The following is a 57,671-nucleotide window of genomic DNA, read 5'->3' on the forward strand; positions in this document are numbered from 1 at the left end:
CCAACATCGTCGCGCTGGTCCTCATGGTGGTCGTGCTGGCGGTGTTCCACTGGTTCTGGCCGTTCCGCGCGTCCGCCGTCGACAGGGTCATCGGTCTGGTCGTAGGCCTGCTGTCCATCGTGTGCGTCGCCTCGCCGTCGGTCGGCGGGATCATCATGCCGCTGGACCGCGGCATCGAGGACAGCGCCCTCAAGCTCGACACCTATCCCGAGGCGCGCTGGGCCGCGGCGGTGGCCGGACTGCTCGTCGTGCTCACCATCGTGTCGTTCGGGCGGCAGATGCTGCGCGAGGAGCGTTCGCACCTCATCCGTGCGCTGTCCCACTGCGTGACCGGCGGCGCCGCCTCGATCTCGCTGGCCGGATGGTATTTCATCCCGTACGTGGTGTCCGGAGCCTTCACCGCCTCCTCCGCGATGTTCGCGGGGACCGTCGTGGTGATGGTGCTGTTCGCTCTCGTCCTCGCCGTCGCCTCCGTGTGGTGGCTCAGGGAGCTCGACCCGGATCCGGTGCAGCCCGCGCCGTGGATCGGCGTCGCGATGCTGCCGTTCATGTTCTACGGTCTGGTGGTCTTCGCCGCGGCCCTGCTCCTGCAGATCCTGGGCTGAACCGGTCCGCGGGTTCGTTCCCACGTGGCCTCCGTTGTTCGGGGTGTCCGTGGGTCTTCTTGGAATCCTGTACTTGGTCCGTTCCTATCCGGGGGTTCTATGGCCTTTTTATCCGGGGCTGATCATCTTCGGCGGCGGAATTTACGGAGATAAGCCTATTGCTCCGTAATATCCGCCGCTGAGATTCGGTAAGCGGCGGATATTACGGAGCTGGCGGATGATTTCCGTGGAAACCGCCCCTGAGAACACATAAGCGGCGGTTCCTACGGAGAATGGGAAACATTCCCGTAGGAACCGCCGCCGAAGCGTCGTCGAATCAGAAGGCGATGATGCCGAGATGCTCGAGCAGCACCTTGACGCCGATTATGATGAGCACCGCGCCGCCGGCGATCCGCGCGGGCTTCTGCCAGCGGGCTCCGAACGCGCGGCCGATGTAGATGCCGGCGATCGAGAACAGGCCGGTCACCACGCCCATAGCGGCCACGGTGAACGCGATGTTGATCTTCATGAGCCCCAGGCTCACGCCCACGGCGAAGGCGTCGATGCTGCACGCCACGGCCAGCGGCAGCATGTGCTTCCAGTCGAATTCGGGGGTCTCCTTGGCGTTCTCCTCGTCCTCCTCGAACGCCTCGCGGATCATGTTGCCGCCGATCACGGCCAGCAGGAAGAAGATGATCCAGTGATCCACGCTCGTCACATAGGATGCGAACGCGGAGGCGGTGAAGATGCCGAGCAGCGGGAACAGGGCCTGGAAGCCGCCGAACCACAGGCCGCATTTCAGGGCGTCGACGAACCTCGCCCGCTTGACGGTCAGCCCTTTGCCGATGGACACGGCGAACGCGTCCATGGCCACGGAAACGGAAATGAGCAACGATTGGATGATCATCGAAATCATGGTGTGTGCGTGAATGGTTCATCCCGCACGGCCTCTTCGCGCCGTATCCCACGGGATGGGCCTCGACCAGCGTTCCCACACGCCGCCTACGCCTAGGTGAAATTACGAGGTTCCAGTATACCCGTACCAACGAAAAAGGCTCCCCGAAGGGAGCCTTTGTCATCTCACCGAAGCGACCACGTCACTTGGAGGAATTCGCGAGGCGCTCGCGCGCCTCCTTGATCTCCTTCTCGGCGACGTCCGCACCGGTCCAGTAGTCGCCCGGGAGGACCTCCTTGTTGGGCTCGAGGGCCTTGTACTGCTCGAAGAAGTGCTTGATCTCCTTGAGGTGGTACTCGTTGACGTCCTTGACGTCCTGGATGCCGTCGTAGCGGACGTCGGCCGGCACGCACAGCACCTTGTCGTCGCCGCCCTCTTCGTCCTCCATGTGGTACAGGCCCACGGCGCGGCACTCGATGACGCAGCCCGGGAACACGGAGTTGTTCACCATGACGAGCGCGTCCAGCGGATCGCCGTCCTCGCCCAGGGTGCCCTCGATGTAGCCGTAGTCGTCCGGGTAGCCCATGGCGGTGAACAGTTCGCGGTCCAGGAAGACGCGGCCGGTCTCCTGGTCGACTTCGTACTTGTTCTTCGAGCCGCGCGGGATCTCCACCACGACGTTGAAGGTTTCAGCCATAATCGGTTTCTCCTTGGTTCGGTTGTTGTTCGTTACTCACCATACCGCGAATCGCGGCGAATCACTCGCCGTATTCGTGCACGACGGTGAAGATGTGCGCCACGTCGGCCCACGGGGCGAGTGAGACGAAATTGTCCCAGCCCCACGCGAAGTCGCGGCCGGTCAGCTCGTCGCGCAGGTGCGCGCCCCACTTCGGGTCGACGCCGAACTCCGGCATCTCGAAGTGGACCATCGCCTGATGCGCGTTATGGCAGTCGAGGTTGACGACCACGATGAGCGTCTCCGGCTTGCCGGACTTCGTCAGCGTGGCCGGCGTGTGGCGCGCGAACGCGAGGATGTTCGGGTCGCTGGTCTCCAGCACGTGCAGGTTGTGGTAGCTGAACGCCTCCACATGCTCGCGGCGGATGCGGTTGAGCGAGGTGAGCAGCTCGGCGATGCCGTACTTGTCCGCCTCGGACCAGTCGCGCACCTTGATCTCGTACTTCTCGTTGTTGCGCTGCTCCTCGAAGCCGGCGCGCTGCTGGTTCTCGATGAGCTCGAAGCCGTTGTAGATGCCCCAGCTCGGCGAGCCCATCGCGGCGAGCACGGCGCGCACCGCATGGCCGGCGATGCCGTTGTCGCGCACGTATGCGGTGAGGATGTCCGGCGTGGTCGGCCAGAACGTGTTGTGCTGGTAGTAGCCGTCGTCGCCGTTGGTGGTGCCGAGGTACTCCTCCAGCTGGTCCTTCGTGTTGCGCCACGGGAAGTAGCAGTGCGACTGGGTGAAGCCCACGTAGCTCAGCGCGCGCATCATGCCCGGGCGGGTGAACGCCTCGGCGAGGAACAGCACCTCCGGATGCTTCTTCGTGACCGCGGCGATGACGTCCTGCCAGAAGCGCACCGGCTTGGTGTGCGGGTTGTCGACGCGGAAGATGGTCACGCCCGCCTCGATCCACAGGTTCATGATGCGCTCGACCTCGCGCTCGATGCCCGGCATGTCCGCGTTGAAGTCGATCGGGTAGATGTCCTGGTACTTCTTCGGCGGGTTCTCGGCGAACGCGATCGTGCCGTCCGGCTTGGTGCGGAACCAGTTCGGATGCTGCTTGACCCACGGGTGGTCGGGCGAGCACTGCAGGGCGAAGTCGAGCGCGATCTCGAGACCCATCTCATGCGCCTTCGCGCACAGGGCCTTGAAATCGTCCATCGTGCCGAGCAGCGGGTCGACGGTGTCATGGCCGCCGAGCGCGCTGCCGATGCCGAACGGCGAGCCCGGATCGTCCGGACCGGCGACAAGCGCGTTGTCCTTGCCCTTGCGGTTCGTCACGCCGATCGGGAAGATCGGCGGCAGGTACACGATGTCGAAGCCCTCGGCCTTCGCGCGCTCCAGGCCGGAGACGGAGGTCTTCAGCGTTCCCTGCACGATCTTGCCGGTCTCCTCGTCCACGTACGCGCCCTCGGAACGCGGGAAGAACTGGTACCAGGCGGCGAAGCTGGACTTCGGGCGCTGGACCAGGAAACGCTGCGGGGCGCTCGCGGACAGGCCGTCGCGCAGCGGGTTGGTCTCGTGCAGTTCGGTGACCTCGGCGGTCGTGGCGGCGGCGAGACGGTCCTCGGGGGAGAGGGTCTGGTCGGTCATGGTCTTGGCGGCCGTCTCGAGCACCTTGCGCTGGGCGGCCTTGAGCTTCGCGTCCGGGGTGTGCGCCCAGCGCTCGAGCAGCTGCGCGCCGGAGATCAGCGTGTTCTCGACGTCGTCGTTCACCTTCACCTTGATGGCGGCGTCATGCAGCCAGGAACGGTAGGTGTCCTCCCAGCCCTCGACGGTGACGCTCCACTCGCCCAACTGGCGCTTGACCTGCGAGAACTCGGGTTCCCACGGCTTGGCGTCGGAGTGCTCGCCGCAGGTGAGGGTCACGGCCCAACGGTCGAGGCCGGGGTTGACGCAGGTCATCGGCAGACGCTGCATCTCCTTGCCGCGGTGGTTGCGCACGACGGCGGTGGCCCCCACCTTGGTGCGGCCCTCGATGAACACCTGCGCGGTGACCTCGAACGGCTCGCCCAGTTCGACGCGCGCCGGGTAGATGCCGCGCTCCTCGTTCGGGGTGACGTCCATGATGTTGATGCGGCCGAACTGGCCCGCCTCGGTGACGGGGATGGTCTGCGCCGGGGTCTCGCCCACGACGGTGACGGTCATCTCTTCGGGCTTCGCGCTCCTGCGCCTGCGGGTGGTCGCGGTCCGCTTCCTCGTCGTACGCGCGGTCTTGGCACCCTTCTCCGCCTTGACTGCGTCCTCTTCCTTCTTCTCGGCCATGGCATCGTTCATTTCGCTGTTGGTCGTCTTCGACATGGCGACCTCCTCCTTACTACTTGCGCATCGCGTTACTCACATATCGCGATTGGATGTTGCCACACGGCCCATTGTAGGGAGTCCCATGTCAAATCGGCCCGGTTTTCCGGGGATTGATGTGGACAACCCGGTGGGTGAACGCTCACGGATGTGGATGATCCGGATCCACGCCTCCCGCGAACGGCGTCATGTGGATAACCCGTCCGTCCCGGGCGACGCCGACACGCCCGCCACGGGGAGCCCTGTACACATGGGTCGGGATTCCGCCGCCGCGGGACGCGACCCTGCCAGTCTGGTATCCATCCGCACGTCGACGAGGACGCGCGGGGAACGACAGGGAAGGAAGCATCATGACCAGGACATCGAGACGGCTGGCCGCGGCCGTCACGCTCATCGCGTCGGCGCTGGCGCTGGCATGCGCGCCGGCCGCCACCGCCGGCTCGCTCACCGCGCCGCCCGGCGGCACCAACCTCACCTACCCCATCGACGGGCGCAACCTGCTGATCGGCGCGATCGCGCAGGAGACGGACGGCCGTCTCGTCTACTGCATGGAGGCGGGCAAGGCGGCCCGTTTCAGCTACACCGAGGAACTGCGCGTGACCGACGGCGACGCCGCCCGACGGATCGCGTGGCTCGCCGAACGCCACCGGAAGGACCGCGACGCGCGGACCCACGCCGCCATAGGCATCCTCGTGCACGACGTCTTCGATCCCGACCAGACCGAGTGGGCGCGGCACCACGAACAGATCAACGCCAGGCACGACGGCCTCGATGCGCTCGCGGAGCGGCTTATGGAGGAGGCCGGCGCGCAGATGCCGTCCGGCGTGCGCACCGAATCCTCGATGGTCGACGGGCTGCGCACCGGCTGGGTGGACGCCTCCGTGACCACCGCGTCGGGCGCCGCCATCGCCGGGGTGCGGTACACGCTCCGGCTCGAGGGACCGGCCCGTTTCGACGCCGCGGACGGCGACGGGACCACCGTCTCCGGGGTGTCGGGCACGTCGCCGGTGCGCCACGCCTGGACCGCCACCGGGGCGGGCGAGGTGAAGGTCCACACGACCTACGACCGGGCGTACGTCAATCAGCTCGTCAGCGAGCAGGACTTCATCCGGTTCGGCGGGTACGACGCCGTCTCGCACGCCGGCGTGAGCTTCCGCGTGCGCAAGGACTTCACGCCCGCGGTCGCGACCGTCGCCTCCGACAGGATCGTCGACGCCGGCGGCACCGTGTCCGACGAGGTCACATCGGCGGTGAGCGGCGAGGACAGCCATTGGGTGCCGGGTCTGGAGCTCGTGGCCGACGGCTGGTATTTCGACGACATCCCCGCCGCCCGCCTCGTCGACGCCATGTCCCCGGACAAGGGCGAAAGCGCGCGGGACTTCCTCGACCGCATCGCACGGCGCGGCTATGAGCCGGCGGCGTGGGGCACGGCGACGTTCACCGGGCCCGGCCAGACGGTCACGGCCACGGCGCGGACCGGCGACGGCGACGAATACCATGCGCCCGCGCGCGGCGGCATCGGCACGTGGGTGTGGGCGTTCGACGTGTCCCGGCAGAGCGACGAGGCGCGGCAATACGTGCTCGCCGACGCGGTCAGCGGGTTCCTCGAGCATGCGGAGACCAATTCGAACCGCGCCAAGGTGGAGGTCGAGTCGAGCGTCACCGAGCACACGGCCGGTGTCGGCGCGCACTTGAGCGACACCATCGTCGTCAGCGGGTTCCCCGACGACCACGGCACGTTCATGGGCGACGAGGCGTACGGGCTCAAGGCGGACGAGCCTCTTGCGCAGGTGAGCGTGTGGTGGGCCGGCGACCCGGACGACCCGTCCAACGACGACGCCTACGAGCCGTCCGGGGCGGGGGAGCCCACGCCGGACCGCAACCACCGGCTCATCGGCACATGGGACTATCCGGCGGTCAACGGCAGGATACGCGTCGGCGGCGGCGCCGAGGACGCGCACGGAGACCCGGTCCGGATCATCGCCGAAAGCCACGGCTGGTACGTGTTCGTCTGGAAATTCGCCGGCGACGACAGGGTGATGCCCGCCGCCAGCCGATATGACGACACGTGGGAGCACACACGGGTGACCGTGCCGGCGGAGACGGAGGAGCCGCCGGGGAGCGGCGACGAGGACGAGCCGGACAGGCCGCTGCCCGTCACCGGCGTGGATGTGGCCGTCGCCTTCGTCGTGGCCGTCTCGGCGGTCGCCGTGGGCGCCTTCATGCTCGCCGTCATCCGCCGCCGCACCCCCTGATCGGAATACGAAAACCGCCGTTCCGGGTGAATCCGGGAACGGCGGTCAATTGGTAGCGGGGCATGGATTTGAACCATGGACCTCTGGGTTATGAGCCCAGCGAGCTACCGAGCTGCTCCACCCCGCGACGGCTTGTCCTTGCGACAGCTCAATCTAAGATACTGTTCATCGGGCATATGTCAAATCGGTGGCACGCCGGCGTGTCGCGCCGGGGGCGTTCGCATCGCGCGCCGTGATAAGCGGTGATAACGAACGGGTATGACGCCGTCCGCGTCGCATATCCGCGCCGCGGCCATAATGAAGACATGCCTATCAAGATTCCCAGCGGCCTGCCGGCCAGAGCCATCCTCGACTCGGAACGCATCTTCGCGCTCGAGAAGCCCGAGGCGGAACGCCAACGCGTCCGCCCGCTCAAACTGGTGATCCTGAACCTCATGCCCAAGAAGATAGAGACGGAGACGCAGCTGCTGCGCCTCATCTCGAAATCCCCGCTGCAGGTCGAGGTCGACTTCATGAAGACCTCCACGCATGAGTCGACGCACGTCTCCGCCGACCACCTGCTCAAGTTCTACGAGAACCTCGACGCCTTCGCCGACAACTACTACGACGGCTTCGTCGTCACCGGCGCCCCGGTCGAGCACCTGCCGTTCGAGCAGGTCGACTATTGGGAGGAGTTCGAATCCATCCTCGACTGGGCGTCCACCCACGTGTTCTCCACCATGTATCTGTGCTGGGGTGCGATGGGCGCGCTCTACCGGCGTTACGGCGTGCGCAAGGTCGACTACGCCGAGAAGATCTTCGGCGTCTTCCCCCAGTACCTGCAGGACGAATACTGCTTCCTGACCAACGGCTTCGACGAGATCGCCCTGCAGCCGCATTCACGCCTCGCCGGCGTGGACGAGGACGACGTGCGCGCCAACCCGGACCTGCAGATCCTCACCTGGGGCCCGCAGTCCGGCCCGGGCCTGGTCGCCACGCGCGACTTCTCCGAGGTGTTCGCGCTCGGCCACTGGGAGTACGGCAAGTACACGCTGGCCGAGGAGTACGAGCGCGACATGGCCAAGGGCATGACCAACGTGCCGTTCCCGAAGAACTACTTCCCGCACGACGACCCGGGCCTCGAGCCGCTGTTCGCCTGGCGCGCGCACGCCAACCTGCTGTGGCGCAACTGGCTCAACTGGGTGTACCAGACCACGCCCTACGACCTTGCGGAGGTGCCGCGTCTGCGCGCCGAGAAGCGCCTCGGCACCGACCGGTCCATCCGGCACGAGCCGGGCGGGCCGCGCAAGGACGGTTTCGCCCCGTTCGAGCATGATGGCTATGGCGTGATCCGCGGCTGAGCCGCATCGCGGCCCGTTCCGTCTGGTTCGCTTGGTCCGGGCCGCCCGTCAGTTCCTTACCGCGCCCTGAACCACCCCCTGTCCGTGCCCCGGACAGGGGGTGGTTCAGTATATGGACTGCCTGTCCTCGTGTCGATTATCACAGATTGATAACGCTTTCCGCAGACGGAAAACACGGGAAAACGCCGCAAATCGTTGACATTCCGTCAGGACGCGTGCCGGCCGCGTGGCGGATGCGCGAAAACGGACAACACGCCTGTGGAATGTGCGTGGAGATTTGTCCGAAGACGGGCCAATAATCGCTGTTCAGTCATTCGAGACCCGGTGGTCGGACGTCCGATTCCGTCGGGGGAGCGGCCCGGGCTCGGATAGGGGAAGACGGAAGACGAATTCACCGACACGTCACATTCGCCGACCCAGTTGGTCTAAACTGACACCTGACTAGAAGAAGCAGGAGGCGCGAATGATTGGTGCTGCACTGACCTCGCTGACGATGGCGAGCGCGACGCAACCGGAGTACCCAAGCATCGACGATTTTCTCCCTCCGGAACTGCTGTTCCAGGGAACCCCGTTCGCCATTAATCGAATCATCCTCGTCCGCATCATCGCGACGATCATCATGCTGCTCGTCCTGGGCGTCACCGCCAGCCGCGTGAAGCTCATCCCGGGCCGTTGGCAGGGCGCCATCGAATGGCTCATCGAGTTCGTGCGCGACCAGATCGTCTACCAGGTGATGGGCGAGCTGCGCGGCAAGCGCTACGTGCCGATGATCACCACCGTGTTCTGCACGCTGCTGGTGTTCAACCTGTGCGGCATCATCCCCGGCTTCAACATCGCGGCCTCGGCCACGATCACGCTGCCGCTGGTGTTCGCCATGTGGTGCTTCTGCCAGTACTGGATCGCCGGCATCCGCGAGAAGGGCCTGGGCCACTTCCTGCGCGACGAGCTCTTCCCGAAGGGCGTGCCCGCGCCGATCTACATCCTGTTGTCGCCGATCCAGCTGCTCGAGCTGCTCGTCATCCGCCCGTTCTCGCTGACGATCCGACTCTTCGCCAACATGGTCTCCGGCCACCTCATCCTGGGCCTGTGCCTGTCGGCCACGCAGTTCTTCCTCATCGACATCGCCAACAAGGCCATGGCCCCCTTCGGCGTCATCACGTTCGCCGCGGGCATGTTCATGTTCCTGTTCGAGGCGCTGGTCGCCTGCCTGCAGGCGTACATCTTCGCGATCCTGACGACCGCGTACATCAATATGAGCTTCCCCGAGGCCGACTGACCCAGGGATAGAAACTGTTGCTATCACGGCAATAACCAGAAAGGAAACAACCATGGATATCGTTACCCTCGCTGCGGTTGCGGGCAACCTGAACGTCGTCGGCTACGGCCTCGCGGCCATCGGCCCCGGCATCGGTCTGGGCATCCTGATCGGCAAGACCATCGAGAGCACGGCCCGTCAGCCCGAGCTCGGCGGCCGTCTGCAGACGCTGATGTTCCTTGGTCTGGCGTTCGTCGAGGTGCTGGCGCTGCTCGGCTTCGTCGCCGCCTTCATCTTCCAGTGATCGAAAGCCCATCCGAAACGAATCTCCAAGGACATGAAAGGAGGAAGACGTTATGGTGACTGAAGCAGCAAGCGGTGTCGCGCTGTTCCTGCCGGAAACCTACGACGTGGTGTGGTCGCTGATCATCCTCGTCATCGTCGCCGTATTCTTCTACAAGTTCTTCCTGCCGAAGTTCCAGGCCGTGTTCGATGAGCGCGCCGCCAAGATCGAGGGTGGCATCGCCAAGGCCGAGCAGGCCCAGAAGGACGCCGACGAGGCCAAGGCCAAGTATGAGGCCCAGCTGAGCACCGCCCGCGTCGAGGCCGCCAAGATCCGCGACGACGCCCGTGCCGAGGCATCCCACATCGTGGCCGACGCCCGTTCCCGCGCCGAGTCCGACGCGGCCCAGATCACCGCCAACGCGCAGCGCTCCATCGAGTCGCAGCAGCAGCAGGCGCTGGTCTCGCTCAAGGGCGAGGTCGGCACGCTCGCCACGGCGCTGGCCGGCAAGATCCTGGGCGCCAAGCTCGAGGACAAGGACGTGCAGTCGTCGATGATCGATTCGATGCTCGACGAGCTGGACGCCAAGAAGTGAACATCCGCAACGAGAAAGGGAGGTGACCATGCGAGGAGAGGCATCTCGTATTGCAGACCGCGAGTCGCGTGATTCGCTGGCCCCGAAGCTTCGCGACACCCGTGAGGACGCGTGGCGGATCGGCAACGAACTGTTCACGATCACCCGTGTGCTGGATGACAACATCGCGCTGGACCGCGCGCTGACCGACCCGTCCCGCCCGGTCGCCGACAAGGTGGCCGTCGTCAAGGAGCTCGTCGGCGACCGCGTGCACCCGATGACCATGGAGATCATGGCCGATCTGGTCTCGCGCCGTTGGAGCCTCGCGCGCCACATCGCCAACGCGGTGGAGGATTTCGGCGTGGACGCGATGATGTACTACGCGGACGCCACCGGCGCCACGCTGCGGGTGTCCATCGAGCTGTCGCAGCTGAACTCCGCCCTGCTGAACCTGCCCGTCGTGCGCGCCAAGCTGTACGACGACCAGGCCACCAGCGAGGCCCGCGTCGCGCTGTTCCGCGAGCTGTTCGGCAACAAGGGCCTGAACAAGGTGACCATGCGACTGGCCGAGCACGCCACGTGCAACCTGCGCCGCCGCCGCTACCTGGAGACCATCCAGTGGCTGATCAACAAGTTCTCGCGCCACATGGGCCAGTCGATGGTCACGGTGACCACCGCCACGCCGCTGAGCGACGAGCAGGTCAGGCGACTCGAGAAGGTCTACTCGGCCAAGGCCGGGCGCCCGGTGCACATCAACTCCGTGGTGGACCCGTCCGTGCTGGGCGGCATGCGCATCCAGGTGGGCGACGAGGTCACGGACAACACCGTGGTCGCGCAGCTCGAGCATCTGCACCGGACCGTCAAGGCCGGCACGAACTGACATGCGCGGCAGGGCGCGGGCACATGCCGCGCGCCGCACGCGCTGAACACACAAGCAAAGACTTGCACTGAACAATGAACCAAATGAAGGAGTGATCATGGCAGAACTGACCATCGATCCCGCCTCGATTCGCAAGGCCTTGGACGACTTCGTGTCGTCCTACCAGCCGAGCGACACCCCCACCCAGGAAGTGGGCTATGTCGCCACGGCCGGTGATGGCATCGCGCACGTGACGGGGTTGCCTGGTTGCATGGCCAATGAGCTGCTGACGTTCGAAGACGGCACGCTCGGCCTGGCGTTCAACCTTGACGCCCGTGAGATCGGCGTGGTTATCCTCGGCGATTTCGCTGGAATCGAGGAAGGCCAGGAAGTGCGCCGCACCGGCGAAGTGCTCTCCGTGCCCGTCGGCGACGGCTACCTCGGCCGCGTCGTGGACCCGCTGGGCAAGCCGATCGACGGCCTCGGCGAGATCAAGAGCGAAGGCCGCCGCATCCTCGAAGCCCAGGCTCCGGACGTGATGCACCGCCACCCGGTCGACGAACCGCTGTCCACCGGCCTCAAGGCCATCGACGCGATGACCCCGATCGGCCGCGGCCAGCGCCAGCTCATCATCGGCGACCGCCAGACCGGCAAGACCGCCATCGCGATCGATACCATCATCAACCAGAAGGCGAACTGGGAATCCGGCGACCCGAAGAAGCAGGTGCGCTGCATCTACGTCGCGGTCGGCCAGAAGGGCTCCACCATCGCCTCGGTGAAGCAGAGCCTCGAGGACGCGGGCGCCATGGAGTACACCACCATCGTGGCCTCCCCGGCTTCCGATTCCGCCGGCTTCAAGTACATCGCCCCGTACACCGGCTCGGCCATCGGCCAGCACTGGATGTACAACGGCAAGCACGTGCTCATCGTCTTCGACGACCTGTCGAAGCAGGCCGAGGCCTACCGCTCGATCTCGCTGCTGCTCCGCCGCCCGCCGGGGCGCGAGGCCTACCCGGGTGATGTGTTCTACCTGCACTCCCGTCTGCTCGAACGCTGCGCGAAGGTCTCCGACGACCTCGGCGGCGGCTCGATGACGGGTCTGCCGATCGTCGAGACGAAGGCGAACGACGTGTCCGCCTACATCCCGACCAACGTGATCTCCATCACCGACGGTCAGATCTTCCTGCAGTCCGATCTGTTCAACGCCAACCAGCGTCCCGCCGTGGACGTCGGCATCTCCGTCTCCCGAGTCGGCGGCGCTGCGCAGACCAAGGCCCTCAAGAAGGTCTCCGGCACGTTGAAGATCTCCCTGGCGCAGTACCGTTCGCTGGAATCCTTCGCCATGTTCGCGTCCGATCTGGATGCGGCGTCCAAGGCCCAGCTGACCCGCGGCGCCCACCTGACCGAGCTGTTGAAGCAGCCCCAGTTCCACCCGTATTCGATGGAGCAGGAGGTCGTGTCCGTCTGGACCGGCACCCACGGCAAGCTCGACGACCTCGAGCTGAAGGACGTGCTCCCGTTCGAGCAGGGTCTGCTGGACTACCTCGACCACAACACCGATATCCTCAAGACCATCCGCGAGACCGAGGACTTCACCGCCGACACCGAGGCCGCCCTCGGCAAGGCCGTGGATGCCTTCCGTGCCACCTTCGTCACCTCCGCCGGGAAGCCCCTGGTGGAGAAGAAGCCCGACACCTCCAAGGCCGCCCCGGTCCAGCAGGAAAAGATCGTGGCGGGAGAGAAGTAAGCCATGGGCTCGCAACTCGCATTGAAATCACGCATCCACTCCACCGAGTCGTTGGAGAAGATCTTCAACGCCCAGGAGATGATCGCGTCTTCGCACATCGCCAAGGCCCGCGACGTGGCCCTGAACGCGAAGCCGTACACCGATGCGATTTTCGATGCCGTGCAAGCGTTGGTGGCGCATACCCATATCACGCATCCGATCGCGGTGAAGGACGAGAACAACCCGCGCGTGGCCGTTCTCGCCCTCACCTCGGATCGTGGCATGGCCGGCCCGTACACCTCTTCGATCATCCGCGAGACCGAGTCGCTCCTGGCTCGTCTCGAGGATGCTGGCAAGAAGCCGGAGCTGTTCGTGTACGGGCGTCGTGGTTCGACGTACTACAAGTACCGCAACCGCGACATCGCGGCCACATGGGAAGGTGACACCGACCAGCCCGGCGTGGAAATCGCTGAGACGATCTCCGATGCCCTGATGGACGCCTACATGAAGCCGGCCGACGAGGGTGGGGTCTCCGAGCTCTACATCGTCTACACCGAGTTCATCAACATGGTGGTCCAGAAGGTGCGTGTGCTGCGCATGCTGCCCGTGGAAATCGTGGGGAACGACGCCGTCGTGCCCGATCCGGACCAGCCGGTCGACACGGCGAACATGTCCCCGCTGTACGCCTTCGAGCCGAGCCTGGACGAGGTGCTGGATGCCATTCTGCCGAAGTACATCCAGTCCCGCATCCACGAGTGCCTGCTGACCGCCGCCGCCTCCGAGACGGCGAGCCGCCAGAACGCCATGCACACGGCGACGGACAACGCACGCAATCTGATCGACGATCTCACGCGCAAGCTCAACGCCTCGCGCCAGGCCTCGATCACCCAGGAACTTACCGAGATCATCGGCAGCGCCGACGCGCTGAATACAAAGGAAGAGTAGGAACGCACTATGGCTGAGAATCAGACCACTGTGGCTTCCGAGACCAACGGCGAGCCGATTCACGGACGCGTCACCCGAGTCCAGGGTTCGGTTATCGACGTTGAGTTCCCGGTGGGCCACCTGCCTGACATTTACAACGCCCTGCACGTGACGATCGTCAACACGGGCGCCAAGGAGGAGGGCGAGGCCAGGTCGACCGAGATCACCCTCGAGGTCGAACAGCACCTCGGCGACTCCACCGTCCGCTGCGTCGCGCTGAAGCCGACCGACGGCCTGGTGCGCGGCGCTTCCGTGTACGACACCGGCGCCCCGATCTCCGTGCCGGTCGGCGACGTGACCAAGGGCCACGTCTTCGACGTCGCGGGCAACATCCTCAACAAGAAGCCGGGCGAGACCGTCACCGTCACCGAGCGTTGGCCCATCCACCGCAACCCGCCGGCGTTCGACCAGCTGGAGTCCAAGACCCAGATGTTCGAGACCGGCATCAAGGTCATCGATCTGCTCACCCCGTACGTGCAGGGCGGCAAGATCGGCCTGTTCGGCGGCGCCGGCGTCGGCAAGACCGTCCTCATCCAGGAGATGATCCAGCGCGTGGCGCAGAACCACGGCGGCGTCTCCGTGTTCGCCGGCGTCGGCGAGCGCACCCGTGAGGGCAACGATCTGATCGGCGAGATGGACGAGGCCGGCGTTCTCGAGAAGACCGCCCTGGTCTTCGGCCAGATGGACGAGCAGCCGGGCACCCGTCTGCGCGTGCCGCTGACCGCACTGACCATGGCCGAGTACTTCCGCGACGTGCAGAACCAGGACGTGCTGTTGTTCATCGACAACATCTTCCGCTTCACGCAGGCCGGTTCCGAGGTGTCCACGCTGCTGGGCCGTATGCCTTCCGCCGTGGGCTACCAGCCGAACCTGGCCGACGAGATGGGCGCCCTGCAGGAGCGCATCACCTCGACGCGCGGCCACTCCATCACCTCGCTGCAGGCCATCTACGTGCCGGCCGATGATTACACCGACCCGGCCCCGGCCACGACCTTCGCCCACCTCGACGCGACGACCGAGCTTTCCCGTGACATCGCCTCGAAGGGCATCTACCCGGCCGTGGACCCGCTGAGCTCCACCTCGCGAATCCTCGATCCGCGTTACGTCGGCCAGGCGCACTACGACTGCGCCAACCGCGTCAAGGCGATCCTGCAGCGTAACAAGGAGCTGCAGGACATCATCGCCCTGATCGGCATCGACGAGCTCTCCGAAGAGGACAAGACCACCGTGAACCGCGCCCGTCGCATCGAGCAGTTCCTCGGTCAGAACTTCTACGTGGCCGAGAAGTTCACCGGTCGTCCGGGCTCCTACGTGCCGGCCGACGAGACCATCGAGGCCTTCACCCGCATCTGCGACGGCGTGTACGACGACGTCCCGGAGCAGGCGTTCTCCGGCATCGGCGGCATCGACGACCTCGAGGAGAAGTGGCACAACATGCAGAAGGAACTGGGTGCGTGATGGCTGGATCGGAAAAGACCACGATGAAGGTGAACATCGTCGCCGCCGACCACCCCGTGTGGCACGGCGAGGCGAAAAGCGTGACCATCCCCGCCTCCGAAGGCGGCATGGGCATCCTGCCGAACCATGAGCCGGTGCTCACGGTCATCAAGCAGGGTACGCTCACTGTGGTCGAGCCCGACGACGACCGTCACATGTTCGAAGTGACCGATGGATTCATCTCCTTCGATTCGAACAAGCTGACCGTGGCGGTCGAGCGAGGCCGCGACGTGCAGTACTCCACCACGGAGCGGTGAGTCCGGGCGTCGCCCGCACCCGCCGATTCGGCATCGTAAAGCTCCCTCACCTGCGTGAGGGGGCTTTTTCGTCCCACTGATTCCCATGGTGCAGCGACGCACTTCCTCCATAACCCCGGAACCGTGCGGTTTTCGGCGGGCCACCCCGCGGCGCCTTCACCGCACCATGGAAACGGGGGATCGGGCGGGATGGTACAGTGGCTCGTTATGCGCATCCTCGTCGCCGATTGCTCGGCCGAATACTCCGGCCGTCTCAACGCCTCCCTGCCGCCCGCCCGCCGCGTGTTGCTCATCAAGGCGGACAACAGCCTGCTCATCTTCTCCGAGCTCGGCTCGTACAAGCCGTTGAACTGGATGGCCGCGCCCTGCACGATCCGCGAGATCGTCCCGGAACCCGCCGCCGACGATGTTTCGGGTGACGATGTTTCGGATGACGCCGTTTCGGATGACGCCGCACCCGCCACCGATGACGTCCCGGCCGGCCCGCACCCGGAGAAGGTGCTGCGCGTCACCGCGGACAAAAGCTCCGACATCCTCGAGGTGTCCATCTACCACGTGTATTCGGACGAATCCTACGATCTGGGCGAGGACCCGGGCCTCGTCAAGGACGGCGTCGAGGACCATCTCCAGCAGTACCTCGCCGAGCAGATCGAACGCATCGGCGAAGGCGCGAAACTCGTGCGCCGCGAATACCCGACCGCCATCGGCCCGGTCGACATCATGGCCGTGAACGCGGACGGCGAGCACGTCGCCATCGAGATCAAACGGCACGGCGGCATCGACGGCGTCGAACAGCTCACCCGCTACTGCGAGCTGCTCAACCGCGACCCGCTGCTCGCCCCCGTGCACGGCGTGTTCGCCGCGCAGACCATCACCCCGCAGGCGCGCGTCCTCGCCGAGGACCGCGGCTTCCGCTGCCTGATCCTCGACTACGAGGAGATGAAGGGTGTGGAGGACGACTCCCTGCGCCTGTTCTGAACCGGCCGCGATGGCGTGTCGTCGGCGTTGCTCCTCGGTCGACGTGCCTGAGCACGCCTTCCCTCGGTGCGTCTTGACGCCACGCGCATCGCGGCCCGTTCCGTCGCCCCTCGGCCGGCATATACGATGAAACCCCCTTTCGGTGAGAAAGGGGGTTTCATCATTGCCTTCGCGGCGGCGTCAGTACGCGGCGAGGATGTCGATGACGAAGACGAGCGTCGAATTCGCCGGGATCGACCCCTGCTTCTGATCGCCGTACGCCTTGTCCGGCGGGATGACGAGCAGCACCTGCGAGCCGACGGTCTGGCCCTTGAGGCCCTCCTGCCAGCCGGTGATCACCGAATGGCTGCCGCCGGAGTACAGGTCGGCCTCAAGCGTGGTGTCCTTGGTCCACGAGGAGTCGAACTGGGTGCCGTCGGTCAGCCAGCCGGAGTACTTGACCACGACCGTGTTCGAATCGGTGAGCTCCTTGCCGGTGCCCTTGACGAGCGTCTGCACGACCAGCGAATCCACCGCGCCCTGGCCGTTCATGTCGATGGACGGCTTGCCGTTCTTGGCGCGCGTGACCTTCGGCAGGTTGGCCGGTACGTCCGTGACCTCCTCGCCGGTGGCCTTCGTCAGGTCCTTGGACCTGGAGACCAGCGTGTAGGCGAGCAGGTAGGAGGTGCCGGCGTTGTTGGAGTCGTTGACGCCGAACACGATGGTCGAGTTGAGCTTCAGACCCACCATCTTCGTGTACGGCGGGATCTGGGCGAGGTTCGTGTCGGACAGCTGAATCGAGCAGTCGGGGGTGTTCTTCTCCCACGAGCTCATGAGCTCGGAGCCGTCCTTCGCGTTGAGCGCGATGCCTTGGGCGCACACGCGGTCGCCCTTCTGGATCGTCTCGCCGTCGCCCTCCTGCACGACCGCGTACGTGTTGTTCTGCACGGTCATCGGGGTCTTGAACTTGATGCTCGGCTTCTTGCCGAGGTCGCCGGTCGCGGTCACACCGGCGATCTGGTCCATCTTCGTCGACGAGCTCGAGGAGGAGTCGGACGAGGACGAGGACTTCGAGGAGCCCTTGGAATCGGAGTTCGAGCCGCCGCATGCGGCGAGCGTCGCGCACATGGCGAGCGAGCAGGCGGCCGCCAGCGCGGCGCGGACAACGGAATGAATCGAGGTGTTGCGCATGGCCACCACCCTAGCCGGGAACCGCGATTTTCCCACGGTCGGCCGCAGGCCTTCCCCGTTCAGCATGGGCTTGTAGAATGGCCCGTACTATGACTGTTGAAGAACGCAGAAACGAAACCGAAAGCGCCAGGCCGGACCGATCCGGCCCGAAGGCGAGGCGTCATGCCGTGATCATGCGCGGCGTGGTGACGCCCATCTGCGGGCTGCTCGCCGTCGCGGCGATCGCCATCGGCGCGCTGAACGCCACCATCTGGCAGCCGAGCCGCGTCATCACGGCCGATGCGAAGGTGTCCGGGGCGCGTTACATCGTCACGGATCCGTCCGTGCTGGGCCTGGTGGACAAGGACGTCAAGGTGAACGTGAAGGGCGGCGGGGACGTATGCGTGGCCGTCGCCGCGTCCAAGGACGCCGCAGGATGGCTGGACGGCGAGGCGTACGTCCGCCTGACCGGCCTGTCCGACTGGTCGACGCTGTCGAGCGAGTCCGTGGCCGCCTCGAAGTCGTCGCAGCAGTCGTCCGGCGACGCGCAATCCGGCGACGCACAGTCCGGGCAGCAGGATTCCGACGTCGCGTTCAAGGACTCCGACATGTGGCGGTCCGTGAAATGCGGTTCCGGCGCCGCCTCGCTCGAGGAGAAGGCCGCGGAGGTCACCGACGTCGTGCTCGTCGACCTCGGCAGGAAGGGTTCCGCGGACGTCTCGTTCACGTGGACGCGCCAGACACTGCCCGACTACGCCACCCCGATGTACTTCGTGGGCGGTCTGCTGGCCGTGCTGGCCGTGCTCACCGCCTCCGTGTTCGCCATGCCGCCGCACAAGCGCCGCAAGCGCGTCGTCGAAAGCGAACCCGTCGACGCGTCCGAGGAGGTGTCGATCGGCGAGGCCGTGGCCGGCAGCCTCGGCATCAAGCCGAGCTATGAGCCGAAGTCGAAGGGCCGCGGGCGCCGTCGCCGTCACGCGGCCGGGACCGACACGGGCGTCATCGAACCGGTGTCCGTCGATCAGGGGCCGGTGGTCGTCGACCCGGCGTCGCGCAATCTCGTCGCCGACGCGGAAGGCGCGACGTCCGCCGCGCCGACCGGCGTCACGCCGGATGCGGCCGCCCCCGCCGCAACCGGAACGCCCGCCGGCGGCGACGTCAACGACGAGGCCACGTCCGTGATCTCACCCGACGAGCTGCAGGCGTACTTCGCCCGCCTCGCGCAGGAAGCCGCCGACGACGACCAGGAAGGAGCCCGATGATGACGCATACGACAGCGAACGCCGCGCTCGCGCGCACGGCCACCAAGGTCGCGGCCCTGTTCGCCGCGGCCGGCATGCTGGTCTCCCTCGCCGCCTGCGAGGGGCAGGTGCCGAAGACCTCCACCGCCGACTCGGCGGACCGCACGCCCGACCTGACCGTCGCGCAGGAAAAGAAGATCCGCGGCTCGATCCTCGACGTCATCGACGCCGCCAACCAGTCGAAGAGCACGGACGGCCTCGCCGCCCGCCTCACCGGCCCCCAGCTCGAGGTGCGCTCCAGCGAGATCGCCATCGCGCAGGCCACCGGCAACCTGGACGCGAAGGCCACTATCCCGCGCAAGATGACCCAGACCGTCATCCCCGTCAACGACGGATGGCCGCGCACCGTGTACACGATCACCACCACCACCGAGGACCAGCAGTCGAAGCGCCTGCTCGTCATGACGCAGGACACCGCCCGCTCCAACTACAAGCTGTGGGGCGTGGCGCGACTGTTCCAGGGCGCCGAACTGCCGAAGTTCGAAGTGCCCAAGCTCGGCACCGAAATGGGCGAGGCGAAGGACTCCAAGCTCGTCGCCACCCCCGCCGACGCCGTGGACTGGTACGCGGACCTGCTCAACAACGGCGACAACAGCAAGCACAAGGACAAGTTCGCCGACGACCTGTTCCGTTCGGACCTCGCGCAGCTGAGCGCCACCGTGCAGCAGGGCATGGAGGCGAACAAGGGCACCCAGGAGCAGACGTTCAGCGTGCCGAAGGACCAGATCAAGATCATGCGTTCCACGGACGGCGGCGATCTGGTCGTGGCGCGCATCGACTCCGAATGGACGCGCCAGGCCGGCGAGGGGCGCGAGTCGCTGCCCGCCTCCGACGCCGAGAAGGCGCTGTTCGGCGACGGCAAGGCCACCAGCACGATGAAGGTGACGTACGTCAACGTCATCGCGATGTACATCCCGCCGGCCGGGTCGAACGCGAAGATCACCGCCGTGGGCGCCGAACGCCAGCCGGTCAAGGTCGAAGCGCTGTAGTCCGCTTTTCGTGCGTGGCGATATCGCCGCGCGGCTCCGATGCCGTCACTAAGATGAGTGACGGCATCGTTTTTTTATGTTCGTTCCTAGCAAGTTGGAGGCGTGGCATGGCTGATCAGCCGAAGTTCAATCCCGGGGTGTCGCTGGCGGGGGCCGTCGACCTGGAGGCGCTCGCGCATCAGGTGAAGGCCGATCCGGGTCAGGAGGGCGGCGCGCCCGCCGCCGGCGGCTACGTCATCGACACCACGGAGAACACGTTCCAGGCGATGGTGCAGACCTCCGCCACGTTCCCGATCCTGCTGCTCCTGTGGATCCCCACCGACGACCGCCTCTTCCCGATGGCGCGTGCGCTCGCCGACGCGGTGAACGCGATGAACGGCCAGATCCAGCTCTCCCGCATCGACATCAACGAGAACCCGTCGATCGCCCAGGCGCTGCAGGTGCAGGGCGCGCCCGCGCTGTTCGCCCTCATCGGTGGACGCCCGATGCCGCTGCTGCAGGGTCTGCCGTCCGACGACGAGCTCGACCAGATCAAGACGCAGGTGCTGCCGAAGATCGTGGCGATGGCGCAGCAGGCAGGCGTGAACGGCACCGCGCCGTACTCGGGCGATCCCGCCGAGGCGGGCGCCGACGTCGCGGACGGCGCCGGCGCGGCCGCGAAGGCGAACGTCGTGCCGCCGGAGCATCAGGAGGCCTACCAGCTGGCCCAGGCCGGCGATTATTCCGGCGCCGCCGCAGCGTACGGCAGGGTGCTCGAATCCGATCCGGGCGATGCGGTCGCCGCGCGCGAACGCGCCAAGGCGCTGCTGCTCGCCCGTTCCGCCGACGCCGACGTGCGCGAGGTGCGCGCCGCCGCGGCGGCCGCGCAGGACGACGTCGAGGCCCAACTCGCCGTGGCGGACATCGACATGATCGGCGGCCAGATCCAGGACGCCTTCGACCGTCTGCTCGACTTCGTCGCCGCCGGCCACAAGGCCGACATCGAGCCGGTGCGCCAGCGTCTGCTCGAATACTTCGCCATCCCCGAGCCCACCGACGCGCGCCTCAAGGCCGCGCGCCGCCGCCTCGCCACGCTGATGTACTGAGGTACCGAAGAGGCGCCCGCTACTCCATCCGGTTCCGGCCGAAGAACTGCTGGAAGCGCGGTCCCTCCTCGGCCAGTTCGCGCTCGAAGTCGTCCCGCCACCCGCCGAACGGGCGGCCGGCCAGACCGTCGTTGTTGAACCGCGGCTGGTCGGTGATCTCGGTCACGCAGAACTTCGGGATCGTCAGGTTCGTCACCGGGGTGGCGCGTTCCGCCTCGGCGACGATGAGCGGCGCGTTCGCCCCGCCGAACACGTCCACGCTCCAGCCGTCCTCCGCGATCCACACGGAATAGCGGTTCTTGATGATCGGCTTGCCGCCGCGCATGACCAGTTCGGCCGCGATGCGCGTGTCGATGCCGCGTTCCGCCTCGTAGCGCGTGCCGCCCACGGACGGCCCCTTCACGGTGACGTAGGCGTGGGTGAACCGGTCCCGGTAGCGTTCGAGCACGTCGAGCGGATCGAGGTCGGGGGTCATGTCGATGCGGATGTCGCGCGTGGTCAGGCGGATGCGCAGTGCGTAGTTGTCCGTGTACACGAAATAGCTCTGGATGATGAGCTTGGGCACGTCGCCGTCGTCGTATTCGGGCGGCAGCTCGCGGCAGAAGAACCGCCGTTCGAATTCGAATTCGTTCACAGGCTCGGACATAACCCCAGTGTAGCGCCGGGATGGTGTACAGTTGGGGAGTTCGTTATGAACGGCCGTCGCCGGTTCCCGGCGCGCGGGAACCCTCCCGGGCCGTTATAATGGACTGCGTTCCTCGCCCGTGCGGCGCGGAATGGTGTTTTGGGTTCGTAGCTCAGTGGATAGAGCGTCTGTCTCCGGAACAGAAGGTCGAGGGTTCGAACCCCTTCGAGCCCACAAGGAAAGCCCGTCTCCTCGAGGAGGCGGGCTTTTGCCGTCTCATCCGCCGTGACGCGCAGCTCATCCGCCGTGACGCGCAGGGCCGACCACCCTGAATTTTCCCTGAGACAACCATGAGCGCACCATGAAATCCCGCCTGCGCCTCACTTGGCGCGTCCATAATGAATCGTCGGAGACCGGAATCGTCGGAGACCATCAGGGAGGTGCGGAAATGAACGATCGGAACATCACGGAGGCCGGCACCGACGTCGCCGGGACGGCCGAAGCCGCCGGTGCGTCCCGCCGCCGTTGGGCCGTCCAGCTGGTCGTCCTCGTCGTCTCGCTGGCGCTGGTGGCGGGCGTCGCCGTCGCGGCGAACCTGCGCCGGCGCGAACGTGACGCCACGGGCGTCCCGGGCGTCATCGCGGGCGTCGCCGGGCTGTTCGGCCACGGCGCGCCCGGCCCGCTCGGCGGCCATACGCGCGACACGTGGACGGTGCGGCCGCTCGCCATCGCGCATCGCGGCGACGACTCCGCGCCGGAGAACTCGCTGCACGCCATCGCCAACGCGGGCGCGCGCGGCGCCGACTACGCCGAGATCGACGTGCGCCTCGACGCCGACGGCACGCCCGTCGTCTTCCACGACCGCGCCACCGGGCGCCTGTCCGCCGCGGGGCGCGACGCGCCCGTCGCCGCCATGCGCACGCGCGAACTGCAACGCATGACGATGCGCCAGAACGGCGAGGACTTCCACATCCCCACGCTCGCGCAGGCCATCCTCGCCGCGCAGCGTACCAACGACCATCTCGGTCTTCTCCTGCACCTCAAGACCGACGACCGTCACGCGCCGCGGGTGACCGGCGCGGTCATGCGCCAGGTGGAACGGCACGGGTTCGCCCCCCGCGTGATGATCATGTCCACGAACGACGAGGCCATCCGGATCGTGCACCGCCGCCATCCCGGCTGGCTGGTCGGCAAATGCGTGAGCCCCGCCGGGCATCCGCGGGTGACGTGGCCGCGCGGCGCGAGCTTCGTCGTCATGCGTGGCAACCGCTTTGACCCGGCCGTCGCGCGGCGGGCGGCGCGTGCCGGCATGCCGGTGTACGCCGGCGTGAGCGGCGACTACCGCGAGGCGAACCGCTGTCTGCGGCGCGGCGCGAGCGGCATCCTCGGCGACAGCGCGCGCCGGCTCGACCGCGTGGTGGACCGTCACGCCGTGCGCCTGGACGGCGGCATCGCACGCGACGGTGCGACGCCGTGGGCACGGCCCGTCGCCTGACCGCGGGGCGAAGCGCGGCGGAGGCCGCCCGACCGGGTGACGCCGCCGGGTGACGCCGCCGGGTGACGCCGGCCGAGGAACGCCGACCTGTCTGAGGAACGCCGGCGGCCGATGATCGCCCGCGGCGCCCGCATGACCGCATGACGGGCATCGGCGCCGGATGACGCGATCGCGCTCGCTACACTGCGGTGTAATCATCCGTACGGCTGCGGATGGGCAAGCGAACCGATGTTCGCGCGCGGCACGGTGTCTGGAGTAGGACGGCGCCGGGCGCACGCGGCGGTAAGGAGCACATATGAGCGAGAAGATGGAAGCGGTCGCGACCTCCGAGGCGCCGGCGGCGTTGGGCGCGTACAGCCAGGCGGTGAAGGCCAACGGCTTCGTGTTCGTGTCCGGCCAGCTGGGCATCGACCCGGAGACCGGCGAACTCGCGGGCGAGACCGCCGGCGAGCAGGCCGCGCAGGCCCTCAAGAACATCAAGCACATCCTCGACACGGCCGGCACCGGCATCGAGCACGTGTGCCGCGCCACGATCTACCTGAAGAACGTCGAGGACTTCAAGGAGGTGGACGCCCGCTACGCCGAGGTGTTCATCGGCTCCGTCAAGCCGGCGCGCGTGGCGTTCGGCGGCAACGACATCCCCAAGGGCGCGCTCGTCGAGATCGACGCGATCGCCGTGCTGTGAGACGCGACGCGTGACGTGCCGCGTGCGACGCGCGGCGCCGTGCCGCCGCGAAGGCCGGTCCCGGTTCGTCCGGGCCGGCCTTCGCCGTATTACGGCGGACGCTTCCATCCGCGGGCCTCCGGCGGGAGGCGTCCACGGGCCGCGCGCAGGGGAGGCGTTGGTATCATACGGTAGTCACCGATCGCCGTATATCCCTATCGAAGGAGCCCCTCATGGTCCATGCCGGTAATGGCAACGAAGACACCGGCGGCAAGGACGCCGGCAGGGGCGGCGACGCCGGCGCGGCGGACGGTTCCGCAACGCGGGCCGGGGCGAACGGCCTCGAACGCAAGATGGAGTCGCGCCACCTGACGATGATCTCGCTCGGCGGCGTGATCGGCACCGGCCTGTTCGTCTCCTCCGGCTACACGATCCACCAGGCCGGGCCGCTCGGCGCGATCCTCGCGTACGCGGTCGGCTCCGTGCTCGTCTACTGCGTGATGGTCTCGCTCGGCGAACTGTCCGTGGCGATGCCGTACGCGGGCAGCTTCCACATGTACGCGAAGCGCTTCATCGGCCCCGGCACCGCGTTCGTGATCGCCGTGCTCTACTGGCTCAACTGGGCGGTGGCGCTCGCCAGCGAGTTCACGGCGGCCGGGCTGCTCATGCAACGCTGGTTCCCGGATTCGCCCGCATGGGTGTGGTCGGCGGTGTTCATCGCCGTCGTGTTCGCGCTCAACATCCTGTCCGTGCGCCTCTACGGCGAGGCGGAGTTCTGGTTCGCCTCGATCAAGGTGTTCGCGATCGTCGCGTTCATCGTGATCGGCCTGCTCGCGATCTTCGGCGCGATTCCGATCGCCGGCTACGCGCACGCGCCGCTGTTCGGCAACTTCACGGCCGACGGGTGGTTCCCGAACGGTTTCGCGCCCGTGTTCTCCACGCTGCTCACCGTCGTGTTCGCGTTCTCCGGCACCGAGGTGGTGGGCGTCGCGGCCGGCGAGACGAAGGACCCGTCGCGCGCGATCCCGAAGGCCGTGCACACCACCGTGCTGCGCCTCGCGATCTTCTTCATCGGCTCGATCCTCGTGATGTCCGCGCTGATCCCGTGGCACAAGGCGGGCGTGGAGACCAGCCCGTTCGTGCTCGTGTTCCAGTCGATCGGCATGCCGTTCGCCGGCGATGTGATGAACTTCGTGGTGCTCACCGCCGTGCTGTCCGCCGCGAACTCCGGCCTGTACGTGTGCTCGCGCATGGTGTGGTCGCTCGCCAAGGAGCGGCTCATCCCCGCGCGCTTCGCGAAGACCAACTTCCGCGGCGTGCCCGTGTGGGCGGTGCTGTTCTCGATGGCCGGTTCGCTGCTCGCGCTGCTCTCCTCGGTGGTCGCCGCGTCCACCGTGTACCTGGTGCTGGTGGCGGTCTCGGGACTGGCGACGCTGGTCGTATGGTTCTCGGTGTGCGTGTGCCACATCCGGTTCCGCCGCGAATGGAAGGCCGGCGGCCACACGCTCGACGAGCTCGGCTACCGTGCCCCCGGATTCCCGGTATTGCCGTGGCTGGCGATCGTCATGTGCATCGGCGCGCTGGTCCTGGTGATCCTCGACGAGACGCAACGCTCGACGCTGTTCTATATGGTTCCGTTCGTCGCATTGTGCTACGGCGGCTACCATCTGCTGGAACGGCGTCGCCGCGACGGTTCGCGGCGATAGGCCCGTCCGTGCCGGAATATGTCGCGCTGAGTGAAGATGAGCGCGACATATTCCGGCATATGGGGTGATTCTCCGGAATATGTTGCGCCGGGGCGGGGAGGCGGCGAAGTCGGCGCGCTCGGTATCCTTGGAAGAATGAATCCTGAAGCGTTGAGCGAACTCATTTCGCGTATTGCCCACGAGCTTGTCGCCGCCGGAAAGGCCGGGCAGCTCACCGAAGACCTCATCCCGCCGGTCGCCAAATTCGCCGTCATGCGCCCGAAGGACCGCGCGCACGGCGACTGGGCGTCGAACGCCGCCATGCAGCTCGCCAAGAAGGCCGGCATGAAGCCGCGCGACCTGGCCGAACTGTTCGCCGCCGAACTCACCGCCGCCGACGGCGTCGCCAAGGTGGAGGTCGCCGGCCCCGGCTTCATCAACATCACCCTCGACTCCGCGTCCGCCGCGGCCGTCGTCGACGCGGTGCTCGCCGCGCCGCGCACCGACGCCGGCGTCTCCGCGTTCGGCCGCAACGACCATCTCGGCGGCGAGACCCTGAACCTCGAGTTCGTCTCCGCCAACCCGACCGGCCCGATCCACATCGGCGGCACCCGCTGGGCCGCCACCGGCGATTCGATGGCCCGCGTGCTCGAGGCCAACGGTGCGAAGGTCGTGCGCGAATACTACTTCAACGACCACGGCGAGCAGATCAACCGCTTCGCCAAGTCCCTCGTCGCCGCCTGGGCGCACGATAACGACCTCGGCGCGCAGGGCTACCAGACCGAGACCCCGTTCGACGGTTACAAGGGCGCGTACATCGACGAGATCGCCCGCCGCGTCGAGGCCGAGGCCAAGGCCGACGGCGTCGACCTGACCGCGCTGCAGCACGAGGACCAGGGCCTCAACGCGGACGGCGAGCCGATCGGCGAATCCGACTCCGAGCTGCGCGAGGAGTTCCGCAAGCGCGCCGTGCCGATGATGTTCGACGAGATCCGCAAGTCGATGAAGGACTTCCACGTCGACTTCGACGTGTGGTTCCACGAGAACAGCCTCTACCAGGACGGCGAGGTGGAGCGCGCCATCGCCGAGCTGCGCGGCCGCGGCGACATCTACGAGAAGGACGGCGCCACCTGGTTCGCGTCCACCAAGCACGGCGACGACAAGGACCGCGTCATCATCAAGTCCAACGGCGAGTTCGCGTACTTCGCCGCCGACATCGCCTACTACTGGAACAAGCGCCACCGCGCGCAGGATCCGGCCGACGTGGCGATCTACATGCTCGGCGCCGACCACCACGGCTACATCGGCCGCATGATGGCCATGTGCGAGGCGTTCGGCGACAAGCCGGGCGAGAACATGCAGATCCTCATCGGCCAGCTCGTCAACGTGATGAAGGACGGCAAGGCCGTGCGCATGTCCAAGCGCGCCGGCAACGTCGTCACCATCGACGACCTCGTCGACGCGATCGGCGTGGACGCGTCCCGCTACTCGCTGGCGCGCACCGACTACAACTCGCCGGTCGACATCGACCTCAACCTGCTCGCCTCCCATTCGAACGACAACCCGGTGTACTACGTGCAGTACGCGCACGCGCGCTCCTGCAACGTGGACCGCAACGCGGCCGACGCCGGCGTGACCGTCGAGGGCGCCGACCTGGGCCTGCTCGACACCGAGGCGGACGGCGAGGTGCTCGCCGCGCTCGCCCAGTGGCCGGCCGTCGTCAAGGAGGCCGGCGACAAGCGCGCCCCGCACCGCGTGGCCCGCTACCTCGAGGACCTCGCCGCCACCTACCACAAGTGGTACAACGTGGAGCGCGTCGTGCCGATGGACCTCACCGGACTCGAGGAGCGCGGCGACGAGGCCGAGCGTGAGGCGCTGCGCATCGCCAAGGCCCCCGAGCCGGCACGCGCCGCCGCCCGCCTCAAGCTCAACGACGCGGTGCAGGCCGTGATCGCCTCCGGCCTCGACCTGCTCGGCGTGTCCGCGCCCGAAAAGATGTGACGGCCTTCGGCCGTCGCAGTGTTTCGCGACGTGCGCGACGCTTGCGCTGCGCACTGCTACGGACAGTCCACCGGACTGTCCGTCCGATAAGATGTGACGGCCTTTGGTCGTCGCGGTGTTTCGCGATGACGGTTCGATGAACGTGCGGTCCCTGGGAAGAGGGGCCGCACGTCGTATATTGGGGCCATGGATGACGTGCACGGACGCGAGGAGGCGGGCGGCATGACGGTCAAAGAAGACGGGGAACGGCCGCAGACGCGGGCCGACGGCCGCCCATGGGTGCGCGGCTCCCGCCGCGTGGCCGACCGCGACCGCTGGATGCACGTGCCCGGCGTGTTCGCCAAGCTTCTGGGATACCCGCAGATCCTGCTGACGATCATGGCCGTCGGCGTCCTGGCGATGACCATCGCATACGACGACCCTCGGGAACGGTCCCGCCGCGCCGCGCAATCCGCGCAGGAGGACCTCGAACGCGCCCTCGAGGGACTCCCACCGGCCGCCCCGACCCGGACCTGGGGCGTGCGCGAGAGCGCCCTGGCCGTGGCGGTCGGCGCCGTCATCCTGCTGCTCGTCATCGGCATGCGCAAAGCCGTGGCCGCGCCCACGGGCATGCTGGGCGTGCGCGCCGCCGACCTCGGCGTCGGCCGCACCGACCTCGCCTACCGGCCCGACCGCACCGGATACCGGTACGTGTCGCACCAAAGGATCCGCACGATCCTGTTCCCGCCGCACGGACGGTTCGAATGCCAGGTGGTGGTCTACGCGCGCGACCGGCGCACAGGCGCCCGCGAGGTGATGTGGGCATTCGTGCAGGTGCGCGACGGATCCATCCGCATCGACCGCATCGAACCGCACATGCTCGGACGCGAACTGGCCTTCGGCGGCGCGGCCCGCATCTACGGCCATCTTCCCGGCCGCACGCTGCCCACCTCGGAAGGCGCATACGACGCGGTGACCGGCACCCTGTTCATCGCCCCGGCGGACGGGCACCCGTTGCGGCCCGCCGCGCCACGGGACGGCGACGGGGCCGGGCGCGCGGCATCTGAACCGTGACCGGACGGCCGCACGACGTGGGGCCATCTGGCACAATGATGCAGGAATCGCCGCATCCCGACCCCGCCGCGACGACGGGCGGGACGCCGGCACGACGGGGAACGACACCCGGCAATCGACAGGAACCGACAAGGGACGGAGAGACAAGACGATGAGCACGAACGCGCACGACGAATGGACGCCCACCCAGGGCGTGACCCCGATCTGGCCCGCGGCCACGGCCGTGGACGAGGCGACCGGCGGACTCACGTTCCACGGCATCGCCGCCGAGACGCTGCTCGACGAGTTCGGCTCGCCCCTCTACCTCATCGACACCGACGAGGTCGCCGCCCGCGCGAAGTACTTCGTCAAGGCCGCCGCCGACGCGTTCAGCACGTCCACCACGCACGTGAGCTTCGCCGGCAAGGCGTTCCTGAGCAAGGAGATTGTGCGCCTCGTCACCCGGGCCGGCATGCTCGTGGACACCTGCACGATGGGCGAGATGAGGATCGCGCTCGCCGCCGGCGTGCCCGGCCGCCGCCTCGTGCTGCACGGCAACAACAAGTCCGACGAGGAGATCGCGCTCGCCGTCGAGCAGGGGTTCGCGAAGATCGTCGTCGACTCGCCCGACGAGCCGGAACGCATCGAACGCATCGCCAAGCGGCTCGGCAAGCGCGCCAAGGTGATGCTGCGCGTCACCGCCGGCATCCACGCGGGCGGCCACGAATACATCTCCACCGCGCACGAGGACCAGAAGTTCGGCGTGCCGCTGCTGCCCGCCGGCGCGGACACGGCCGTGCTCGGCGTGCTCGACGGTCTGGGCGCCGGGGACGGGGCTTCGGCCGGGGCGCCGGTGGCTGCGGGCCATGCCGGGAGCGTCGGCGCGGCCGAGACGGGCGTGGGCGCGGCCGGGGCCGACGCCATCGGCGCGAACTCGCCGTACGCGCTGCACGACGACGCCACCGACGGCGACAAGGCGCTCGCCGCGGCGATGGAGACCGTGGCGGACGGCCCCGCGCTGGCCGTGCTCAAGGACATCCTCTCCCGCCGAGACGCGCTCGAACTGGTCGGCGTCCACTCGCACATCGGCTCGAACATCCACGACGCGGACGCGTTCATCCAGGCCGCGAAGCGCGTGATGCTGCTGCGCAAGACCTTCTACGCCACCGACGCCTACACGCTGCCCGAGGTCGACCTCGGCGGCGGCTACTCGGTCGCGTACACGGACGGCGAGGATTCGATGGACGTGCGCGTGGAGCTCGGCCGCCTCGCCGAGGCCGTCACGCGCATCAACCGCGCGCTCGGCATGCCCGCCCCCGCGATCAGCTTCGAGCCGGGCCGCTGGATCGTCGCGCCCGCCGGCGTGACCCTCTACCGCGTGGGCACGGTCAAGCCCGTGCACCTCGCCGACGCGAAGGACTCCGCCGGCGACCCGATCTCGGAACGTGTGTACGTGTCCGTCGACGGCGGCATGAGCGACAACATCCGACCGGCCCTCTACGGCGCCGACTACACCGCACGCCTCGCCAACCGCGCCGGCGGTGCGGAGACGATGCTCGCGCGCGTCGTCGGCATGCACTGCGAATCCGGCGACATCGTCGTGCACGAGGTGCGGCTGCCCGCCGACACGCATCGCGGCGACGTGCTCGCCGTACCGGTCACCGGCGCGTACGGACGCACGATGGCGAGCAACTACAACCAGGCGCTCATCCCGGCCGTCGCGGCCGTGAGCGGCGAGGGCGCGCACCTCATGCTGCGCCGCCAGACCGTCGACGACCTGCTTGCGCTCGACGTGAGCGAGTGACCGGCGGGGCGTGCCGGCGGTGGCGACGCCTCCACCGGAAAACGAAACTTGAGTGACAGGGGCTCAAGTTTTGGGAATAGAATGTGCTTCGGGTCGGTTGAGCATGTCAGAACATGACATGATGCCCGGCGGGCACGGTCACGGTCCGGCGGCATCGCACCAGACGGATGCGACGCCGCCGGCCCTCGGCCGCGGCCGGCCGGGCGACGAGACTTGGAGGACAGACTTATGGAACAGAAGTTCACGACCATGGCCCAGGAGGCCATCGGCGACGCCATCCAGAGCGCTTCCGCCGCAGGCAACGCGCAGGTCGAGACCCTGCACGTGATGGACGCGCTGCTGCGCCAGGAACAGGGCGTCGTGCGCGGGCTCATCCAGGCCGCGGGCGGCGACCCGCAGGCCATCGGCGCCGCCGTGCGCAACGCGCTCGTCGCGCTGCCGAGCGCGAGCGGCTCGACCACCTCGCAGCCGCAGGCCAGCCGCCAGCTGACCGCCGCGCTCGCGCAGGCCGAGAAGGAGATGCAGCAGATGGGGGACGAGTACGTCTCCACCGAACACCTGCTCATCGGCATCGCCGCCTCGGCCCCGAACCAGTCGGCCGAGATCCTGAAGAAGAACGGCGTTACGCCCGAGGCCCTGCGCAAGGCCGTGCCCGGTGTGCGCGGCGGCGCCAAGGTGACCAGCCCGGACGCGGAAGGCAGCTACAAGGCGCTGGAGAAGTACTCCACCGACCTGACCGCCGCCGCCAAGGAAGGCAAGCTCGACCCGGTGATCGGCCGCGACCAGGAGATCCGCCGCGTCATCCAGATCCTTTCGCGCCGTACGAAGAACAACCCAGTGCTGATCGGCGAGCCCGGCGTCGGCAAGACCGCCGTCGTCGAAGGCCTCGCGCAGCGCATCGTCGCCGGCGACGTGCCGACCACGCTGCAGGGCAAGAAGCTCATCTCGCTCGACCTGGGATCCATGGTGGCCGGATCGAAGTACCGTGGCGAATTCGAGGAGCGCCTGAAGAGCGTCCTCAACGAGATCAAGAACGCGAACGGCCAGATCATCACGTTCATCGACGAGATCCACACGATCGTCGGCGCCGGCGCGGCCGAAGGCTCGATGGACGCCGGCAACATGCTCAAGCCGATGCTCGCCCGCGGCGAACTGCGCCTCATCGGCGCGACCACGCTCGACGAGTACCGCGAGAACATCGAGAAGGACCCGGCGCTGGAGCGCCGCTTCCAGCAGGTGTTCGTCGGCGAGCCGAGCGTCGAGGACACGATCGCGATCCTGCGTGGCCTCAAGCAGCGTTACGAGGCGCACCACAAGGTGACGATCGGCGACGACGCGCTCGTGGCCGCCGCGACCCTGTCCAACCGGTACATCTCCGGCCGTCAGCTGCCCGACAAGGCCATCGACCTGGTCGACGAGGCGGCAGCGCACCTCAGGATGGAACTCGACTCCTCCCCGGAGGAGATCGACGAGCTCCAGCGCAAGGTGACCCGCTACGAGATGGAGGAGATGCAGCTCAAGAAGGCCGAGGACCCGGCCTCCAAGGAGCGTCTCGAGAAGCTGCAGGCCGAAATGGCCGACGCGCGCGAGAAGCTCGCGGGTCTGAAGGCCCGTTGGGACGCGGAGAAGGCCGGCCACAACAAGGTCGGCGACCTGCGCGCCAAGCTCGACGCGCTGCGCGTCCAGGCGGACAAGTTCACCCGTGAGGGCAACCTCGCCGAAGCGAGCCGCATCCTGTACGGCGAGATGCCGGCCATCCAGAAGGAGCTCGCCGCCGCCGAGAAGGCGGACGCCGAGTCCAAGGAGGGCGGCGACGGCGCGAACAAGCCCGAGCCGATGGTCCCGGACCATGTGGACGCCGACTCCGTCGCGGAGATCGTCTCCGACTGGACCGGCATCCCCGTCGGCCGCCTCATGCAGGGCGAGAACGAGAAGCTGCTCCACATGGAGAACTACCTCGGCAAGCGCGTAATCGGCCAGAAGGAAGCCATCCAGGCCGTGTCCGACGCGGTGCGCCGCTCGCGCGCCGGCATCTCGGACCCGAACCGCCCGACCGGCTCGTTCCTGTTCCTCGGCCCCACCGGCGTGGGCAAGACCGAGCTCGCCAAGGCGCTTGCGGACTTCCTGTTCGACGACGAGAAGGCCATGGTGCGCATCGACATGTCCGAGTACATGGAGAAGGCGTCCGTGAGCCGTCTGATCGGCGCCGCGCCGGGCTACGTCGGTTACGAGCAGGGCGGCCAGCTCACCGAGGCCGTGCGCCGTCGCCCGTACTCCGTCGTGCTGTTCGACGAGGTCGAGAAGGCGAATCCTGAGATCTTCGACGTGCTGCTGCAGGTGCTCGACGACGGCCGCCTGACCGACGGCCAGGGCAGGACCGTGGACTTCAAGAACACGATCCTCATCATGACCTCCAACCTCGGCTCCCAGTTCCTCGTCAACGAGGATCTGGACGCCGACGCCAAGAAGAAGGCCGTGATGGACGCGGTGCACATGAACTTCAAGCCGGAGTTCCTCAACCGTCTGGACGACATCGTGATGTTCCACCCGCTCACCCGCGAGGAGCTCGGCGGCATCGTCGACATCCAGGTGAAGTCCGTGGCCGCGCGTCTGACCGACCGCCGCATCACGCTCGACGTGACCGGCGCCGCCCGCGAGTGGCTCGCGAACATGGGCTACGACCCGGCGTACGGCGCCCGTCCGCTGCGCCGCCTCGTGCAGACCGAGGTCGGCGACCAGCTGGCCCGCATGCTGCTCGCCGGCAAGGTGCACGACGGCGACACCGTGCTCGTCGACCAGACCGGCGGCGAGCACCTCGAGCTCACCGACATGCCCGAGGACCCGCTGTCCGGCGGTTCCGGGTCCGGCTCGTCCGCGCCCGACGACCCCGACGTGAACGTCGAGGACGTCAAGGCCGACGAGTGATCGTTCGGCCGCGTGATGTGATCACGTGATTGGGTTGCGTGATTCGGTCATGTGATCCGGATTGTGTGATGCGGTCCCGTGATTCGGTCCCGTGAATATACAATCGCCGCACCCCTCTTGTGATGGGGTGCGGCGATTTTTTGTCATGCCTTCGGGGCGGGCCTATCCCATGGCGCGGCAACCATGGCATGATAACCCATGGTGCGGCAACACGGTTCCTCCATAACGGCGGAATCAGGCCGTGTTGCGCCATCGCACCATGAGGGTTTCACCGCACCATGGGAGTGTCGCTTCACCATGGGAGTGGTATGCCGTCCCCGGGCGTCACAACGTCGATGGCGCTCCGTGTTCCGGCGGAACGAAGGCCTCGAAGATGTGGTGGTCGAAGTACTGGTCGCACTGCGCGAGCTCGTCGCTGGACCGCACCGTCCACGAGACGGCGGTCGCGCCCATCGCACGCGCCAGACGCACCTGCGGCAACGCGCCGCCCGTCCAGTCGTAGGCGACGAAATCGGGGCGGGACAGCCAGTCGAAGGCGAGCAGTCCGGCCGCGAACTCGGCCGGGCCGTTCTTCGCGAGCGAGGCGGGCCAGCTCAGCTGGCCGCGGCACACCTCCGGGTGATGCTCCTTGTACCAGTTCACCGCGCCCGGGTGGAAGGATTCGATGACATACGGGCCCGCATACGCCTCGAGCAGCGCGTGGCCCTTCTCCATGAGCTCCGTCTGGCGCTCGCCCCACGCGTGGTTGTCGGAGAACTTGTACTCCACGATGAGCGGCGCACGGCCGGCCACCACCTTGAGCACATCGGAGAACAACGGCACGTGCTGGTAGTAGCCTTCCGGGGCGTTCGGCGGCGTGACGACCAGCGGCGGCCTTTCCTGCGACCCCGGCAGGGGCGCGGCCTTGAGGTCGCCCGGCTTGGAGCCGCGGGAGGCGGGGAACAGCGGGATGCGCGTCAGCTCGTCGTAGGTGAGGTCCTCGATGCGGCGCGGATCGCCGGCCACGCGCATGAGGTCGGCGTCGTGCACGACGACCACCTGCCCGTCGAGCGTGAGCTGCAGATCGAGTTCGATGCCGTAGCCGGCCTCGCAGGCGGCCGCGAACGCGGCGAGCGAGTTCTCCGGCGCGATCGGGCCGGTCTCGTCGGCCGTGCCGTAGCCGGCCTTCAAGGCCATACGCCGGGCGAGCGCCACGTAATCGGCGTTTTCGGCGATCGAGGCGTCGGTCGTGTCGGCCTGCGCGCTGACCGGATTGTCCCCTGCGTAATCGGGGATGTCCTGCACGGACACCAGACCGGAACCCGCATCGTGCAGACCCCTGTGCGCGTACCACACGTCGGCGATGACCGGTACATAGTTGCGGCGCTTGTCATTGAACGAGCGCGGCGCGACGGCCCACGCTGCCGCCCCGGCGGCTGCGATGCCGCCGATCACGGCGTTTCTCAAGGCTTTCGACATGGCATCCTCCCATACATGATGTCGGCCATACGCGTCCCAGACTACTCGCACAGGGCGCGCATGTCGGTTCCGTACCCACGCATGTCCGGAAGGAACCGCGTGCGGGCGTACGGAATCGTGCATGTTCGGCATGGCGGGCGCATGCAAGGTGCGTACAGGATGCATGTCTCGTTCGGGGCGGACGAACTGCGTGTCCCCGGGCCGTCGTCGCATGCGACGGTCAGGTCAGGCGTGCAGCGCGTCGGCGAGCCAGCGTGGCGTATGCGGGTCGTCGGGGTCGACGGACCGGTCGTCGTGGCGCTCGCGCAGCGGTTCCCATGAGAAGCCGGGCAGCAGGTCGGCCGGGGTACAGGGTTCCGGCTCGTCGATAAGCCGCAGCAGCCACGCGCAATAGCCCGTCACCTGCGCCGCGGTGACGCCCCGCGCGCGCAACGCGCCCATATCGAGCGACCGTTCGCGTTTGGCGAGGCGGCGCCCGGTTGCGTTGTCGACCAACGGGATGTGCGCGTACGCGGGGCGGTCGGGGGCCGCGACGCGGCCGGAACGTGCATCCTGCTCGGCGTCTGGTGCGGCGGCGCCCTCTCCAACGGCGAATCCTTCGGCGACAAGACGCTCGCGGATATAGGTCTGCAATGCGGTGGAACGCAGCAGGTCGCGGCCGCGCACGACGGAGTCGACGCCCATGGCGAGATCGTCCACCGTGACGACGAACTGGTAGCCGAACAGGCCGTCGGAGCGTCGGACCACCGAATCGCCGATGTCGCGCGCCAGATCGAAGGATTGCGGGCCGAACACCCGATCGTCGAACGTGACGGCGGTGTCATCGCCATCCGTCGCGTTTCCGGGCATGGCGATGCGCAGGGAATGACGGTCGCCGCGGGCGAGCCGTTCCCTCACCTCGTCGGGATGGCCGCGCACAAGCCGTCGGCAGGTGCCGGGGTAGATCTGGAAGCCGTCACCCTCCTGCGGGGCGGACGCGGCGCGGATGTCCGCGCGCGAGCAGAAACACGGGTAGATGAGCGGGACGCCGCCGACGGGCCGCCGGGTGAGCGACCGCAGCGCCTGCTCGTACAGGTCGATGCGCTGCGACTGGTAGACAGGTTCGCCGTCCCAGTCGAGCCCGAGCCAGGTGAGATCGTCCATGATCCACCGGTCGGCGTCCGGCAGCACACGCGGGGTGTCGATGTCCTCGATGCGCAACAGCATGCGCCCGCCATGCGAGCGCGAGTCGAGCCATGCGGCCAGCATCGCCGTCATGTTGCCGATGTGCATGCGCCCCGAGGGCGTGGGTGCGAATCGTCCGGTCATGCCTCACAGCCTACACGGCGTAAGACGGAACCGTTTCGGTCGGCCGCGCAAGTGCGTGGCGGAACCCGTCCTACTTGTGGTAGGGCTCTCCCGCGTTGATCTTGTAGGCGCGGTAGATCTGCTCGAGCAGGATCACGCGCATGAGCTGGTGCGGGAACGTCATCTTCGAGAAGCTGAGCTTGAAGTCCGCGCGCCTGAGAATCGCCTCGTCCAGTCCGATGGAACCGCCGATGACAAGCTGGATGTGGCTGGTGCCCCGCAGCCCGAGATCGTTGATCTTCGCGGCGAGTTCCTCACTGGACAGCTGCCTGCCGTCGATCGCCAGGGCGATGACGAACGCGTTGTCGCGCAGGTGTTTGGCGATGCGTTCGCCCTCCTTCGCCTTGATCTGCCGTTCCACGCCGGCCGAGGCGTGTTCGGGCGTCTTCTCGTCGGCGACCTCGATGATGTTGAGTTTGCAGTAGCGGGACAGGCGCTTCGAGTATTCATCGATGGCGTCGCGAAGATAACGCTCCTTCACGCGCCCCGGCGCGATGATGTCGATCTGCATATGATCCGTTCCGTTCCCGATCGTTTGATTCATTCCGAGGGGGCGTCCTTGGTCGATTGGCCTCCAAGGGACATCCATGGTCCCGGGCCGCCGCGTTCCTATTCGTCCGTCCCATGCCCCAAGCGCAGGAAACGTACGCCAAGACCTGCCTGACGTACGTTTCCTGCGTGTTCATTCCGCTTTAGGCGGGTGCCATGGTGAGGGAGACACGTCGATCAGCGGTAGTGCGGACGACGATGCCCCGTCAGTCGATGACGCCGTAGAGGCGGTCGCCGGCGTCGCCCAGGCCCGGCACGATGTAGCACTTGTCGTTGAGCTTCTCGTCGACGGCGCACACCACGACCTTGAAGTCGATGGACGGGTCGATGTGCTCCTCGACGTACTTGATGCCCTCCGGCGCGGCGATGATGTTGATCGCGGTGACGTCCTTCGCGCCGCGCTCGGCCAGGTAATGCGTGGCGGCGACCAGGGTGCCGCCGGTGGCGAGCATCGGGTCGATGAGGAAGCACTGGCGGCCGGTCAGGTCGTCGGGCAGACGGTTCGCGTAGGTGATCTGCTGGGTGGGGTGGTCCTCGTCGCGCTTCATGCCGAGGAAACCGACCTCGGCGGTGGGCAGCAGGCGGGTCATGCCGTCGAGCATGCCCAGGCCGGCGCGCAGCACGGGCACGATGATCGGGCGGGGCTCGGCGAGCTTCTTGCCGGTCATCGGAGCGACCGGGGTCTCGATCGGCGTCGCCACGACGGACAGGTCACGTGTGGCCTCGTACGCCTCGAGCATGACGAGTTCGGAGACGAGCTCACGGAAGGTGGAGGAGGGGGTGTTCTTGTCGCGGAGCACGGTCAGCTTGTGCTCGACGAGCGGATGATTCAAAACGTGAAGTTCCATGGTTCCCAAGCCTACTACGACCGCATGCGGGGAACGACGACGCGCGGGACGACGGTATGGGGGACGACGGTATGGGGGGACGACGGTATGGGGCGCGTCCGTTCCGGCGACGCCCTACATGGCCTTGGCGTGGCTGGAGGTTTCCGTGGGTTATACTGTTATCCGCGTCGGGCCGTGCTTAAGCCCCGGGCTCCATTTTTTGCCGCCGCGAGCGGCCCTTGCGCCGACAGGCGCTTTCACGGTTCGGCGCTTCTCTTCGGTTTCTTTTCTACCTATTTCCGTTCCTGTGGTTCGCTTCCGGTCGTCCCAGGGGCGCTCCTCTTCGCCCCACGGCCGTGCTGTGGGGCGCCGTTGTCATTCCAGCTTGCCGCGGCGCCATAGGTTCGCGGCGTGATGGAAGTCCTTGGCGGTGACGAACAGGTTCGCGGCCGTGTGCATGAGCCGCGCCGCCTTGTCGGCGTGCGACTTGGCATGTGATCCGGCGTGCGTTTCGGCGGAGATGCCGGTGCCGTCGGCGTCGTTGGCGCCACCGGCGCCGCCGGACAGTTCCGCGGCGCGACCGGCGAGATGCTTCGCTTCGATTCGCAGTCCCAGCGCCACCACGTCCGTGAACGCGGAGGCGCGTTCCATGGCCACGGCGAAGTCCCCGGTGAACGCGCCGGACAGAATCGAATCGGCAAGACGTGAGATATCGTCCTCGGTCGGCGCCTGGTCGACGCCGGCGATGGCGGAAGCGGACGTCGCCACCGGTTCGCCGACGCGCCACAGCCGTGCGATGGCGTCGCGGTGCGTGCGCATCCACGTGCGCAGCATGTACAGGCGCCACAGCACGCCGGGCAGCGTATCCGCCGGCGAGGAGCTCCACAGTTCGGCGATGTCGTCCACGCCCTCGCGTTCGACGACGGTGAGCACGCGTTCGACGACCGCCGGATCCTCGCTGTGGCGCACCCGGTCAAGCAGGGCGGAGGCGGAGGAGTGCGCGATCTCGTTGACGACGCCCGGATCGTTGCCTCCCGCCATCTGGTCGAGCAGCGCGGGGGCGAGCTGGCCGGGGCGCGACGGACGCGGTGCGGAGCCGGGAGTGGGAACGAAGCCGGAACGGGAGGCGAGTACGGAACCGTTGCCCGTGTTGCCGGTGACGGGGAAACTAGTAGACAAGCGGATTGACCTTCTGGATGTCGATGATGCGGGGACCTTGCGGCGTGGCGACGGCGAACAACGCCAGCGCGCTGCCGGTGGGCATGTAGGGGGACTTGGCGATCAGCCGCTTCGCGAGTGAAGTGGAGGCGCACAAGCCGCGCAGATGCTCGAATATACCACCGATGACGGGCCGGTGCATGCAGATGGCCGTGGGCGCGCGGTGCTTGAGCGCGTAGTCGATTTCGGAGCGGAAGCATTCCCATGCGGCGGCCGGGTCGGCGGCGAACGCGTCCTCGGTGAGCGGATCGAGTTTGACCATGTCGCGGCCGGTCTGCCACGAGAACGTCTCGAGCGTCTCCATGCACCGGATCCACGGCGACGTGGCGAGCCGGACCGGGTTGTAGCAGGCCAGCTCGTGGCTGAGCGCGAAGGCGGCCGCCGCACCCCGGGGCGTGATCGGACGGTTCGCGTCGGTGCCCTTCCAGGATTTGCGGGCCTCCGCCTTGCCGTGGCGCACGATGATGATCGGCACCGCGTCCGCAGCCCCCTCCTGCAGCCTGTCGATGAACAGGGCGAGGATCTCCTTGTCCGTGGAGTGGGTGAGCTTCTTGCGGGCCTTGTCCGGGGTGAGCCAGACGACGTCGTCGATTTCGCCGACGTCCGCCCGGTGCACGGGGCCCAGGGCCTGGGTGCGCTTGAGCTTGTCGACGGGGGAGATGGCCGTGGCCATCCAGAACAGGATGTGCTTCGTGTTGACGTTGGTGGCGTAGTTCTTGGTGTGGCGCTGCTTGCTGCCCTCCTCGGCCTGCGGATATTCGATCTCGCCGAGGTACGGACCGAGCGCCACCGCCTGCCCGGTCTCCTCGCCGATTTCGCGCACGGCCGCATGCAGGTGCGATTCGTTCGGGTCGACCTTGCCCTTCGGCCAGCTCCAATCGTCGTATTTCGGTCGGTGCACCAGGCAGACCTCGATGTCGTCGAACCGCGGCGTACGGTCGTTGTCCGTCATGCGGTCCATGGCGCCGCCATCGGGGAGCGTCCGGTCCTGACGCACGGTTCCGGATCCGGCAACGTCGTCCTCGACGTTGCGGCGTCGGTAGAGTATGCCGCCGGCCGCTTCCACGATCTTGCTCATCTTCTTGCTCACCCTTCGTATTGTACGCACGGCTCTACGTAGTTTCCCCGCGGAGACGACGAAGGCCGACCCCACTGGGTCGGCCTTCTGGCGCGTTAGCGTTCACATATACCGCGGACGATTATACGCCGCCCATCGCGTGAACGAAAAACCGCCCCTACGACCGGCATTCGCCGTGAGTCATGGAGGCGATCATTCACGATTCGCGCGTTACGGTTCACGCAGACGCATGTATCCGTGATGGCCGGTCCGAGTACGGGGCCGGCCATCACGGCATGCCGTGTCAGCTGTGGTTGCCGCGACGGCGGGTGTGCTTGCGGATGAGGTACTCCTGGCAATCCACCAGCGGGCGGCCCTCCTCGTCCTTCGAGTGGCGCTCGTAGGATCCGTCGGGCAGCATGTGCCAGCTGGAGGTGGAGTCGGCCATCTGCAGGTCGATGTAGTCGAGCAGCTCCTGGATCTGTTCGGGGGCGGTGATGCGCACCAGCGCCTCGACTCGACGGTCGAGGTTGCGGTGCATCAGATCGGCGGAACCGATCCACACCTCCGGTCCGGACATCGGACCCTCGCCGATCTGCGGGCCGTCCGAGTTGCAGAACGCGTAGATGCGGCTGTGCTCCAGGAAGCGGCCGAGGATCGAACGCACGCGGATGTTCTCGGACAGGCCGGGAACGCCGGGCTTGAGCGAGCAGATGCCGCGCTCGACGATGTCGATCTTCACACCGGCCTGGGAGGCACGGTACAGGGCGTCGATGGTCTTCTCGTCCACCACGGAGTTGACCTTGATCTTGATCCACGCCTCCTTGCCGGCGCGGGCGGCATCCTCCTCGCGGCGGATGCGCTGGATCAGGCCGGTGCGGATGGTGCGCGGGGCGACGAGCAGGCGGTGGAAGCTTGACTTCGGCGCGTAGCCGGACAGCTGGTTGAACAGGCGGGTGAGATCCTGTCCGACCACCGGGTCGCAGGTGAGCAAGCCGAGATCGGTGTAGATGCGGGCGGTCTTCGGGTTGTAGTTGCCCGTGCCCACATGGCAGTAGCGGCGCAGGCCGTCGGCCTCTTGGCGGACCACCTCGATGAGCTTGCAGTGGGTCTTCAGACCCACGATGCCGTACACCACGTGCACGCCGGCGCGTTCCAGCTTGCGCGCCCACGCGATGTTCGCGTCCTCGTCGAAGCGGGCCTTGATCTCGACCAGGGCCAGCACCTGCTTGCCGGCGTGGGCCGCGTCGATCAGCGCGTCGATGATCGGCGAGTTGGAGCTGGTGCGGTAGAGCGTCTGCTTGATGGCCAGGACCTTAGGATCCGCAGCAGCCTGCGCCAGAAAGGCCTGGACGGAGGTGGAGAACGAATCGTAGGGGTGGTGCAGCAGGATGTCGCGCTCGCGGATGGCGGCGAAGATGTCCTGCGCACGGCTCGACTCGACCTCGGCGATCTGACGGTTCGTGGTCGGGATGAACGGGCGGTTCTTCAGATCCGGACGGTCGATGCCGCCGAGCTCGAACAGCACGGTCATGTCGAGCGGGGCCGGCAGACGGTACACCTCCTCCGGCGTGACGCCGAGCTGGTCGGCGAGCAGCTGGGAGAGGAACGGGCTGGTCTCGTCCGAGATCTCCAGGCGGATCGGCGGTCCGAAGCGGCGGCGCAGCAGCTCCTTCTCCATGGCGTTGAGCAGGTTCTCGGCATCATCCTCTTCGACGTCGATGTCCTCGTTGCGGGTGACGCGGAAGGAGCGCGCCTCCTTGATGATCATGCCCGGGAACAGGGATTCCAGATGGGCGATGATGAGGTTCTCCATCGTGATGAAGCCGTAGCGCTCCTCCTTGGACTCCTCGTCGGTCATGTCGTCGACCGGCACGAGTCGGTTCAGGTTGCCTGGGATCTTCACGCGCGCGAAGTGCGACTTGCCGGAAGCCGGGTTCTCGACGATCACGGCGAGGTTGATGGAACCGCCGGAGATGTACGGGAACGGGTGGGCCGGATCCACGGCGAGCGGGGTGAGAACCGGGAACACCTGCTGGCGGTAGTAGCGGGAGAGGCGCTCCTGCTCGGCGGTGGTGAGCTTGTCCCAGCTGAGCAGCACGATATGCTGTTCGGCGAGGGCCGGGAACAGCTTGTCGATCACATAGTGGGCGTGCTCGTCCTGCAGGGCGTGCGCCTGCTCGCTGATCGAGCGCAGCAGCTGGCGCGGGCTCAGGCCGGCGGCGGAAGGCACGGCGATGCCCGAGTCGATGCGGCGCTTCAGGCCGGCCACGCGGACCATGAAGAACTCATCGAGGTTGTTGGCGAAGATCGCGGCGAAGCTGGTGCGTTCCAGCAGCGGCTGCTCGTCATCCTCGGCGAGCTCGAGCACACGCTTGTTGAACTTCAGCCAGCTCAACTCGCGGTCGAAGAAGCGGTCGGTCGGCAGCGGGGCCTCGCCTTCCAAGGTCTCGCGCCGATCGTTCTTGTCGGTTTCGGCGATATGCTCTGCGATTTGGCTTCGCAGGATCGCTTTCGATGGTGCGTCAAAAATCTGTGCCATGGTCTTCATCCTAGGCGTTGGAGCGGTTGGGCGTTGGCGTACGCGCCAAAGTTCAACGCGAGTTCACATTTTGGGGACGGTCCGAAGCCCGGACGGCAAGGGCGTGAGCGGTAACACCAACCATCACATGATGAACGAGACGATGGCGGGAACCACCCCGATGAGGATGAACGACGGCAGGAAGCACAGTCCGGTGGGCGCCAGCAACCGCACCGACAGTCGCGCCGCCGCCTGCTCGATGGCGGCGAGCGCGTCCCTGTCATGCCGGTCGATGGCGAGCTCCAGCCTGCCGGTGGGGGAGGCGCCGTGCCGCCACGCCTCCGCCAGGCACTCGCCGATCAGCGCGATGGCCGTACCGCGCGCCGGTTCCGTCCCGCCGTCCCGTCGTGGAGGTTCGCGCGCCCGCGCCCGGGCCGGCACGGTCCCCGCGCAGGACGACTCGGCCATCACCCAGGCCTCATGCCATGTCGCCCCGCGTGAGAGGGCGCGGCCCGCCATGCGCAATCCCGCGGGAATCCCTCCCGGAGGCGATGGTTCGTCCGCTCCGGCGCCAAGCGCTTCGCCCACGGCGTCGAGGGCGCGGGGGATGGGCGCGCCCGTGCCGAGTGCGGCCCGCAGCATCGCCAACGCGATCGACGCATCGTCGTCTCCATCCGCCCCGTCGCCGCCCGCATCGTCGAAGCCGGCAAGCAGACGCCGCGTCCACGCCATGCCGACGGCATACCAAAGGCCGCCCGCCGCCAGGCACAATATGCCCTGCGGCGTGCCCAGCAGGAACGCAACGGGGCGGGCGCCCATCAGTTCGCCGAGCATCACGGTCACCACGGGCAAGGCCGACAGCAACCGTATCGTCGCCTTGGGCATGGCGAACGACCGCCGTTTGAGATCGACGGCGCGCCTATGCCGCCGGTAATCGTCCGCCACCGCCTCAAGACAGCCCGTCACCTCGCATCCCAGCCCCTCGCTGAGCCGGCAGGCCGCCGCAAGGTGGCGGGCCGTCCGTTCGGCGTCGGAATCGGTCTCGTCGTCCGTCATCCGCCGCCGGAGCACCGTCGAGACGCGCGCCGTGGTCACTTGTGTGGAGGCGAAGCGTTCGCCGCCCTGCTCCTGGAAGGATTCGGCCACCGTACCGCCGCCTTTCGCGCGGGCGATCACCGCCGAGATGACGGCGTCGATGCCCGTGCGGGGAAGGCCAGCGCCGTTCGCCCGGCCGCCATCGCGCGGCCGTACGGCTGCGCGGCGCGTGACACGTTCCGCGACGGTCAGGACTGTCGGTGCCGCCGCTGCGGCCGCCACCGCCAATCCGGTGATGATGATGCCCGCCCTCATGAGGGTCTCCTTTCGCTTGCCGGGATGATGCGACGGACATTTCGTGGCGGCGCCGCGTCACCCGGCGCCGTGCTCTCCCCGCCGGCCGGCGCTCGCCGTCCGCCGTCCGCGCCCGTGGTTCGGCCGATGGTCCATCGGTCGGCGAACGCTTGCCATTGCGGCATGTGCAGTGCCGGTCCGGAGCCCGTCCACAGGCCCAGCGGCTGGCCGGCGAGCCCCTCCTGTGTGCCGATCAGGAGGCCGATCTGCGCGAGCCGGCGTCTGCCGGCGGAGCGTTCCAGATGCAGCACCGCGTCGAAGGCCCCGCAGGCGAACATGGCCGTGGCCTGCGGGGACAGTCCGGCGAGCAGCCCCAATGAGGCCAGGCGGGAAGGCACGCGGGAGACCCCGTCCGCATGCAACGTGGTCATGCCTCCGCGATGGCCGGAATTGTAGGCGCGCAGCAGGTCCGCAATCTCCTCGCCGCGGCATTCGCCCAATACCACGCGGTCCGGGCGCATGCGCAACGTGGCCTTCACCAGATCGGGCAGACCCACCGCACCGGCGCCCTCCACGTTCGCCTCACGGGTGACCATGGAGACATGGTTCGCGAGCGGCAGCACCCCCAGTTCGCGCACCTCCTCCACGGTGACGATCCGCTCATGGGGGTCGCATTCGCCGAGCAGCGCCTTGAGCAGCGTGGTCTTGCCCGCGCCCGTGCCGCCGGTGATCAGCAGCGTGGCGCGTTTGGCGGCGAGTCCGCGCAGGACCGGCAGCCATTCGGGAGGGAACAATCCGCGGCGGCACAGGTCCGCCACGGTGGCGTGGGAGCGGTCCGGCAGACGTATGGAGATGGAGGCGCCCCGCGGCACCAGCGGCGCGATCACCGCGTGCACGCGTATGCCGTCGTCGCTGGAGGCGTCGGCGATGGGCTGCGCGTCGTCAAGCCTGCGACCCAGCTGCGCGCACAGCCTCACCGCGTATTCACGCACCACCCTGTGGTCGCGGAACGGTATGCGCGGGCGGCGTTCGCGCATACCGTCGCCGCAGTCGGCCCAGACCCGGCCGTCGCAGGTCACCGCCACGTCGGTGACCTGTGGGTCGTGGACGATGTCGTCAAGGGGGCCGAACGCCGGTTCGCGATGCTCGGACATGTCAGCCTCCTTTCCGTCCGCGTTCGCGACGATCGGATCGCTCCGACCCGTCATCGATCCAATCCGCGATCGCGTCGATGACGCGGCGGTTGCGGCGCGGCACGGACCGGATGCCCAATCCCGCAAGGATGTCCGCGCACAGGGAAGGAACACAACGCACCGGCCCCAGCACGTCGTCACCCAGGTAGGCGATGACCTCCGCCATGGCGACGGCCGTATCCGATGCCCTGCGGGACGCCCCGCGGGGAGACATGCCGACGATCAGAGGATCCCCGCCGCAATCGCCTCCCGCGACGGACCCCTCCAACCGGTCGATGCCGGCGAGATGCGCCTTCGCCCGGGCCATGCCCAGGACGGACAGTTCGATCGCCACCACCCGTCGGGAACACGCCAGCTCGGGCGCGTGCGCCATCGCCTCACCCCGTCCGGCGTCGACCAGCACGACGTCGTTCGCCTCGCCGAGCGCTTCGATGGCGGCCTGCAGCTCCCACCAGTCGGGCGGGTCTCCCCGCCACGGCGAATGGGAAAGAACGCGCAGACCCTCCCACTGCGGCAATTCATGGTTCAACGCGTCCCCCTCGATGCGCCCGAGTGGGGCGTCGAGATCCTGCAGGGTCAATCCCGGTTCGTGCTCGATGCCGAGAAGCACGTCAAGCCCGCCACCGGAGAGGTCCGCGTCGAGCATCGCGCACCTTATGCCACGCTTGGCCAGGGTCAACCCGGTGAGGGCGACCATCGTGCTCAATCCCACGCCGCCGCTGGGCGAGGTGAAGGTGACGATGCGACCGTGGCCACCGGTGCCGAGACGTGGCAACGGCACCGGCGATTCGGCGGGTTGAGGCCGTGCGGGCGTTCGCATCTGGGGAAGGGGACGCGGCGGGACGACGGCCTTGCCCGGCGAATAATAGCGTTGCGGCATCGGCTTGGAGGCCGATGTGGCAACGGTCATGGAGGAGACCGGCCCCGGTGGCGGTCCCGAGCGGCCTTTGCCGTGAGACCGGCCGGTCGAAGGGAAACGGGCTGACGTGTTCATGGCTCGATTGAAACCGAGAGGGCCGCGCCGGGCCAACCTGTGCAGGGGTATGTGTACAGAGGTCCCGGGTTATCCACATCCCCGGCGTGTTATCCACAGGCATGTGGATAACGGCACGATCCTGCTCGCCCTCGGCCAGATCGCCCTGTGCCATCCACAGGCATGTGGATAACGGAGGGAAGTTGTGGCCTCTTTTCCTGCGTCGCGGCTTTCCTGAGACGTCATCGGAGTGGATGGGCGAGACGGGCGCGCGCTTGTCGGCGGATGACGGATGCGGTTGAGTGGAATTTGGTCGACACGCCGCAGCGGTGCCTCAAACGCGCACAACAGCACATTGCGGCATCGGAAAGCGAACAGGAAGCGTCAGCGCGGGCCGTATGCGGCGTGCGAACGATCATTTCCGCAAAGAAACGAACAAGGGGTTCGTCAGGGTTGCACGCATCCCGATGCGCGCCTAGATTATGAACTACAAGAACAACCGAACAGAGCAGAGCCCACAAAGAGTAATGGTCACGAGGACTGATACGTTGGACGGGCATTGGAAAGACTTACCGTTGCAACGATGATGTTGTGCTGAGATTCTGCTCCCCGGTTGGACTTGTGGAAAGGCCCGCTTCGGCGGGCCTTTTCTTTTTCGTTTCCGTTCCCGGGGTTATAGGCCGAATTGTGTCTGGGAGTCTGGTCGTCTGATGGCCGTTCAACGCGGGCACGGGAGTCGTCCGGATACGTTGTTTCCGGTCCCGGATGGGAGAGCCGGAGAAAACGTACGCCAACGATTTCTTGGAATACGTTATTTCCGGCTTCGACCGGGGAAACCGGAGAAAACGTGCGCAGGGGGAATCGCCCGAGTACGTTATGTCCGGTCCGTTCGGCCGGAACCGGAGAAAACGTGCGTGAAGGGGACTGCCGGTATACGTCATCCCCGGCTTCGCATATGGATGCCGGGAAAATGTGTGGGAGACCGTCCTGGTCCATGGCGCTGGGTCGTCTCCAAGCCTCTTGCCCGTATTCCGTGGATGACACCGAACACCGGACCCGCACGGAAACCGCCCGCCTCTCTACCCGCATTCCGTGGATGACACGCTTCGTCGGATACTCCATTGTCGGCGGCCTCGCTCTTTCCCGCATTCCGTGGATGGCCCCGCAAAGTAGGGCTGCACCTTGGCGTCCATGTGCTTGTCCACATGCCTGTGGATGACACGCCGGGTATGTGGATAACCCGGGACCTCTGTACACATCGTCCGGAAAACATCGCATATGCGCCGGCGGCCCCGCACAGTGGAAGGACCCATCGGCGCCGATGGGGCAACCCCATCCATCTCCGACAACCTATGACCCGGCCTTCGGGACGCCGCGGGACGGGCCCGGCAAACCCGGCATGCTCCGGGCGGAACATCCACAGACATCCACAGACATCCATAGAAAGGAACGGGCGCATGAAACACCCCACCATCCCGGTCAACGGCGAGGGGAAGGCCGGAGTCTTCACCCATGCCAGGGAACGATACGAACGCACGCGCGACCTGTGCCGCGCCAGGCTGTACGCCATGGACGCCAGGATGCGCACCCTCACGGCGGAGCCCGAGGAAGGCGCCGCCACCGCCGAATACGCGGTGGTGCTCGTCGCCGCCACCGGTTTCGCCGCCCTGCTGGTCACCATCATGAAATCCGAAACCGTACGCAAGCTGCTGCTCGACATCGTCAAGCAGGCATTGACGATGGGAGGCTGACATGATCGCGGCATATGCGAGGCGCCGCGCCCGCCGCCCGCCCGCCGGAACGGAACGTTCCGTATTGAGGGAACGTTCCGCATCGGCGGCCGACCCCGGTACCGTCACCGCGGAGTTCGCCACCGTCCTGCCCGCGGTGGTGGCGATGGCGCTGTTGCTGCTCGCCCTCGCGCGCATGGTGATGGTGTCCATAGGCTGCCAGGACGCCGCCTCGGCCGCAGCCCGTGCAGCGGTCGCGGCCCAGGCGAGCGACTCCGACGCCGCCAAGGCCGCCGCATCGGTCGTGAACGGCGCCTCCGTGGAGCTGAGCCGGGCGGGAGACCGTGTGACGGTCGTGACCCAATGCCCGGTGATCCCGGACCCGTTGGGCGTGCTGCCCACCGTGGTGCGGGGCCGCGCGGTGGGGGTGATGTCATGAACAGGTCCGATGAAGGCTCCGGAACGATGGCCGGCGTGGCTTTGGTCATGCTGGCTGCCGTACTGCTCGCGACGATTGCCGCCGCCGGGCATCTGCTGATCTGCAGGTCCCGGGCGCGGACGGCCGCCGATCTGGCGGCACTGTCCGCGGCCGTGGCGCTCTGGGACGGACGCGCCGATTCGTGCGCGGTGGCGGGAAGGACGGCGGCGGCCCACGAAGGGCGGCTGGTCTCCTGCGACATCGGCGGCGAATCAGGGTCGGACGTGACGGTTCGTGTGAGTGTCGCCACGCAGGTGCCGTTCATGCCCCGGATCGTGCTCGCGGCGCGTGCCGGACCGGTGGCGTGCGAATGACGGTCGTCCGCAGGCGTGCGAATAACAGCCGCTCGCCAGTGACGGGACTGGCGGTTCCGCCACCCTCGCGGTTATCGTGTGGATATGACTGAGAGCAAGGATTACGGGGTCGTCGCGGTGATCGGCAATCCTTTGTCCGACAAGGGCAAAGGGGCCAGGATCGGCGAACGTGTGCTCGGACTGCTGACCGAGGCCGGCGAACGCCATGGGTTCGGCGTGACCGATCTCACCGGCGACAGTTTCGACGGTTCCCTCGCCAACGCGCGTGAACACATGGATGATTACGACCATCTCGTCGTGATCGGCGGCGACGGCATGATCGCGCTCGGCGCGAACGCGGTCGGGGCCAGCGGCAAGCCGCTCGGCATCGTCGCCACCGGATCCGGCAATGACTTCGCCCGTGGGCTGAAACTGCCGGTCAATCGTGTCGACACGGCCGTCGAAGGCATCGTCGGCGCGATCGTGCGCGGTTCTCACATCGATGTGGACATGGGGCATGTCACCGCCTTGCCCGGCGCCGTGGCCGTCGACCCGACCACGGGGGCGGAAACTTCCACGGGTGCGGAAGCCTCCACGGGCGTGGAGCCGGGTGAACGCATGGCGGCCGGGGCCGGGACGAAGCCTTACGCCGTCTCGTCGGTGCCGGCGTTCGACCGGTTCTATGCGGGCATGCTGTCGTGCGGCCTGGACGCGAGCATCAACGACCGGGCCAACCATTCGCGCCTGCCGGGCGGTTCGCTGCGCTATTTCGCCGCCGTGCTCGTGGAGGTGTCCCGTCTCAAACGGTACGGCTATCACATCAAGGCCACGTTGGCCGATGGCACGACCGAGGAGCATGACATCATCTCGCCGATGCTCACCGTGGCCAATTCGCGGCATATCGGCGGGGGATTGGAGGTCTCACCGTACTCCCGGTTCGACGACGGTCTGCTCGATCTCATCTGGATCGACCACATGCCGAACGCGGCGGAGATCGCGGACGCCATCTCCAAGGGGTACAACGGCAAGCTGCTCGCCTCGAAGGTGTTCGGATGGAAGCGCGTGCGCGACATCGAGATCACCCGCGCCGTGGAAGGCGAGGAGCCTCCCGTGCTCATGGCGGATGGCGAATACATCGGAAGGCTGCCCGTGACGGTGCGGGCGTGCGACCGCGCGTTGCGCGTGCTCGTGCCGCCCGCGGTCGCACGGCTTCAGGAACATGAGCATGGCGAGGACCGTGTGCTCGCCATGTTGGAGAGGGACGGACGGAACCCCGTCACCGGCGAATTCCTCGGCACGCGCGAGAAGTAACCGGCCGGACAGTCGGTCAGATGTAGTCGGTCAGGTGCAGCGTCTGCGCGACGAGGCTCTTGAGCGTGGCGTCCGCGGTGTCCGGGTGCGACCTCAGCAGTGAGATCAGGCCCACGATGAGCGTGAAGAACGTTTCGTGCACGTTCTCGATGGGCAGGCCGTGCCTGGCTTCGAAATCGCGCACGGTGGTCCTTTCGAGCATGTCCGCGATACGGTCCGCGATGCGGTCGATGAACCGGATGTACAGTTCGGCGTTGCCCTCGTGGATCATGCGGGCGGAGAACGGGCTTTCGTCGGCGATCAGCGATCGCGTGAGGCGCACGATGTCGTCGAGCGCCTTGCCGATGTTGCCGGTCTCGCGCGCGGCGTCCCATGCCTCGAGCTTGGCCAGGATCTCCTCGACCACGTCGTCGAGGACCGCGTCCGCCACCGCGTCCTTATCGGGGAAGTAGTGGTAGAACAACGATCGGGTCATGTGCACGCGGCCGGCGATGTCGCTCACGGTGATCTTGGAGAAACCCTTCTCCAGGCAGATCTCGCGCGCGGCGCGCACGATGGCGAGACGTCTGGCGTCACCTTTGCCCGTCGTTGTTGACGTCGTGTCAATGTTCATATGACCAGTGTACGCAACGTAACGGCGGCCGGCCGGTGCGCGATTCGCGCAAAGGGCCGGGCTGGACGGCCGGGCGATGCACCGGTTGGGATAGATTAGAGGACAGTGTTCACGGGCATCCGGTCGAATGCCGTGCGGTCGTCATGTGGCCGCCAATGCCAGGGGATTCGCCCGGCCGGACCGGAAGACCCGCCGGAAGAAAGTAGGAACAAGCGATGGCTTTGGCGCTGTACCGCCGTTACCGACCCGACACGTTCGCGGGGGTGATCGGGCAGGATCAGGTCACGGTCCCGCTCATGCGCGCCCTCGACGAAGGCAAGCTCACGCACGCCTACCTGTTCTCCGGCCCGCGCGGTTGCGGCAAGACCAGCTCGGCCCGTATCCTCGCCCGCTGCGTGAACTGCGCGAAGGGTCCCACCTCGCACCCGTGCGGCGAATGCGAATCCTGCAAGGACCTCGCCACGGGCGGTCCCGGCTCCATCGACGTGGTGGAGATCGACGCCGCCTCGCACAACGGTGTGGACGACGCGCGTGAACTGCGCGAACGAGCCGGGTTCGCCCCCGCCCGCGACCGCTACAAGATCTTCATCCTCGACGAGGCCCACATGGTCACGCCGCAGGGCTTCAACGCGCTCCTCAAGATCGTGGAGGAGCCGCCGGAGCATGTCATGTTCGTCTTCGCGACGACCGAGCCGGACAAGGTGATCGGCACGATCCGTTCGCGCACCCACCATTACCCGTTCCGCCTTGTGCCGGCCGAGGTGATGGGTCCGTATCTGGAGAAGATCTGCGAGAAGGAGCACATCACGGCCGAGCCGGGCGTGCTCAAGCTCGCGATGCGCGCCGGCGGCGGCTCGGTGCGCGACACCCTGTCCGTATTGGACCAGCTCATGGTCGGTTCGGTGGACGGCGTGATCACGCACGACGCCTCCGTGGCGCTGCTCGGCTTCACGCCGGAGGCCCTGATCGGAGAAGCGGTCGACGCGGTGATCGACGCGAGTGGCGAGAAGCTGTACGGCGTGATCCAGAAGGTCGTGGTCGGCGGATTCGATCCGCGCCGGTTCGTGGAGGATCTGCTCGCCCGCGTGCGCGACCTGCTGGTGCTCACTTTGGCGGGCGACCGGGCGGAGAACGTGCTGTCCGACACGGCCGAAGCGGAGGATATGGACGATCTGCACCGCCAGGCCGCGGCGCTTGGTCTGGGGTCGCTCACCGCCATGGCGGACATCATCAACACCACGCTCGGCCAGATGACCGGCGCCATCTCCCCGCGTATGCGTCTGGAATTGCTGGCGGCGCGTCTGCTCGCCGGCAGGGAGAACGGCTTCGCCGCAGCGGCTGCAGGCGCCGCCGGTGGTGCCGGAAAGCCGGGGGCGGCCGGAATCGGCGGCGTCGGTGGTGCCGGAACGCAGGCGGGCGCCGGCGCCGGTTCCGCGGATTCCCGGTCCGGCGCGAACGGCGCGCATGGCGGCGGTTTCGCCGGCGCGGCGCGCAACCAGCATGCCGGCAACCGGCAGGGTGGCGGTTTCGCCGGTGCCGCCCGCAACCGGCAGGCGGAAGGGCGGGAGCATGCCGGTGCCGCCGGTGTCTCGCAGGGCCTCTCGGTCTCCGGTGCCGCGGCGGCGGAATCCGGTCACACCCGGTCGGAGGCGGCCGCGTCGGCATCCCCGTCCGGTGCCCCGGCTTCATCGGTGTCTTCGGTGGCGTCTTCGGCATCCGTGGGGACGCAGGAGCGTCCCGCTGGACAGTCCGTCGGGCAGCCCGACGAACAATCCGCCGAGCAGCCGGCCGGCCAGCAGACTCCGTCGCAGGTCCAACAGCCGGACAACCGCACCCCCGACCAGAAGTGGGATGCGCTCGTCGCCTCCCTTCCGGATGACGTGCGCAGGTACGTGACGCGCGACAAGGTGCTGCGCATCAGTCTCAGGCCCTACAAGCAGACCGGCAGGATGCGCCTGTGGCTCAAGTTCGACAAGCCGTTGAGCAAGTACGCCTTCGCCCTGGCCGTGGCGTCGGAGCAGATCGACGGCAGCAACAAGGTGGTGAGCATCCTGCGTGCGGAGGTGCGCAAGGTGTTCGGCGACCAGACCGAAATCGCCCCGACCCCCACCACCGACGACGGTCAGAAGACCCCGGCGTTCAGCAAGTTGCCGCCTAACGAGCAGCAGCGCATCAAGGCACAGCTGTTGCAGGAGAACCTGCAGGCCGCGGCGCTCAAGACGCGCTCCGATGAGGCGAACGGCTCCTCGGCCAAGGAGCAGGGGGCCCGCGAACAGTCCGCGGCATCCGCCTCCGCGGCGGCCGGCACGTCGGATGATGACGAATCGCACCGAGCCTCCGCGGCGGCGGGCGTAAAGGGCGCGGACGTCGCCGCGGTCCCGCAGGAACCCTCGCACGGCCACGAGGAGCAGGGGGCCGCTTCTCGGGATTCGCAGGCTTCCCGGGCTTCACAGGGTGAGGATCCGTGGGCGTTGCCGGTGAATGATGCGGCGTCAAAGAATCCGTCGAATGTTTCCCATGAAACAATCGACGACGAGGACCCGTGGGCCCAGCCCGTACGGAACGGCCGGAACCATACCGAAAACGGCGACGGCCGCAAGGACGATCAGGAGCATCGCCACAAGCATGTCGCGGTTCCGGACCTGAGCGACGACACCGATCCGTGGGCCCAGCCCGCGCCGATCCCCGGGCGCCTGGGGCGGTCTGCCGCGGCGGCCGGCGACGTGGAGTCCGGAACCGCGGAAGGCAAGGCCGGCGTCGTCGGTTCCGCCGGTTCCAGCGGTCCCGGTTCCCACGGTTCCGGTTCCGTCGTCGGTTCCGCATCCGGTGCGGTCGGGCGACAGGCGAAACCGATGGGCGCCGACCCGTGGAACACCCCGGCGCAGTGGAATGGCAGTGGAGCGGCGCAACAGGATCCGTGGAATACCGGCTCGGGTGCCGCGAATCCGGCAGGCGCCGCGAATCCGGCCGCCAACGGCAATGTCGATCGTGGAACCGCCGGGGCGTCCGTCGCACCCGGCGTATCCGACCCGTGGAACACGGGTGCGCAGCCGGCGGGTGCGCAATCGGCCGGTTCGCTGACGCGTGGCGGGGCGCCGGCATCCGCCCCGGAACCGGACGACCCGTGGAAGGACGTCCCGCCGCCGGAGGAACCCGACGACCCGTGGAACACCCCCATGCCCGCCGCGCGCGGCATGAATGCGGGCGGCGGCCCGGGTATCTGCGGAACGAACGGCGCCGCTGAGCCGAACGCCGGCGCCGCGAACGGCAATGGCAATGCCGGCGGATCGTCCATGCGTGCGAACGACCCGTGGAACACCGCCATCCGCCAGGCCGAGGAACAGGCGAACCGTGCGCAGCCGAAGGTCGCCGCCGACGAGGACGAATACTCGATGGACGACGAATCGCTCGGCAGCGCCGTGGCGATGAGCCGCGATGAACTGCGCAAGCTGTTCGAAGTCAAGAAGGTCGAACAGTTCGCGCCGGATGACCCGCACAATCCGCGCAACATGCACCCCGCGCCCAAGCATTCGGACGAGTGACGGGGCGGGTGCGACGGGCGTCGCCCATGGGATGAGCGGTGCGCGGCCGCCCGGCTCGCGTGGCCGCCCGACTAGCGTCGGCGATGGCCGCGCGTCACGGTCGTGGGCCCGCGTGCCCGTGTGCCCACAGACCCGCAGACCCGCAGACCCGCGGGCACGCAGGTCGTAGTGGCGCCATGGTCGCGGCATCGCCACGGGCAAGGAAAAGACAAGTGGAAGGAGAACGGTCATCATGGCATTGGCGTATGACGGCGCGATCCAGCGCCTCATCGACGCGTTCAACAAGCTGCCCGGCATCGGCCCGAAGGGTGCGCAGCGCATCGCGTTCCATCTGCTGAGCGCCGACGAGCAGGAGGCCGCCGACCTGGCGGACGCTATCACCGAAGTGAAGGCGAAGGTGCGGTTCTGCGACGTATGCGGCAACGTGTGCGAGTCGAGCCCGTGCCCGGTATGCGCCGACCCGCGCCGCGACCACACCGTCATCTGCGTGGTCGAGGAGCCGAAGGACGTGATGAGCATCGAACGCACGCGCGAATACCGCGGCCTCTACCACGTGCTCGGCGGCGCCATCAATCCGATGGCGAACGTGGGCCCGAGCGACCTCAACATCGCGAAACTGCTCGACCGGCTCAAAACTGACGAGGTCAAGGAGATCATCCTCGCGCTCGATCCGAACATCGAAGGCGAGGCCACGACCACGTATCTGAGCCGTCTGCTCTCGCCGCTCGGCATCAAGGTGACGCGTCTGGCCAGCGGCCTGCCCGTCGGCTCCGACCTCGAATACGCCGACGAGATCACGCTCGGCCGCGCGCTCGCCGGCCGCCGCGAAGCCTGAACGTCTCAGTCCCGGTTTTCCTCTTCGTTGCCCGCCAGTGTATCGTTCGCGCTTTCGCGCGGTTCGGTCTGCCACGGCCAGAACGCGGCGTGACGCATGATGCGCGTCACCTGGTGGCGCCGTGGGAACCACAGCAGGAACCAGCCGAGCAGTCCCACGGTCAACGTCGTGCCGATGCCGATGTTGCGCGCGTCGTGCACGTCGCCGGGGTTCGGCGCGGGCACGGGGACGGCGACGCGATGGCCGGAGATGAGCAGACGGTGCGTGTTCACGCCGTAGGGCGTGCAGGTCATGAGCGTGACGCGGTCCTCGCCGGGTGTGATCTTGAGCAGCGACGTGTCGTTCGGCAGGATCACGGAGATGCGGTCCACCTTGTAGCCGAGCGTCTCGCCCATCACTTCGATGTAGAAGAAGTCGCCCTTCTTCACTTCGTCGAGTCGGGTGAACATCATCGCCTGCACGAGTCCGCGGTGGCCGGTGATCACGGAGTGCGTGGACTTGCCGCCCACGGGCAGCGACGTGCCGTACAGGTGGCCGGCGCCGGAGGCCAGTGATTCCTCGGACGTGCCGTGGTAGATCGGCAGGTTGATGGACTGCTTCGGCACCTTGATGGTGCCCATCACGCCGTCGCCCGCATCGAGCAGCGACTGGTACTCCTTGTCCTTCTTCGAGGCGGAGTCGTCGCCGCTGGCTTGCGATCCGCCGGCCGCGCCGCTGAACGGGTCGATGGCCTCGCCCAGGATCGGCTGGCCGGATTGGGCGAGTTTCGCATTGTAGGCGCGGGCGGCCTTGAGCGCGTCCTGCGCTTTCGGATACGGCCAGTTGGCCACGTCCCGTGCGCTGGTGGCGGTGGTTTTCGCGAGTTCCATGCCTGACTGGAATTGCAGGGCGAGCGGGAAGCTGGCCACGGCGATGGCGGCGGCCAGCAGCACGATGGTGAGCACGCGCATCACGATGAGGTTGCGCGTCAGGCGCCGGCGTTCCGCCTTGAGGTCGGAGATGTCGGTGGCGTCGGCGAAGGAGGGATGCGCGAACGTCGATGGTGATGCCGCGGCCGTCGCGTCGTCGGTGATGGCGGATCCGGCGGTCGTGGGTTCGGTGAGGTCCATGGCGTCGTTCCGTGGGGATTGCGGGGATTGGCGCGCGGGCCTGCGTCGCGTGGCGCGTCGATGTGAGAATGCCATCCGCGTGATCCCCCTGTGTGCCGTGCGCGTCGTGGCCGCGGCGTGCGAACCTTCCGTTGGTCGTGGCGGCACGTCGCGATCGACGATGCGGCCACATCGAACGTCACGTTACTCCCGAGTCTCCCGGATTTGCAAACACCCCTGACACGGGGGAATATTCAACGAATTGACGAAATATGCGATTGGGTCAATTGGGTAACGATTTGATAACAATTCATGCTTTGAAGGGTGTCGTCAATCTCGGAAAACCATTGGAATTTCGCGGGATGTAACGATTCATCCGCGGTGGTTTGATAGCGCTCACAAAGGTTGACAGAAGCAGTGGGGGGGGTAATAAGGCAACTAGGTATACGGGGTAACCCCTTATGTGGTTGATTAGGGAGCCCAGCAATGATGCTGAGGAGCAGTGTCATCGCGCATGCCGTTGAGGTGAGGTTGAAGTAAGGAACGACTGGTATTCATGCACACGAAGTCGCCAATGGCCGAACGCATACGCATCGTGATCTGGGCCGTGCTGGCGGTGATCGTCGCCGTCGCCATGCTGTTCGTCTGCTCCACGCCCGCCATGGCCGAAAACACCGCGGCCGGCGTCACCCAGACCGGCGGCAACGACGCCAACGGCAACGCCGCGGGTGCCGGCAACAGCGGCTCCGACAAATCCGGTGACACGGGTTCGTCGTCCGGTGACGCCTCGACCGGAGGCTCTGGTTCGTCGTCCGATTCCAACCCCGATACGTCCAGCAACGGCAACGCTTCCGGCGAATCCACTGGTTCCGATTCAGACACGGCACAGTCCGATGACGCAGCGGATAAGGGCGCGTCGGGTAACGCCCAGTCCGATGGGGCCAAGGCCGCGGCGGATGATGCCGCCACACAGTTCATTGCCGATTTGAAAGACCCGTGCGATACGGGCCAGACTGCGCGCACCATCACGGTCACCAGTGACATCACGCTGACGACGACAGGTATCCATCCCCAATGCAATATCACCGTCGTGTCCGACGGCAATCCGCACACCATCACATGGGGTGGCAGCGGTTCCGTGCTGTGGATTGATCCCAATCGTTCGTTTACCATCGGCAGTTCAACGGACTCCAAGGCCAATAACCTGACGTTCACCAACAACGGCAACGCCAAGGACAATCCCAGCAATGCCGAGAACCCGTTGTTCCACAATTACGGCACCGTAACCATAGACGGCGGCACGTTCAAGGATAGTGCCGCCGCGAATGGCTCCGTTGTGCTGAATGCCAAAACACTGACCATCAACGGTGGCACGTTCATCAACAACAAAGCCACCGGGGTCGGTGGCGGTGTCGTTTATCAAAATGTCGAGAACGAGCACAAAACTCCGGCTACCACGGTCACTGGCGGTACGTTCTCGTACAACCGCCAGGATCCGGGAACATGTGACACCGATGCGACCGCTGACGTGTGCGAGCAGGAAGCCTTCGGTGGTGGCGCCATCCACACGGCTTCCGGCGAACTGACGATTAAGGGCAACGTCACGTTTGACCATAATTCCGCCAAAAGCTGGGGATTCCGCTCCGGCGGCGGCGCCGTATGGGCGCAAGGCAAGCTCTGGGTGAAGAACAGTACCGATGGCACTGGCAGCCCCTCCTTCACGAACAACTGGGCTTCGGTCGCCGAACCGGGGAAGGATATTCTTCGTGGCGGTGCGGGAGGCGCAATCTTCCTGAACGGCGAAGGTTCGCTCGCATACCTGATGGGCGGCAAGTTCGAGAACAACGCTTCAGGATATTTGGGTGGTGCCATATATACGGAGGAGGACTCTACCACATATGTGGGCAAGTCGGTGGCGTATGCCAATATCGCCGGTCATTTCGGCGGTGGCCTATGGTTCTGCCCGTCGGGCGCCTCGGTATCCTCCAAGAGCGGCAACATCGCGTTGTTCGATAACAGCGTTGAAGACACCATCGACGCCAATACT

General features: G+C 67.1%; 45 protein-coding genes, 2 tRNA genes and 2 pseudogenes (2 of these 49 cut by a window edge). 31 read left to right on the forward strand and 18 right to left on the reverse strand.

Annotated features, from left to right (window positions below; translation table 11 throughout):
* Positions 1-605 carry the 3' portion of a hypothetical protein gene (locus GFD21_RS05875; RefSeq protein WP_163197011.1) on the forward strand. It extends 133 nt beyond the left edge of the window, so the window shows 605 of its 738 coding nt (coding positions 134-738); its start codon lies off the left edge, out of view; the stop codon is at positions 603-605.
* A gap of 316 nt (positions 606-921) precedes the next feature.
* Here the strand turns inward: GFD21_RS05875 and GFD21_RS05880 are convergent, their stop codons facing one another.
* From GFD21_RS05880 to GFD21_RS05890, 3 genes are all read right to left on the reverse strand, one after another.
* On the reverse strand, positions 922-1,500 hold the full coding sequence (locus GFD21_RS05880) for a manganese efflux pump MntP (protein ID WP_191996876.1): 579 nt from the start codon (positions 1,498-1,500) through the stop codon (positions 922-924).
* Between the two features lie 181 nt (positions 1,501-1,681).
* Positions 1,682-2,176, reverse strand: coding sequence for an inorganic diphosphatase (locus GFD21_RS05885; RefSeq protein WP_163197012.1), 495 nt, complete (start codon positions 2,174-2,176; stop codon positions 1,682-1,684).
* A 61-nt stretch (positions 2,177-2,237) separates the two neighbouring features.
* Positions 2,238-4,475 carry an alpha-1,4-glucan--maltose-1-phosphate maltosyltransferase gene (locus GFD21_RS05890; RefSeq protein WP_163197091.1) on the reverse strand — a complete coding sequence of 746 codons (2,238 nt, stop codon included), beginning with the start codon at positions 4,473-4,475 and terminating at the stop codon, positions 2,238-2,240.
* Positions 4,476-4,849: 374 nt separating this feature from the next.
* Here GFD21_RS05890 and GFD21_RS05895 point away from each other — a divergent pair, with 374 nt between their 5' ends.
* Entirely contained in the window at positions 4,850-6,754 is a 1,905-nt protein-coding gene (locus GFD21_RS05895; RefSeq protein ID WP_163197013.1) for a cell surface protein, read from the forward strand.
* Between the two features lie 50 nt (positions 6,755-6,804).
* Here the strand turns inward: GFD21_RS05895 and GFD21_RS05900 are convergent.
* A tRNA-Met gene (locus tag GFD21_RS05900) sits at positions 6,805-6,881 on the reverse strand.
* A gap of 178 nt (positions 6,882-7,059) precedes the next feature.
* Between GFD21_RS05900 and GFD21_RS05905 the strand changes: the two genes are divergently transcribed.
* From GFD21_RS05905 to nucS, 10 genes are all read left to right on the forward strand, one after another.
* A complete protein-coding gene (locus tag GFD21_RS05905; RefSeq protein ID WP_163197014.1) occupies positions 7,060-8,094 on the forward strand; it encodes a homoserine O-succinyltransferase in 1,035 nt (344 codons plus the stop codon).
* Positions 8,095-8,557: 463 nt separating this feature from the next.
* A complete protein-coding gene (gene atpB / locus GFD21_RS05910; protein ID WP_163197015.1) occupies positions 8,558-9,370 on the forward strand; it encodes a F0F1 ATP synthase subunit A in 813 nt (270 codons plus the stop codon).
* A 52-nt stretch (positions 9,371-9,422) separates the two neighbouring features.
* Entirely contained in the window at positions 9,423-9,653 is a 231-nt protein-coding gene (gene atpE, locus GFD21_RS05915; protein WP_034528870.1) for an ATP synthase F0 subunit C, read from the forward strand.
* A 55-nt stretch (positions 9,654-9,708) separates the two neighbouring features.
* On the forward strand, positions 9,709-10,227 hold the full coding sequence (locus GFD21_RS05920; protein WP_318643738.1) for a F0F1 ATP synthase subunit B: 519 nt from the start codon (positions 9,709-9,711) through the stop codon (positions 10,225-10,227).
* 28 nt (positions 10,228-10,255) lie between these two features.
* Positions 10,256-11,086: a F0F1 ATP synthase subunit delta gene (locus GFD21_RS05925; RefSeq protein ID WP_163197017.1), complete on the forward strand. Its 831-nt coding sequence runs from the start codon at positions 10,256-10,258 to the stop codon at positions 11,084-11,086.
* 97 nt (positions 11,087-11,183) lie between these two features.
* On the forward strand, positions 11,184-12,812 hold the full coding sequence (atpA, locus tag GFD21_RS05930; RefSeq protein ID WP_163197018.1) for a F0F1 ATP synthase subunit alpha: 1,629 nt from the start codon (positions 11,184-11,186) through the stop codon (positions 12,810-12,812).
* 3 nt (positions 12,813-12,815) lie between these two features.
* Positions 12,816-13,736 (forward strand): F0F1 ATP synthase subunit gamma, encoded by a 921-nt coding sequence (locus GFD21_RS05935; protein WP_163197019.1) that lies wholly within the window; start codon positions 12,816-12,818, stop codon positions 13,734-13,736.
* Positions 13,737-13,745: 9 nt separating this feature from the next.
* Complete coding sequence (gene atpD / locus GFD21_RS05940) at positions 13,746-15,233, forward strand: F0F1 ATP synthase subunit beta (RefSeq protein WP_163197020.1); 1,488 nt, start codon at positions 13,746-13,748, stop codon at positions 15,231-15,233.
* Entirely contained in the window at positions 15,233-15,529 is a 297-nt protein-coding gene (locus tag GFD21_RS05945; RefSeq protein ID WP_163197021.1) for a F0F1 ATP synthase subunit epsilon, read from the forward strand. The genes atpD and GFD21_RS05945 overlap by 1 nt, the downstream gene beginning before the upstream one ends.
* A gap of 207 nt (positions 15,530-15,736) precedes the next feature.
* Entirely contained in the window at positions 15,737-16,507 is a 771-nt protein-coding gene (gene nucS / locus GFD21_RS05950; RefSeq protein WP_163197092.1) for an endonuclease NucS, read from the forward strand.
* Positions 16,508-16,687: 180 nt separating this feature from the next.
* Here the strand turns inward: nucS and GFD21_RS05955 are convergent, their stop codons facing one another.
* A complete protein-coding gene (locus tag GFD21_RS05955) occupies positions 16,688-17,677 on the reverse strand; it encodes an FKBP-type peptidyl-prolyl cis-trans isomerase (RefSeq protein WP_163197022.1) in 990 nt (329 codons plus the stop codon).
* A 77-nt stretch (positions 17,678-17,754) separates the two neighbouring features.
* On the opposite strand from GFD21_RS05955, the gene GFD21_RS05960 reads away from it, so the two are divergent.
* The 3 genes from GFD21_RS05960 to GFD21_RS05970 all read left to right on the forward strand — a co-directional run bounded on the left by GFD21_RS05960 (position 17,755) and on the right by GFD21_RS05970 (position 21,031).
* Positions 17,755-18,918, forward strand: a complete 1,164-nt coding sequence (locus GFD21_RS05960) for a hypothetical protein (protein WP_163197023.1) — start codon at positions 17,755-17,757, stop codon at positions 18,916-18,918.
* Positions 18,918-19,946: a hypothetical protein gene (locus GFD21_RS05965; RefSeq protein WP_404801560.1), complete on the forward strand. Its 1,029-nt coding sequence runs from the start codon at positions 18,918-18,920 to the stop codon at positions 19,944-19,946. Before GFD21_RS05960 ends, GFD21_RS05965 begins: the two co-directional genes overlap by 1 nt.
* 107 nt (positions 19,947-20,053) lie before the next feature.
* Positions 20,054-21,031 (forward strand): tetratricopeptide repeat protein, encoded by a 978-nt coding sequence (locus tag GFD21_RS05970; RefSeq protein WP_163197024.1) that lies wholly within the window; start codon positions 20,054-20,056, stop codon positions 21,029-21,031.
* 19 nt (positions 21,032-21,050) lie between these two features.
* Here GFD21_RS05970 and GFD21_RS05975 read toward each other — a convergent pair whose 3' ends face one another.
* Positions 21,051-21,677, reverse strand: a complete 627-nt coding sequence (locus GFD21_RS05975; protein ID WP_163197025.1) for a CYTH domain-containing protein — start codon at positions 21,675-21,677, stop codon at positions 21,051-21,053.
* A 140-nt stretch (positions 21,678-21,817) separates the two neighbouring features.
* Between GFD21_RS05975 and GFD21_RS05980 the strand changes: the two genes are divergently transcribed.
* The 9 genes and pseudogenes from GFD21_RS05980 to clpB all read left to right on the forward strand — a co-directional run bounded on the left by GFD21_RS05980 (position 21,818) and on the right by clpB (position 33,262).
* Positions 21,818-21,890: transfer RNA gene (locus GFD21_RS05980), tRNA-Arg, on the forward strand.
* 214 nt (positions 21,891-22,104) lie between these two features.
* Entirely contained in the window at positions 22,105-23,151 is a 1,047-nt protein-coding gene (locus GFD21_RS05985) for a glycerophosphodiester phosphodiesterase family protein (RefSeq protein WP_163197026.1), read from the forward strand.
* A gap of 295 nt (positions 23,152-23,446) precedes the next feature.
* Positions 23,447-23,836: a Rid family detoxifying hydrolase gene (locus GFD21_RS05990; RefSeq protein WP_163197027.1), complete on the forward strand. Its 390-nt coding sequence runs from the start codon at positions 23,447-23,449 to the stop codon at positions 23,834-23,836.
* 332 nt (positions 23,837-24,168) lie between these two features.
* Positions 24,169-25,521: an amino acid permease gene (locus GFD21_RS05995; RefSeq protein ID WP_163197094.1), complete on the forward strand. Its 1,353-nt coding sequence runs from the start codon at positions 24,169-24,171 to the stop codon at positions 25,519-25,521.
* A 135-nt stretch (positions 25,522-25,656) separates the two neighbouring features.
* Positions 25,657-27,501 carry an arginine--tRNA ligase gene (argS, locus tag GFD21_RS06000; RefSeq protein WP_163197028.1) on the forward strand — a complete coding sequence of 615 codons (1,845 nt, stop codon included), beginning with the start codon at positions 25,657-25,659 and terminating at the stop codon, positions 27,499-27,501.
* Positions 27,502-27,723: 222 nt separating this feature from the next.
* Positions 27,724-28,554 carry a hypothetical protein gene (locus GFD21_RS06005; RefSeq protein ID WP_163197029.1) on the forward strand — a complete coding sequence of 277 codons (831 nt, stop codon included), beginning with the start codon at positions 27,724-27,726 and terminating at the stop codon, positions 28,552-28,554.
* A 151-nt stretch (positions 28,555-28,705) separates the two neighbouring features.
* Positions 28,706-29,354 (forward strand): annotated as a pseudogene (locus tag GFD21_RS11440) (diaminopimelate decarboxylase family protein); the annotation flags it as partial.
* Between the two features lie 143 nt (positions 29,355-29,497).
* Positions 29,498-30,337 (forward strand): annotated as a pseudogene (locus GFD21_RS11445) (diaminopimelate decarboxylase family protein); the annotation flags it as partial.
* A 228-nt stretch (positions 30,338-30,565) separates the two neighbouring features.
* On the forward strand, positions 30,566-33,262 hold the full coding sequence (gene clpB / locus GFD21_RS06015) for an ATP-dependent chaperone ClpB (protein ID WP_163197031.1): 2,697 nt from the start codon (positions 30,566-30,568) through the stop codon (positions 33,260-33,262).
* 324 nt (positions 33,263-33,586) lie between these two features.
* On the opposite strand, the gene GFD21_RS06020 is transcribed toward clpB, so the two are convergent.
* The 10 genes from GFD21_RS06020 to GFD21_RS06065 all read right to left on the reverse strand — a co-directional run bounded on the left by GFD21_RS06020 (position 33,587) and on the right by GFD21_RS06065 (position 45,671).
* Positions 33,587-34,720 carry a glycerophosphodiester phosphodiesterase family protein gene (locus tag GFD21_RS06020; protein ID WP_163197032.1) on the reverse strand — a complete coding sequence of 378 codons (1,134 nt, stop codon included), beginning with the start codon at positions 34,718-34,720 and terminating at the stop codon, positions 33,587-33,589.
* A gap of 225 nt (positions 34,721-34,945) precedes the next feature.
* The gene (locus tag GFD21_RS06025) at positions 34,946-36,028 is read right to left on the reverse strand and encodes a glutamyl-Q tRNA(Asp) synthetase (RefSeq protein WP_163197033.1); all 1,083 of its coding nucleotides are present in this window, start codon (positions 36,026-36,028) and stop codon (positions 34,946-34,948) included.
* A 70-nt stretch (positions 36,029-36,098) separates the two neighbouring features.
* On the reverse strand, positions 36,099-36,578 hold the full coding sequence (gene rlmH / locus GFD21_RS06030; protein ID WP_163197034.1) for a 23S rRNA (pseudouridine(1915)-N(3))-methyltransferase RlmH: 480 nt from the start codon (positions 36,576-36,578) through the stop codon (positions 36,099-36,101).
* A gap of 244 nt (positions 36,579-36,822) precedes the next feature.
* On the reverse strand, positions 36,823-37,464 hold the full coding sequence (gene upp, locus GFD21_RS06035) for a uracil phosphoribosyltransferase (RefSeq protein WP_034529067.1): 642 nt from the start codon (positions 37,462-37,464) through the stop codon (positions 36,823-36,825).
* Between the two features lie 354 nt (positions 37,465-37,818).
* On the reverse strand, positions 37,819-38,484 hold the full coding sequence (locus GFD21_RS06040; RefSeq protein WP_225431710.1) for a hypothetical protein: 666 nt from the start codon (positions 38,482-38,484) through the stop codon (positions 37,819-37,821).
* A gap of 127 nt (positions 38,485-38,611) precedes the next feature.
* Positions 38,612-39,739, reverse strand: a complete 1,128-nt coding sequence (locus tag GFD21_RS06045) for an NUDIX hydrolase (RefSeq protein WP_163197036.1) — start codon at positions 39,737-39,739, stop codon at positions 38,612-38,614.
* Between the two features lie 283 nt (positions 39,740-40,022).
* The gene (locus tag GFD21_RS06050; protein WP_163197037.1) at positions 40,023-42,260 is read right to left on the reverse strand and encodes an RNA degradosome polyphosphate kinase; all 2,238 of its coding nucleotides are present in this window, start codon (positions 42,258-42,260) and stop codon (positions 40,023-40,025) included.
* A 123-nt stretch (positions 42,261-42,383) separates the two neighbouring features.
* On the reverse strand, positions 42,384-43,589 hold the full coding sequence (locus GFD21_RS06055) for a hypothetical protein (RefSeq protein ID WP_163197038.1): 1,206 nt from the start codon (positions 43,587-43,589) through the stop codon (positions 42,384-42,386).
* Entirely contained in the window at positions 43,586-44,722 is a 1,137-nt protein-coding gene (locus GFD21_RS06060; RefSeq protein WP_163197039.1) for a CpaF family protein, read from the reverse strand. Before GFD21_RS06060 ends, GFD21_RS06055 begins: the two co-directional genes overlap by 4 nt.
* Position 44,723: 1 nt before the next feature.
* Entirely contained in the window at positions 44,724-45,671 is a 948-nt protein-coding gene (locus tag GFD21_RS06065) for a P-loop NTPase (RefSeq protein ID WP_225431701.1), read from the reverse strand.
* 1,520 nt (positions 45,672-47,191) lie between these two features.
* On the opposite strand from GFD21_RS06065, the gene GFD21_RS06070 reads away from it, so the two are divergent.
* The 4 genes from GFD21_RS06070 to GFD21_RS06085 all read left to right on the forward strand — a co-directional run bounded on the left by GFD21_RS06070 (position 47,192) and on the right by GFD21_RS06085 (position 49,546).
* Positions 47,192-47,485 (forward strand): DUF4244 domain-containing protein, encoded by a 294-nt coding sequence (locus GFD21_RS06070; protein WP_163197040.1) that lies wholly within the window; start codon positions 47,192-47,194, stop codon positions 47,483-47,485.
* A 1-nt stretch (position 47,486) separates the two neighbouring features.
* Positions 47,487-47,903, forward strand: coding sequence for a TadE family type IV pilus minor pilin (locus GFD21_RS06075; protein ID WP_163197041.1), 417 nt, complete (start codon positions 47,487-47,489; stop codon positions 47,901-47,903).
* A complete protein-coding gene (locus GFD21_RS06080) occupies positions 47,900-48,256 on the forward strand; it encodes an Rv3654c family TadE-like protein (protein WP_163197042.1) in 357 nt (118 codons plus the stop codon). Before GFD21_RS06075 ends, GFD21_RS06080 begins: the two co-directional genes overlap by 4 nt.
* Before the next feature lie 84 nt (positions 48,257-48,340).
* Positions 48,341-49,546, forward strand: a complete 1,206-nt coding sequence (locus GFD21_RS06085) for a diacylglycerol/lipid kinase family protein (RefSeq protein WP_163197043.1) — start codon at positions 48,341-48,343, stop codon at positions 49,544-49,546.
* A gap of 16 nt (positions 49,547-49,562) precedes the next feature.
* On the opposite strand, the gene GFD21_RS06090 is transcribed toward GFD21_RS06085, so the two are convergent.
* Positions 49,563-50,159, reverse strand: coding sequence for a TetR/AcrR family transcriptional regulator (locus tag GFD21_RS06090; protein WP_163197044.1), 597 nt, complete (start codon positions 50,157-50,159; stop codon positions 49,563-49,565).
* 215 nt (positions 50,160-50,374) lie between these two features.
* Here GFD21_RS06090 and GFD21_RS06095 point away from each other — a divergent pair, with 215 nt between their 5' ends.
* Together GFD21_RS06095 and recR are read left to right on the forward strand one after the other, a co-directional pair.
* Positions 50,375-53,701: a DNA polymerase III subunit gamma and tau gene (locus tag GFD21_RS06095; protein WP_163197045.1), complete on the forward strand. Its 3,327-nt coding sequence runs from the start codon at positions 50,375-50,377 to the stop codon at positions 53,699-53,701.
* Between the two features lie 232 nt (positions 53,702-53,933).
* A complete protein-coding gene (gene recR, locus GFD21_RS06100) occupies positions 53,934-54,536 on the forward strand; it encodes a recombination mediator RecR (protein ID WP_163197046.1) in 603 nt (200 codons plus the stop codon).
* A gap of 5 nt (positions 54,537-54,541) precedes the next feature.
* Here the strand turns inward: recR and GFD21_RS06105 are convergent, their stop codons facing one another.
* The gene (locus GFD21_RS06105) at positions 54,542-55,645 is read right to left on the reverse strand and encodes a class C sortase (RefSeq protein WP_404801561.1); all 1,104 of its coding nucleotides are present in this window, start codon (positions 55,643-55,645) and stop codon (positions 54,542-54,544) included.
* Between the two features lie 535 nt (positions 55,646-56,180).
* On the opposite strand from GFD21_RS06105, the gene GFD21_RS06110 reads away from it, so the two are divergent.
* Positions 56,181-57,671: the 5' end (the start) of an MSCRAMM family protein gene (locus GFD21_RS06110; protein WP_163197048.1), read on the forward strand. It continues 2,019 nt past the right edge of the window; the window shows 1,491 of its 3,510 coding nt (coding positions 1-1,491); it begins with the start codon at positions 56,181-56,183; the stop codon falls past the right edge of the window.

Origin of the sequence: Bifidobacterium platyrrhinorum, assembly GCF_010667645.1 — a bacterium.
GTDB classification, from domain to species: Bacteria; Actinomycetota; Actinomycetes; order Actinomycetales; family Bifidobacteriaceae; genus Bifidobacterium; species Bifidobacterium platyrrhinorum.

Coding starts and splice junctions, on each gene's coding strand:
- GFD21_RS05880 (WP_191996876.1), bottom strand. CDS start 1,500: ATGATTTCGATGATCATCCAATCGTTGCTCATTTCCGTTTCCGTGGCC.
- GFD21_RS05885 (WP_163197012.1), bottom strand. CDS start 2,176: ATGGCTGAAACCTTCAACGTCGTGGTGGAGATCCCGCGCGGCTCGAAG.
- GFD21_RS05890 (WP_163197091.1), bottom strand. CDS start 4,475: ATGAACGATGCCATGGCCGAGAAGAAGGAAGAGGACGCAGTCAAGGCG.
- GFD21_RS05895 (WP_163197013.1), top strand. CDS start 4,850: ATGACCAGGACATCGAGACGGCTGGCCGCGGCCGTCACGCTCATCGCG.
- GFD21_RS05905 (WP_163197014.1), top strand. CDS start 7,060: ATGCCTATCAAGATTCCCAGCGGCCTGCCGGCCAGAGCCATCCTCGAC.
- atpB (WP_163197015.1), top strand. CDS start 8,558: ATGATTGGTGCTGCACTGACCTCGCTGACGATGGCGAGCGCGACGCAA.
- atpE (WP_034528870.1), top strand. CDS start 9,423: ATGGATATCGTTACCCTCGCTGCGGTTGCGGGCAACCTGAACGTCGTC.
- GFD21_RS05925 (WP_163197017.1), top strand. CDS start 10,256: ATGCGAGGAGAGGCATCTCGTATTGCAGACCGCGAGTCGCGTGATTCG.
- atpA (WP_163197018.1), top strand. CDS start 11,184: ATGGCAGAACTGACCATCGATCCCGCCTCGATTCGCAAGGCCTTGGAC.
- GFD21_RS05935 (WP_163197019.1), top strand. CDS start 12,816: ATGGGCTCGCAACTCGCATTGAAATCACGCATCCACTCCACCGAGTCG.
- atpD (WP_163197020.1), top strand. CDS start 13,746: ATGGCTGAGAATCAGACCACTGTGGCTTCCGAGACCAACGGCGAGCCG.
- GFD21_RS05945 (WP_163197021.1), top strand. CDS start 15,233: ATGGCTGGATCGGAAAAGACCACGATGAAGGTGAACATCGTCGCCGCC.
- nucS (WP_163197092.1), top strand. CDS start 15,737: ATGCGCATCCTCGTCGCCGATTGCTCGGCCGAATACTCCGGCCGTCTC.
- GFD21_RS05955 (WP_163197022.1), bottom strand. CDS start 17,677: ATGCGCAACACCTCGATTCATTCCGTTGTCCGCGCCGCGCTGGCGGCC.
- GFD21_RS05960 (WP_163197023.1), top strand. CDS start 17,755: ATGGCCCGTACTATGACTGTTGAAGAACGCAGAAACGAAACCGAAAGC.
- GFD21_RS05965 (WP_404801560.1), top strand. CDS start 18,918: ATGACGCATACGACAGCGAACGCCGCGCTCGCGCGCACGGCCACCAAG.
- GFD21_RS05970 (WP_163197024.1), top strand. CDS start 20,054: ATGGCTGATCAGCCGAAGTTCAATCCCGGGGTGTCGCTGGCGGGGGCC.
- GFD21_RS05975 (WP_163197025.1), bottom strand. CDS start 21,677: ATGTCCGAGCCTGTGAACGAATTCGAATTCGAACGGCGGTTCTTCTGC.
- GFD21_RS05985 (WP_163197026.1), top strand. CDS start 22,105: ATGAACGATCGGAACATCACGGAGGCCGGCACCGACGTCGCCGGGACG.
- GFD21_RS05990 (WP_163197027.1), top strand. CDS start 23,447: ATGAGCGAGAAGATGGAAGCGGTCGCGACCTCCGAGGCGCCGGCGGCG.
- GFD21_RS05995 (WP_163197094.1), top strand. CDS start 24,169: ATGGAGTCGCGCCACCTGACGATGATCTCGCTCGGCGGCGTGATCGGC.
- argS (WP_163197028.1), top strand. CDS start 25,657: ATGAATCCTGAAGCGTTGAGCGAACTCATTTCGCGTATTGCCCACGAG.
- GFD21_RS06005 (WP_163197029.1), top strand. CDS start 27,724: ATGACGGTCAAAGAAGACGGGGAACGGCCGCAGACGCGGGCCGACGGC.
- clpB (WP_163197031.1), top strand. CDS start 30,566: ATGGAACAGAAGTTCACGACCATGGCCCAGGAGGCCATCGGCGACGCC.
- GFD21_RS06020 (WP_163197032.1), bottom strand. CDS start 34,720: ATGTCGAAAGCCTTGAGAAACGCCGTGATCGGCGGCATCGCAGCCGCC.
- GFD21_RS06025 (WP_163197033.1), bottom strand. CDS start 36,028: ATGACCGGACGATTCGCACCCACGCCCTCGGGGCGCATGCACATCGGC.
- rlmH (WP_163197034.1), bottom strand. CDS start 36,578: ATGCAGATCGACATCATCGCGCCGGGGCGCGTGAAGGAGCGTTATCTT.
- upp (WP_034529067.1), bottom strand. CDS start 37,464: ATGGAACTTCACGTTTTGAATCATCCGCTCGTCGAGCACAAGCTGACC.
- GFD21_RS06040 (WP_225431710.1), bottom strand. CDS start 38,484: ATGGCGGGAGGCAACGATCCGGGCGTCGTCAACGAGATCGCGCACTCC.
- GFD21_RS06045 (WP_163197036.1), bottom strand. CDS start 39,739: ATGAGCAAGATCGTGGAAGCGGCCGGCGGCATACTCTACCGACGCCGC.
- GFD21_RS06050 (WP_163197037.1), bottom strand. CDS start 42,260: ATGGCACAGATTTTTGACGCACCATCGAAAGCGATCCTGCGAAGCCAA.
- GFD21_RS06055 (WP_163197038.1), bottom strand. CDS start 43,589: ATGAGGGCGGGCATCATCATCACCGGATTGGCGGTGGCGGCCGCAGCG.
- GFD21_RS06060 (WP_163197039.1), bottom strand. CDS start 44,722: ATGTCCGAGCATCGCGAACCGGCGTTCGGCCCCCTTGACGACATCGTC.
- GFD21_RS06065 (WP_225431701.1), bottom strand. CDS start 45,671: ATGACCGTTGCCACATCGGCCTCCAAGCCGATGCCGCAACGCTATTAT.
- GFD21_RS06070 (WP_163197040.1), top strand. CDS start 47,192: ATGAAACACCCCACCATCCCGGTCAACGGCGAGGGGAAGGCCGGAGTC.
- GFD21_RS06075 (WP_163197041.1), top strand. CDS start 47,487: ATGATCGCGGCATATGCGAGGCGCCGCGCCCGCCGCCCGCCCGCCGGA.
- GFD21_RS06080 (WP_163197042.1), top strand. CDS start 47,900: ATGAACAGGTCCGATGAAGGCTCCGGAACGATGGCCGGCGTGGCTTTG.
- GFD21_RS06085 (WP_163197043.1), top strand. CDS start 48,341: ATGACTGAGAGCAAGGATTACGGGGTCGTCGCGGTGATCGGCAATCCT.
- GFD21_RS06090 (WP_163197044.1), bottom strand. CDS start 50,159: ATGAACATTGACACGACGTCAACAACGACGGGCAAAGGTGACGCCAGA.
- GFD21_RS06095 (WP_163197045.1), top strand. CDS start 50,375: ATGGCTTTGGCGCTGTACCGCCGTTACCGACCCGACACGTTCGCGGGG.
- recR (WP_163197046.1), top strand. CDS start 53,934: ATGGCATTGGCGTATGACGGCGCGATCCAGCGCCTCATCGACGCGTTC.
- GFD21_RS06105 (WP_404801561.1), bottom strand. CDS start 55,645: ATGGACCTCACCGAACCCACGACCGCCGGATCCGCCATCACCGACGAC.